Source organism: Paucibacter sp. Y2R2-4, assembly GCF_025717535.1.
GTDB lineage: Bacteria > Pseudomonadota > Gammaproteobacteria > Burkholderiales > Burkholderiaceae_C > Paucibacter_A.
On sequence record NZ_JAJIRO010000005.1, the window covers coordinates 510317 to 567987 of the forward strand.

The following is a 57671-nucleotide window of genomic DNA, read 5'->3' on the forward strand; positions in this document are numbered from 1 at the left end:
AACGACCAAGCACCGTTGCAAAAGCCCGAGTGTAAACGCAGCCTGCTAACGCAAAGTTTGCGTGCGCCTGTGCTGAATCAAGGTGTGAACTTGCGCACGAAATCCGATGTGCACCAGTTAGGTTTGGCGCATTTGCTCGTGAAATAGTTCCGAGCCGGCACAAAAAAACCACCTCTGGGGTGGTTTCTGTTGTTCGCAAGCTTTTCTGCGACTTTCAACTTTGATCTACCTGCCACCATAGTTTGACCTATGGTGCCCGAGGCCGGACTCGAACCGGCACACCTTGCGGCGGGGGATTTTGAGTCCCCTGCGTCTACCAATTCCGCCACCCGGGCTGGGTGCTTGGAGGTATCTCGCTGCTGAAGCCCACGATTATGCCACGTTATTTTTGGCTGTGGCAACATCTTTTTAAATTTAAAGCCACAATGCTCTGTATGAACTCAAGCAAGCCCATCGAGAAGAAGCAATACCCGAGCCTGGAAGATGTGATTGGCAATACGCCCATGGTGCGTTTGCAGCGCTTGTTGACCGCTGAGATGCGTGAGCGAGGCAATATCGTCCTGGCCAAGTTGGAGGGTAATAACCCAGCCGGTTCCGTTAAAGACCGGCCGGCGATCAGCATGATTCGGCGCGCCGAGGAGCGCGGTGACATCAAGCCTGGCGATACCTTGATTGAAGCGACCTCGGGCAATACCGGTATTGCCTTGGCCATGGCGGCAGCGATCCGGGGCTACCGCATGGTCTTGATCATGCCGGAGGATTTGTCGATTGAGCGCGCGCAGACGATGAAGGCCTTCGGCGCCGAGTTGATCCTGACGCCGCGTTCCGGCGGTATGGAATACGCCCGCGATTTGGCCGAGCAGATGCAGCGCGAGGGCAAGGGTTTGGTGCTGGATCAATTTGCCAATGCCGACAACCCACGCATTCACTATGAAACGACGGGACCTGAATTGTGGCGTGACACGGAAGGGCAAATCAGCCACTTCGTCAGTGCCATGGGCACGACGGGCACGATTACCGGTACCTCTCGATTCCTGAAAGAGCAGAACGCGGCGATCCGCATCATTGGCGCCCAGCCGGCTGAGGGTTCGCGCATTCCGGGTATTCGCAAATGGCCCGAGGCCTATTTGCCGAAAATCTATCGTCCAGAGGCTGTGGATGAACTGGTCCTCGTGAGCCAAGCTGATGCCGAGGAGATGGCACGCCGCATGGCGCGCGAAGAGGGGCTGTTTGCCGGGATTTCCGCTGCAGGCGCTTGCTGGGTGGCTTTGCAGTTGGCTCGGACCGTTGAGAACGCCACGATTGTGTTTGTGGTCTGCGATCGCGGGGATCGCTACTTGTCGACAGGCGTGTTCCCCGCTTGAAAAAGAGGTGAGCCATCGAAAAGACGGCCAGCCCTAGAATCGAGTCCAGCAAAGGATAAAGACCCATGGACGTTCATAAAGAACTCGACACCCGCGGCTTGAATTGCCCGCTACCGATCTTGAAGGCCAAGAAGGCCCTGGCCGAAATGGAAAGTGGCCAGCTCTTGAAAGTGGTGGCCACTGACCCGGGCTCTACGCGTGACTTTCAGGCGTTTGCGCGCCAGACCGGCAATGAATTGGTGGAGCAGCGCAGCGAAGCCGATGAGTTCATCCATGTGTTGAAGCGCCGCTGAAGCCGGGCGTTTGAATGAAAAAAAGCCACGCAAGCGTGGCTTTTTTGTTTGCAGCGCAGTGCTTAGAGCGGGCTCAGATATCGATAGAGCGCAGATAGTCGCGGAAACCTGCGCCGAGATGCGGGTGGGCGAGGGCAAGCTCCACATTGGCTTCCAGGAAGCCTTCTTTGCTGCCGCAGTCATAGCGTTTGCCTTCATAGCGATAAGCAAACACCTTCTCGCGCCGCAGTAGGCCGGCGATGCCGTCGGTCAGCTGAATCTCACCGCCCACGCCGCGCGGTTGGTTGGCGATTTCATGGAAGACGCCGGGCGTCAAGATGTAGCGGCCAGCCACAGCCAGACGCGAGGGCGCATCTTCAGGGGCCGGCTTTTCGACAATGCGGCTGACGTCCAGCATGCGGTCATTGACGGCTGTACCGGCCACAATGCCATAACGTCGCGTTTGCTCGGCGGGCACCTCTTGCACGGCCAGAATCGAAGCACGCCATTCGGCGAACTGATCCACCATCTGCTTGAGCACCGGAGGCTGGCCCACCATCAAGTCGTCCGCCAGCAGCACCGCGAAGGGCTCGTTGCCGATCAAACGCTGGCCACACAAGACGGCATGACCCAGGCCCAAAGCCTGCGCCTGGCGCACATAGATGCACTCCATATCGTTGGGTTTGACGCTGCGGACCACGTCCAGCAGCTCTTGCTTACCCGCCTGTTCGAGGGCTACCTCCAACTCGAAAGTCATGTCAAAGTGATCTTCGATCGGACGCTTGTGGCGGCCGGTCACGAAAATCATTTCTCGGACCCCGGCGGCATAAGCCTCCTCAACCGCGTACTGGATCAAGGGCTTGTCTACCACCGGCATCATTTCCTTGGGTTGAGCCTTGGTGGCGGGCAAAAACCGCGTACCCAAGCCTGCAACCGGGAATATTGCTTTGGTGATCGCTCCAGCACTCTTTGTCATAACCGTACACTCTCCTGTAGATGGCGCGCATTGTTGCATGCGATGGTTGCGCGCAGGCCCTGATTACAACATCGCAAAATGACATGAGTCTGTTGATTCTTGAACCGCTTGAGACCGATGTCATGCAATGGCTGTCGGAGCGCAATACCGTGCGCTTCGCACCGGAGTTGGTGGGTGAAACTGCGCAGTTGCATCAAGCCTTGCACCAGACCCGCGCTTTGATTGTTCCCCCCAGTGTGGCCGTCGATGCCGCTTTGTTGCGTGCCGCACCGCGTCTGCGGGTGGTGGGGCGCATGAGTGCCGGCGGCGAGAACATTGATCAAGAAGCTTGCCGCGCTGCTCGCGTGGAGGTGGTGCGCAGTCTCACCGCAACCGCCAGCGCCGAGGCCGAATTTGCCATCGGTGCCTTGCTCTCTTTGCTTCGCCGCGTGCCGGTCGTGGCCAGTGATGGCCTGATGGTCGGCCGTGAGCTGGGGTGCTCGACCGTCGGCCTGATCGGCATGACGCCGGCCTCGCGCATGTTGGCTCAGCTCTTGCCCGCCTTCGGTACCCGGGTTGTGGGTTATGACCCCAGCCTGCATCAAAGCGACCCGCTCTGGGCCCAATGGGGCATCGAGCCTTTGCCGCTGCGCGAATTGATGGAGCAAAGCGATGGCGTTTGTGTGCAACTCGCCTTTTTCCCTCGCTACCGTGGCTTGATTGGCGAGCGAGTGCTGGGCTTTGCCAAGCAGGATCAGGTTTTGGTCAGCATTGCCCATTCGGCCGTATTTGATGCCGCCGCTTTGGCCGATGCGCTGAACAGCGGCCGCATTCTGGCCGCCTGGTTTGACAGCATGGAGCCAGGCTTGCAGGAGCCCGGCTGTGTGCTGCACGGCGTGCCCTCCCTGCAGCTGACGCCGCGTTTGGCCAGCACCACGCGCGAATCGCGCGCACGCGCCGCCTGGGGCGTGGCGCGGCGCATTGACGAGCTGTTGGCGGCGCCGCCGGAGCCGGCGGCGGATTTCCGGATCAGCGGGCCAGGCGAGCTGCCTGATCCCGTAGCCGAGCGGCGGTGGCGCTGAAGTCGCTTAGGCGCTGACGCTCCTGTTCGACCACGGCGGCCGGAGCGCGGGCCACAAAGCCTTCGTTGCCCAGCTTGGCTTCGATTTTGGCGACTTCGCCTTCCAGGCGCGCAATTTCCTTGTTCAGGCGCGCGGTTTCGGCCGTCACGTCGATTTCCACATGTAGCGCCAGGCGAGCGTCACCGTGCACCAGCACCGGCGAGGTGGCGCTGGCTTCGTTGAAGGCGGCCTCGTCCGCAATGATCTGCACCTCGCTCAGCTTGGCCAGCGTCTTCAGCAGCGCGGCGGCCTCGGCGATGAAGCCCGTATCGCCGCCAACCAAGAGCGGCACTCGCGTTGAAGGTGAGAGGTTCATCTCGCTGCGCAGGCTGCGGCAGGTGCCGACCACGGCTTTCAGGCTGTCCACCCAGGCGATGGCCTTCTCATCGATGCGCTCCGGCTGCGCAATCGGGTAGCTGGCGTTGACCAGATAGTCGGTCGACTTGCGGCCCGCGATTGGGGCCACGGTCTGCCACAGCTCTTCGGTGATGAAGGGCGCGATCGGGTGCAGCAGACGCAGAATGGTCTCGAGCACACGGATCAGGGTGCGGCGGGTCGCGCGTTGCTGCGCTTCATTGCCGTTCTGGATTTGCACCTTGGCGATTTCCAGATACCAGTCGCAGTACTCGTCCCAAACGAAGGAGTAGATCGCGGTGGCCACATGGTCGAGCCGGTACTCGGCAAAACCTTGGGCGATGGTCAGCTCGGTCTTTTGCAGTGCACTGCTGATCCAGCGATCGGCAAGGCTGAAGTCCAGATAGCCGTGAGCCGCGCCGCCGGGCGCGCATTGCTCTTTGCTGTGCTCCATCAGTCCGCAGTCTTGGCCCTCGGTGTTCATCAGCACAAAGCGGGTGGCGTTCCAGAGCTTGTTGCAGAAGTTGCGATAGCCCTCGCAGCGCTTGCTGTCGAAATTGATGCTGCGGCCCAGCGAGGCCAGCGAAGCGAAGGTGAAGCGCAAGGCATCGGCGCCGAAACCAGGAATGCCTTCCGGGAATTCCTTTTCGGTGGCTTTGCGCACCTTGGGCGCCGTCTCGGGGCGGCGCAAGCCGGTAGTGCGCTTGTCCAGCAGGGGGCCGAGCTCAATGCCGTCGATCAGGTCGACCGGGTCCAGCACATTGCCTTCGCTCTTGCTCATCTTCTGGCCTTGCGAATCGCGCACCAGGCCGTGGATGTAAACATGCTTGAAGGGCACTTTGCCGGTGAAGTGCTTGGTCATCATGATCATCCGGGCGACCCAGAAGAAGATGATGTCGTAACCCGTCACCAGCACGGAGCTGGGCAGGAACAGGTCTTGGTCCTGCGTCTGCTCGGGCCAGCCCAGGGTCGAGAAGGGCACCAGAGCAGAGGAATACCAGGTGTCCAGCACGTCTTCATCGCGCGTCAGCTCGCCGGTGTAGCCGGCCGCTGTGGCTTTGCCGCGTGCATCTTCTTCGTTATGCGCAACAAACAATTCGCCGCCCGAGCCATACCAGGCTGGGATTTGATGGCCCCACCAGAGCTGGCGCGAGATGCACCAGTCGTTGATATTGCCCATCCAGTGGTTGTAGGTGTTGACCCACTGCTCGGGGAAGAATTTCACATCGCCTGAGGCCACTGCCTCGACCGCACCTGCGGCGATGCTCTTGCCTTGCTTGCCGGGCTTGTTCATGGCGACAAACCATTGGTCGGTCAGCATGGGCTCGATCACCTGGCCGGTGCGCTCGCAGCGCGGCACCATCAGCTTGTGCTTTTTGACCTCAACCAGGAAGCCTTGCGCTTCCAGATCTGCAACGACCTTTTTGCGCGCCACAAAGCGGTCCAGGCCGCGGTAGGCCTCGGGCGCTTCGTCGTTGATCTTGGCGTCCAGCGTCAGCACGCAAATCATCGGCAAGTTGTGGCGCTGGCCGACTGCATAGTCATTGGTGTCGTGCGCGGGCGTGACCTTGACCACGCCGGTACCAAAGGCCCGGTCCACATAATCGTCAGCAATCACCGGAATCGTGCGGTTGCACAAGGGCAGGGTGACTTGCTTGCCGATCAGCGCGGCATAACGCTCATCTTCCGGGTGCACCATCACGGCCACGTCGCCCAGCATGGTCTCGGGGCGGGTGGTGGCCACGGTGATGTCGCCGCTGCCATCGGCCAGCGGATAACGGATATGCCAGAGGAAGCCGTCTTCCTCTTCGCTGGCCACTTCCAGGTCAGACACGGCCGACTTCAGCACCGGGTCCCAGTTCACCAGGCGCTTGCCACGGTAGATCAAGCCTTCATCGAACAATTGAACAAAGGTGTCGGTCACCACGCGCGAGAGTTTCTCGTCCATGGTGAAGTATTCGTGCTCCCAGGACACGCTATCGCCCATGCGGCGCATCTGGCGGGTGATGGTGTCGCCGGACTCTTGCTTCCATTCCCAGATGCGGGCGACGAAGTTCTTGCGACCCAGGTCATGGCGAGTCTTTTGGCCTTCCACACCCTTGTCGGCCAACTGCCGCTCCACCACGATCTGCGTGGCGATGCCGGCGTGGTCGGTGCCGGGGATCCACAAGGTGTTGTGGCCCAACATGCGGTGATAGCGCGTCAACGAGTCCATGATGGTCTGGTTGAAGGCGTGGCCCATGTGCAGGGTGCCGGTCACATTCGGCGGCGGCAGCTGAATGCAGAAGGACTCGCGGCTGGCGTCCAGCGTGGGCTTGTAGAGCCCCTTGCTTTCCCACAAGGGGCCCCAATGGGCTTCAAGGGCGGCGGGCTCAAACGATTTGGCGAGTTCGGTCATATCGGGCTGTTCGCTCGGCAGTGAGGCCAAGCAGCGGAGTTCATGGGGGAATGGGGCTGGATTGTAGGCGGCCGCTGAGGTCGAACTTGCCCATTGCGCGCTGATCAGTCGGCGCGCTGGGAGCAAATGATCTTGTGAGTTGCATGGGCGCCATGCAGGAGCCAAAGCTGGCCTCGATCAGGCGTCAGGAAGCAGGGCGGCCATCAGGTGGCCGGCCCAGGAGTTGCGTGGTTCGAAGCGGGCCTCGCAGGGCACCATGGAATTGCGCCCCGCAGGATCCAGCGTGCACAGCCCAATGGCCAGCGCATGGCGTTCGCTTTCTACGCGAATCAGCGCGCAAGTGGACGCAAGCAAGGCGAGCGCCAAAGCCGCGATGGTCAGAGTTTTCATCATGAGGGATCCCTCCTCTTGTTCAGCTTGCGCCCTAAGGGCAGCGTTGGTCGAGGCAGGAGTCTAGAAGCTGAAGTTGTGCGGCTGGCGCACCAGCGGACATTTGTCCGTCGGCATTCGGCAAAAGTTCGCGCTTGGCAGGAATTGCAAGATGATCAGGGGGCCGCCGGCATTTCGGCAGGGCCGAACGCCGGCGGTGTGTCGCGCTGTTACATGAACAAATGTTCCCCGGCGTTCTCACCGCCGAGCACCACATAGTTCACTTTGCGCAGATCGGCCAAGCTCTTGCCACCGGAGTAGGACACCGAGCTTTGCAAATCCTCTTGCATCTCGCGCAAGGTGTCGGCCAAGCGGCCTTTCACCGGCTCCAAGATGCGCTTGCCTTCCACATGCTTGTACTCGCCCTTGTTGAAGTCGCTGGCCGAGCCGTAGTACTCCTTGAAGAGCTTGCCATCGACTTCCACGGTGTTGCCGGGCGATTCTTCATGGCCGGCGAAGAGCGAGCCAATCATCACCATGGCCGCGCCAAAACGCATACTTTTGGCGATGTCGCCATGGTGGCGAATGCCGCCATCGGCGACGATGGGCTTGGTGGCCACGCGCGCGCACCATTTCAGCGCTGAGAGCTGCCAGCCACCGGTGCCAAAACCGGTTTTCAAGCGGGTGATGCAGACCTTGCCGGGGCCGATGCCGACCTTGGTGGCGTCCGCGCCCCAGTTTTCCAGGTCAATCACGCCCTCGGGCGTGCCCACATTGCCGGCAATCACAAAAGCATCGGGCAGATGCTTTTTGATGTGAGCAATCATGCGCTGCACGCTGTCGGCATGGCCGTGGGCGATGTCGATGGTGATGTAGTCCGCGCCCACGCCTTCGGCCGCCAGTCGTTCGATGACGGCGTAGTCGGCTTTTTGCACGCCCGAGCTGATCGAAACGAACAGGCCCTTGTCGCGCATGTTCTTGGCATAGGCCACCGCATCGAGGTCGAAGCGATGCATCACGTAGAAATAGCCATTCGCGGCCAGGTATTCGGTGATGCCTTCGTCCACCACCGTTTTCATATTCGCCGGCACGGCCGGGAGCTTGAAACGACGGGGTCCGAACTGGACCGAGGTATCGCATTCGCTGCGGCTTTCCACACGGCACTTGCGCGGCAGCAGCAGGATGTTGTCGTAGTCAAAAATTTCCATGAGTCTTCGTCAGTTCGCAAAATCGAGGTGCGTTGATGCAGTGCACGCCCAAGGCTGCGAGCGCTTGACTTGGAAGCCCGGTGATCTGTGAACCGCTGAAGCCATCCAGCCAGGGATGGGGCGGCACAAACAAAAAACCGGGCGCCAAAATTTGGGCCCGGTGGTTGATTCTACGCGAACCCAAGTCATGCGCCGGCCGCTCTTTGCATCTTTCTGGTGCAAGGCCTGGATACACTTGTCGGCATGAAGGAGCCGACCACCCCTGGCCCAAAGGAATATTGCATGTACTCAGTCGTCATCAGCGGCACCGGCCTTTATCAGCCGCCGCACGTCATCACCAACGCCGAATTGGTTGAGGCTTTCAACGTCTACGCCGATTTGCAAAACGCCCAGAATGCCGAGGCGATCGCAGCCGGAGCGCAAGTCGCGTTGACCCATTCCAGCGTGGAGTTCATCGAAAAAGCATCCGGCATCAAGCAGCGTTATGTGATCGAGAAGAGCGGTGTGCTTGACCCGACCCGCATGTACCCGCGCTTTACCGAGCGGCCCGATGACGAACTGTCTTTGATGGCCGAGATCGGTGTCGATGCCTGCAAAAAGGCGCTGGCCGCAGCGGGTAGACAAGCCAGCGATGTGGACGCGATCTTATGCGCCAGCGCCAATATGCAGCGCGCCTATCCAGCCATGGCGGTGGAGATTCAAGCCGCCTTGGGCGCCGGTGGTTATGGCTTTGACATGAATGTGGCCTGCTCTTCAGCCACTTTCGCGCTGGAGCAGGCTTTTAATGCGGTGCGCTCGGGCGCCAGCAAATGTGTGCTGGTGGTCAATCCCGAAATCACGTCCGCCCACTTGGAATGGCGCGACCGTGACTGCCACTTCATCTTTGGTGATGTCTGTACCGCCATCGTGATTGAGCGCGCCGATCTGGCGGTTTCCAGCGATCAATGGGAGATCTTGGGCACCCATCTGGCCACCCAGTTCTCCAACAATATTCGCAATAACTTTGGCTTCTTGAACCGGTCCGAAGACAGCGACCCACTGGCGCGTGACAAGACCTTCCGGCAAGAGGGCCGCAAGGTCTTCAAGGAAGTGGTGCCGATTGCCGCCGCGCATATCGAAGGGCATTTGGCCAACTTGGAGCACAAGCCTACCGAGGTGCGCCGATTCTGGTTGCACCAGGCCAATCTGGGCATGAATCAACTGGTCATCAAAAAGCTGGTGGGCGATGCCGCCGCGGCCGGCTCCGACATCGCGCCCTTGATCTTGGATACCTACGCCAACACCGCCTCGGCCGGCTCCATCATCGCCTTCCACGAGCACCGCGCGGACCTGAAGTCTGGCGACCTGGGGGTGATCTGCTCTTTCGGCGCTGGCTACTCGGTCGGCAGCGTGGTCGTCAAAAAACGCTGACTTCGCGCAGGCTCAGTCCTGCGGGAAGTCGGTAGAGCGCTTCTTCATGCCGGCCTTGGCTGCGTACATGGAGGCGTCGGCTTGCATCATGCAAGCGGCCATGGTCTGCGCTTCAGAATGAAGGATGGCGTAGCCCAAGGCTGCGCTGGCATGCGAGAGATGGCCGGATGCCAGCTCGCGGGGCGTGTTCAGGCAGCGTTGCCGCAGGTCGTCCAGGTCTTGTTCGATCTGTGACGCGTCTCGCCCAACTACGAGGAAGACGAACTCATCGCCGCCAATGCGATAGCTTGGCGCTTGTGGCCATTGGCTGCGGGCGCAATCGGCGAACAACTGGATCAAGGCATCCCCCGCAGCGTGCCCCAGGTTGTCATTGACCCGTTTGAGATTGTTCATATCGGCCACGACTACCGCGACCGGATAGGCCAGTTGCTGCTGAGCCTCATCCAGCATCTGGTTATATGCATTGCGGTTTTGGAAACCGGTCAAGGCATCGGTGTACAGCAAGTGCTCGCGTTCGCGCAGGAACTGCGTCTTGGCTTTTTGCAGCACCAGCTTGCGCACGAAGAAGACCGTCAGTCCCAAGACCAGCATCAGGGCGACCAAAAGAGCCCCCACCATCTGGGTGAGTTGCTGGTTCGCTTCGTTGTCCAGGCTGGGCACGGATTGCATGCCCAGGTACTTCATCTCCTCAAATTGGATCAAGGGAATGACCTTGTCCATGATGGCAGCCAACTCCGGCTGCTGGCGATTGACGCCGAAGTAGATGAACGAGTCCTTGGATGTATTGCCGCGCTTGACCAGATCGGTGTAGCCCAGGCCGTTGATGTAGAACTCCGCCACGGTGGGGTTTTCAATCAGGTAGTCGGCAGCGCCATCGCGCACCAGCTTGAGTGACTCCTGAATGCTGGCGGTCTTGATGATGCGTGGACTCTTCAAGTTTTTGCGCAAGTACTCTTCGTGCCAAAAGCCGTCGATCACGGCCACCGACTTGCCTTCCAAGCCGTAGACGTCTTGCACTTGGCCGCTGCGCTTGAGCCCGATGATGATGTCGCGCTCGGTGCTGATGGCGTGCGGGAAAAAGAAGAAGGGCAGGCGGTCTTCGGTTTTGGCGAGGTTGAGCACATCGACTTCGCCGCGTTTGGCCCGCTCATAGAGCTGCGCGAAGCTGCCGGTTTCAACCTTGAAGCGGATGCCAATGATGTCGCCAATGCGTTGCAGCGTGGCGCCCGCAATGCCGCGGTACTCGCCGCCATGCGCGTAATCGAAGGGCAAATAATCTTCGGCGACGCCGACCACGGCCGTGCCCTTGGCTTCCAGCCAGTCCAGTTCTGCATCACTGAAGCGCAGCACTTTTCGGCTGTAGTCGCGCGCGGCCAGCTTGGCCAGCGACTCGATATGGGCTTGGCGCTGATCCAAGTAGCGGTTGATGATCTGGGCCAGCATCGGCCGGTCTTTGAGCACCGCAAACGTCATGTCCGAGGTGATGGACCGAAGCTCGGCCACGATGGTCACGTTGGGGTAGTCATGCAAGAACTCATGTTCTATGCCGCCGCCGGCCGTGACGAAGCTGTCGACTTCGCCTTTGGTCAGGGACTGAAGGCCCGCCGCTTGGTCCTCGAAGCTGACCTCCTTGAAGTGAATATTGGGGAATTCTTTGGGCAACTGCTCAATGACAAAGTCATTGGCCAGAAAGCCGACGCGCCGACCATCCAGATCGCCCAGGGTCTGCACCGAGGCATCCCGTCGCGCAAACACCGTGTAGGGATAGCGCTGCGCAGCCCGAGTGAACTGCATGATTTTTTCACGCTCGGGCGTGACGTTAGCGCCATAGAGCACGTCGATCTTGCCTTGCAAGAAGCGCGTGTAGGCATCGTCCCAATTCTTCACCTCGGCCGGCACCAGTTGCAGGCCGAGCTGCTGCTTCATGTCCTGCAGCAAAGCGGGCAGCAGGCCGAGCTTCTTGCCGCGCAGCGAGAAGCTGTCCATCCCTGAGTACGGGTCAAAGCCCACGGTCAGGGTTTGCTGCCGATGGGCGGCCACCCAGGCCATTTCTTGCTCGTTGAGTTGAATCGAATGGGCAGCCTGGGCCCCAAGCAGCAGGCCCAAGCCGATCAGCGGCCACTGAAACAGAGTGCGCAAGAACAGAATGCGCAAAAGGGCGAGCAGGGGGCGGCGGCTGAGGTGCAAGGGCTGATCCTGTTAAAGCACTTCGGAACGGTGGCCGATGCTAGCGGACAAGTCTCAGGATGTCCTCAGAAGAAATCTTGATCTCAACGCGTCGAGGGTGCGGCGCTTGATGCTGCAGGCGAGCCAAAGGCTGGGCTGGAAGGACCTGCTTGCCCCAAAACAGGTGTGGCGCCTGCCTCCAGGCCCAAAGCCCTGACCCCGGCATCGCCCGCAAACTCCTCAAAGCTCCAATCTTGAGCGCTGTGAACCAGACCATCGACCGGCTGCAATTCACGCACGGGCTGATGCTTCAGTGCCACGCTCATGGTGTCTATCCAGACCGGCAAGGCCAATCCACCGCCGGTTTCTCGGTCGCCCAAAGGCCGCGGTTGGTCGTAGCCAATCCAGACAACGGCGGCCAAGTTCGGTTGAAAGCCGGCAAACCACGCGTCCACCGCATCATTGGTGGTGCCCGTCTTGCCATAGAGGTCCGGGCGCTTGAGGCTGGCTTGGGCGCGAGCCGCCGTGCCGCTGCGGGTCACTTCCTGCAACAGACTGCTGGTCAGATAAGCATTGCGGGCTGAGATGGCTCGGTTTTCGTCGGACAGTTGCACATCCGCCGCTTCGAACAGCTTCGCGCCCTTGCTGTCCACGATGCGGGCAATCACCACCGGCGCCAGCCTGTGGCCGCCATTGGCAAAGACGGCGTAGGCGCTGGCCATTTGCAGCGGTGTCACGCTGCCCGAGCCCAGAGCCAGCGTCAGGTTGTCGGGCTGTTTGTCGATGTCGAGGCCGAATTGCGCCGCCCAGGTGCGCGCCTTGGCCGGGCCGATCAGTTCCATCAAGCGGATGGTGACCATGTTTTTTGAGCGGGCCAAAGCCTGGCGCACCGTCATCGGTCCATCAAAGCTGCCGTCATAGTTTTTGGGCTCCCAGTCGCCACGGATAAAGGGCGCGTCGTTGACCAGGGTTTGGGGCGTGACACCTTGCTCCAGAGCGGCGGAGTAAACCAGCGGTTTGAAGCTGGAGCCCGGTTGACGCCAGGCTTGAGTCACATGGTTGAATTGGTTCTTGCTGAAGTCAAAGCCGCCCACCAGGGCATGGACGCGGCCGGTGCTGGGCTCCAGCGCCACCACCGCACCTTCGGCCTCAGGCAACTGCAGCAAGTTCCACGCGCCCTTGGGTTCAGCCTTGCTTGGGGCGCCGCGCATCACGCGCACGATCGACCCACGTCGAATGCGCAGGCTGTCTTTGGCTTTGTCTGACAAGGCCGCCTGCAAATTGCGCAGGCTCTCGGCGCCAATGCTCAGGTCCTCGCCGCTTTGCAGGGTGGCCGAGACTTGGCCTTTGTTGCTGACTTCGGTCACCACCGCTGCGCGCAACTCGTCCAGATCCGGATGTTCCGCCAAGGCTTGAGCAATGGCCGCATCTTGTTCGGCCGCGTCCTTAGGCAAATCCACAAAGCCCTCGGGGCCACGGTAGGGCTTGCGGCGCTCCAAGTCCAAGAGGCTGCGCCGCAAGGCTTTGTAAGCGGCGGTTTGTTCAGCCGCGATCAAGGTGGTGTAGACCTTCAAACCCCGGGTGTAGGCTTCATCGCCGAATTGGGCGTGCACCACCTGACGAGCCATCTCAGCGGCAAATTCGGCATGAATGCGGCTGTCTTGGGCGCTGCGAATATGCAGTTCTTGGGCGCGAGCCTCGTCCACCTGAGCCTGGGTGATCAGCTCGAGTTCCCGCATGCGCCCCAGGACCACGGCTTGTCGGCGCTTGGCGCGGTCCAGATTGACCACCGGGTTGGCATACGCGGGGTTGGGCGGCAGGCCGGCCAGCAGGGCAGTTTCCGCCAGGTTGAGCTGCTTGAGCGATTTGCCAAAATAGATGTCCGCCGCGGCCTCAAAGCCATAGGCGCGCTGACCCAGATAGATCTGGTTCATATAGATCTCCAGAATCTGCTGTTTGCTCAGCTGGCTTTCCATCTTCAGCGCCAGCAAGACCTCGACAAATTTGCGGGTGTAGACCTTCTTCTTGCTCAGATAGACGGTACGCGCCAATTGCTGGGTGATGGTGGAGCCGCCTTGGCTGCGCGGGCGGAACAGATTGGCCAAGACCGCACGCGCCACCCCTTGCAAGTAAATGCCGTGGTGCTCGTAGAAGGCATGGTCTTCAATCGCCAACAGCGCTTGCTGCATCTGCTGGGGGATCTGTTCGAGCGGCAGGTACTTACGGCGCTCGGCGCCGTATTCGCCAATCAAGACCTCGTCGGCGGTGTAAACACGCAGTGGTTGCTTGGGTTGGTAGTCGCTCAGCTCAGCGATGTCAGGCAGGGTGGGGTAGATCAAGACCGCGGCCACGCCCAGCAGCAGCACGATTACAGCCAGCGCCGCAGCGCTGATCATCAGCAGTTTTTTCTTCAAGTGCAGTCTCGCCTCAGCTGGGGTCAAGCGTTTGAAAGGAATCGGGGCGCTTGCGCAAAACTGCGATTATGGCGGGCTGTGCCGCTGGACGCGGTGTCACAGGGTGAGGCTCAAATAGCCGACCCGACGGTATTAAGTTTTAGAGTTTGAAGAATCGATATGCATCGCAGAACCCTCTTGGGCGTAGGCTTGGCGTGCCCATTGGCCAGCCTACCGGCTGTCAGTTTGTCTGCGCAGGAGCGCTTTCCCCTGAGACCCATTACCTTGATCTGCCCCTGGCCTGCCGGTGGCGCCAGCGACGCGGTGATGCGCGCCTTTGCTGAGAGCGCCGCCAGAGCTCTTGGCGTGCCTGTGGTGGTGGAGAACCGTGCCGGTGTTGGCGGTACCCTGGGGGCCACGGTCATGATGCAGGCCAAGCCCGACGGTTACACCTTGACTCAGCTGCCGCTGGGGGTTTATCGGCTGCCGCATATGCAGAAGATGGCCTTCGACCCACTCAAGGATCTGACCCATATTGTCGGTTTGAGTGGCTACACCTTTGGTTTGGCCTCGACTTTGGATGCGCCCTTCAAGACCTTGAAGGAAATGGTCGCTTGGGCCAGAGCCAATCCAGGGCAACTGACCTATGGCCACACCGGGACCGGGACCACGCCTCATTTGGCCTTCGAGGAATTTGCCAATTTGGCGGGGTTCAAGACCCAGGATGTTCCCTTCAAAGGCTCCCCGGAAATTGCGCAGGCCATTTTGGGCGGGCACATCCCTTTGATGTGCGGAACCTTGGAGTTCATGCCGCATGTCAAAGCGGGCAAGCTGAGATTTTTGGCGACGCTCAGTCGCGAGCGTTACAAAGCATTGCCCGAGGTCCCAACGGTCAAGGAAAGTGGTTGGGACACGATTTGTGAGTCGCCTTTTGGCATCGGGGGCCCCAAAGGCATGGACCCTGCTGTGGTGCGAGTGCTGCACGACGCCTTCAAAAAAACTTTGGATGACAGCCGGGTGCGCGAGATCCTGGATAAGTTTTATCAGCCCGCGTTGTATATGAGTACCGAGGTCTATGGCCGTTATGCGCAGCGCACCTTCGATTCTGAGCGGGCAACGATCGAGCGCATGGGCTTGAGCAAGAAGAGCTGAGCCTTGTCCTTGGACTTCCATCGGTTAATCTGCAGCCCATGAATGAGATGACTTTTTTCTGGCACGACTATGAAACCTTCGGGCGGGTGCCGCGCCGCGACCGGCCGGCGCAATTTGCCGGCCTCCGTACCGATGCCGAACTGAACGAAATCGGCGAACCCTTGATGGTGTATTGCCAACCGGCACCCGATTTTTTGCCTGACCCAGAAGCCTGCTTGTTGACAGGCATCCTGCCGCAGACCTGTTCGGAGCAAGGCGTCGCGGAGCACGCTTTTGCAGCGCAAATTGAGGCCGCGCTGGCGGAGCCCGGCACGGTGGGGGTGGGCTACAACTCGATCCGTTTTGATGATGAGGTCACGCGCCATCTGTTCTGGCGCAACTTGATTGATCCTTATGCGCGCGAATGGCAAAACGAATGCGGACGTTGGGACATCTTGGATGTGGTGCGTTGCGCCTATGCGCTGCGCCCGGAAGGCATTCAATGGCCTACGCATGAGGATGGCCGCCCGTCCTTCAAGCTCGAACATCTGACCCTTGCCAATGGCTTGGTTCATGAAGCCGCCCACGACGCGCTCAGCGACGTGCGCGCCACGATTGCCTTGGCACGCCTCTTGAAGACTGCACAACCCAAGCTGTTCGAGTTTTGCTTGAAGCTGCGCAAAAAGGACGCGGTCTGGGCTGAAATCGGCGTGGGTCGCCCCTTCCTGCATATTTCCGGCATGTACGGCCCCGAGCGGGGCTGCCTTGCTCTGGTCTGGCCCTTGGCACCGCATCCGAGCAATAAAAACGAGTTGATCGTGTGGGACTTGGCCAGCGATCCGACCGAATTGCTGAGCTTGAATGCGGCGGAGATTCGTGCTCGCTTGTTCGTCAAGCAAGAGGACTTGCCGGAGGGGCAGAGCCGGCTGCCGATCAAGACCATTCATATCAACAAGTCACCCGTGGTGATCGGGAACTTGAAGACGCTCAGCCCAGCCATGGCCGAACGTTGGGGGCTGGACATGGCGCAAGGCCTGGTCCATGCACAAGTCTTGCTGGAACGGGGCCGCCTGTTGGACGGTCTGTGGGGCGATGTGTTCAAGCGCGACAAGCCCGGCGCTGCGCCCGATGTGGACGAGGACCTCTACGGTGGATTCATCGGTCCGGACGACCGCCGCGCTTTGCAGCGAGTGTTGGCCATGAGTCCCGAACAGATGGCCCAGCGTGCAGCGGAAGGGAAGCTGGCCTTTGCCGATGCTCGCTTGGATGAATTGGTCTTCCGCTTTCGCGCCCGCAACTGGCCGGACAGTTTGAGTGACGCCGAGCAGCAGCGGTGGCAAGCGCATTGCGGTGCGCGTCTGCATGAGGGCGAGGGCGGGGCGCAAACGCTGGCGGCGTTTTTTGAGCATATCGATCAGCTCAATGAATCGGCGGATGAGCGTGGCCAGGACATCCTCGCGGCTCTGTATGACTACGCCGAACAAATTGCGCCTGCGGCCTGAGTCCCAGGTCGTTGGGTTCGACCCAGACCACGGCAGTGCCCTGGGTCTTAAATCCTGGGCCTTACATCCTGGGTCTTACATCCAAGCGGCGCTGCGTTTGAGGATCTGAGCCAGGTCGCCGCTGTCACGCAGTTCGCTCAAGCCGCGATTGATTTTTCCGAGCAAGGCCGATAAGTCCGGACGATTTCGCGTCAGCGCCATGTGCAGCGGCATGTCGGCAACGGCCGGCTCCAGCCACTGTAAGCGTGATGCGGCCTCGCGCATCTGGGTCTGCAGCAGATGGAAGGCCACCCCTTTGTCAATCAATGCCAGATCGATTCGGCCCGCCAGTAATTTGCGAAGATTGGTCGCATCATCGATGGCCTTGTCAGTGGTGAAGCCGATCTGCTCGAAGCGCGGCGGGTTGGCGTAGCCGCGCACGGTGCCGATGCGAAAGCCCGCTTTTTGATTCAGTCGGCTCAAGTCATCCACCACGATCGCATTGCCGGCGCGGGCCATAAAGCCGATACGGTTGCTCACTCCCAGCGCTTGGGTATAGGCCAGGAAACGTTCCCGACTGGGCTCGAACCAGACCCCCAGAATGCCGTCCGACTCACCGCGTTCGGCCTCCGCAATCACGCGAGCCCAAGGCCTGAATAGCACCTCGGCGGCAATGCCGGCGCGCTCCAGGGCCGCGCGGCCGATCGCTAAAGCCGCACCGCCATCGCTACTTGCGCTGCGCATATAGGGCGGATATTCGGTCGTCAACAAACGCAGCGGCGCGCGGTCGCGTAGCGCCGTAGCCGGTCCAGAGGCATGTGAACTAACGGATAAGTTTTGAGCCGGTTCGACTCGCTCCGATGCCGAGCTATTGCGCCAACTCAGCGGTGCCGTGGCCAAGGTCAGTAGGGTGTTGCGGCGTGTGGGCATGAATGAAGAAGAGTGGGGTGGACTCGTCCCGCACAGCGGCAAAGCGGCGGCAAATGCCCGCACAGCATATCTGCGGATTGATGTCCCCCGGGGCTTGGGGTAGTCTTGCCTTGAAGATTTGACCGTAGTCAGGACTTGGGCGCCCCCAATGCAGCGTCAATCAAACAATGCCAGTGGTTCAAAGAAGCGCTTCGCTGCTGCTTGGAGAGTCCTTGCTTTATTTTGTTTGGGCGCGACGCCAGGTTTTGCAGCCCCCGTGAAACAAGAAACAGCGCGCATGGCTGGACTGTCTGATCTGCAAGCTTGGCAGGCCCAGGTAATTGAGGCGGAATGTGGTTTTGCGGCCAGCATGGCCCAAGGTGATCTCCAAGCATTCGCGCGTCATTTGGGTGAGCACGCGTTGTTCTTTGGCGGCGCCCAGGTTTTGAGCGGGCGTGCCGCCGTGCTTGAGGGCTGGCGGTCCTATTTTCAAGGGGATTCAGCGCCTTTCAGTTGGGCTCCCGATCAGGTCGTTGTGGCTGCCAATGGCAGCCTTGCTCACTCCAGCGGTCTGGTGCGTGGCCCGAAGGGGGATGCAATCGCTCGGTTCCATTCGGTCTGGCGGCAAGAAGCGCCGGGCCAGTGGCGAGTTGTGGTCGATCGGGGCAGCGCGCTGAGCGAAGCCGAAAAGCTCGCTGCAGGCGTGACCACGACTGGGCCTTGCGCGCAGAATCAATGAGGGCCCACGGGGGCGTGGAAGAATAGGGCGGGTTTCAGCGATCAGTTCGGGGTATCCATCAAGGGCTGAACCGGTTACACCTGCGATAGTGAACAATCGATGCGGCCGCCGACAGGCCACCGACAAAGGAGTAGCAGATGCAAGCCAAGTCAGAAGTCAGCCCCGACGCTGCGGGCGATATGGTCGCAGCACGCATGCGGGCGCTGATGGTGCGGGCGCCCATGGCGGTCGGTTTCGTCAAAGACGGACGATTCGAACTGGTCAGCGAGCATTTCAATCATCTCTTCGGACATGGGGATGAGACCGATTTGGTCGGCCAGCCGACGCGCTGTGTTTACGTTTCTGACGCGGCCCAGTTGTCGGTGCAGGAGCGCATGAGCAGCGCCTTCATCAGTGGCAAGCCGCTGGATGATGAGTTTGAATATGTGCGCCGCGATGGCAGCCGTTTTTGGGGTCGTCTGCAGGCCACTCCTGTGCTTTGGGATTCGCCGGCCGGTGAGTCGCTCTGGCTGCTCGATGATGTGACCGTGGCGCGCCAGCAGCGCATGCAGCCGACCTGGACGGCCAAGCATGATGCGCTGACCGAGTTGGCCAATCGGCGCGAGTTCGAGCGTCGCTTGGGCGAACATGTGGGCAGCCGTCGTCATGAGCCGGTGTCGGTTTTGTGGGTCGATGTCGATAAATTCACCGAGGTGGTGGCTGCCATGGGCTCGGAAGTGGGCGACCATTTCCTCTATGGCCTGGGTCAATTGCTGATCACCAAGGTGCGCGCTTCGGACTTGGTCGCGCGACTGGAGAACGACCATTTCGCGGTGCTCTTGCCCAATTGCGACCAACATTACGCCGAGATCGTGGCTGAAAAAATGCGCGCCGGCATTGCCGCCTATCGTTTGCGCTGGGGCTTGCACCGCACGCGGGTCAAGGCTTGCATTGGCGTGGTGCAGATCCAGTCCACGCTTGAAACGGTGGACGCCGTCATTGGCGCCGCTGTGCTGGCCTGTACCGAGGCCAAAGCGGCAGGTGGCGACAGCGTGCGCGTCTTCATCTCGGCCGGTGGTTTTGAGGAACTGGCGGGCTGAGAAACGCTGTCAGGCCGGGGTAAACCCGCAATGCGTGAGGAAATGACGGGATAAAGCCCTTCTTTTCTAAAGTTCTGGCGCCGACTGCCGATAGCCTGGGAACAATCCAGGCATTCGCCAGCAGTTCGGAGTTTTGCCATGTCCATCGGCCTGTCCACCGCCTTGTCCGGCATCTCGGTTGCCAACGAGCGCCTGCGCGCCTCGGCCAGCAATATTGCCAACAGCGGGGTGAGCGACTTCCGTCGCCAGCAGGTGGAGGCCCAGACCTTGGAGTCGGGCGGCGTCAAGGGCCAACTGCGCCAGGTCAATGCAGTGGGCAATGCGGCTGAAGCCGATATGGCCACTCAAAAGACCGCCACCTACGCTTTTGTGGCCAATCTGCGGGTGCTTCAAACTCAGTTGCAGGCCAGCGGCACGCTGCTGGATATTCACGCCTAAGTCTCTGAGCCGCTCCTCGGATCACAGTGCTTTACGTCTGCATCAACCCCTGCTTCGACGCCTCCATCAATCGCTGCTCATTTCAGCGGTAAATCCAGTTCCGCCAGGGTGCCCTGGCCCGCTTGGCTGCTGACATGAATGTGGCCGTGCAGCAGCTCCTCCACCAGCATACGAACGACGCTGAGCCCAAGCCCCGCGCCGACTCGGCCCATCTGTCCGCAAAAAAACGGGTCAAAGATGCGTGGTAGAGCGTCGGTGGGGATGCCGCAGCCGTTGTCTCGCAAGCCGATGCGCACGCGCCCCTCTTGTTGCAGCAAACGAATCGTCAGTCGAGGGCTGCTCGTCTCTTTCAAGCCATGGCTGATGGCGTTGTCCAGCAGCTCTTTCAGCACATCGCTCAGCGCATGCATGGCGCCTTGCATGGGCAAGGCATCGGGGATGTCGAACAGGCAAATGATGCCGCGCTCGTTCAGCCGCGGCTGCTCATGGGCCAAGGTGTCGCGCAGCAGTTGGCACAGGTCAAAGTCCTGCGCCACTTCTTGCGCGCTGTCCAAAGACAATGCCTTCAGGCGTTGCACCAGCACCGCAGCGCTCTCGAGCGAGCGCTCCACCAAGGCGGAGCACTGACTCAACGAAGCGGCGGTTTCGCTGAGGGCCTGGCGCCTGATTTGCCCATCGCGCAGCCAGTGGTGCAATTCGGTGGCGCGATCATGGATGACCGAGGCGCCCATGCGTGCGTTGCCGAGTGGCGTGTTCAACTCATGCGCCATGCCGACGACAACTCGGCCTAAGGCCAGCTGCTTTTCTTGCTGCATGACGGTGCGCAGCGCCAATTCCAACTCTTGGGTGCGGGCGCTCACGCGGGCTTCCAGCGCCTCATTGGCCTCTTGAAGGGCGGCTTCTGCAGCGCGTCGGATGCTGGCCTCGGCTTGAAGCCGGCCCATCGCTTGGCTCAACTCAGCATTGCGGGCCGCCAGTGAAAGCTCCAACTGTGTGCCTTGGCGCGTCAGCTGTTCATTGGCCAAGCGCATGCGTTGCAGGCTGAAGACGTCTTGCATGGCCTGGGTTAAGGTGGAGGAAACGCTGCGCACCCGCTGGCGTTGCAAGCTCAGCAGGGTATGGCTGGCCTGCAAGGCGGCGTCCACGTCCCCGGCGGCTTGGCCATGCCTAGCGATGGCGCGCAAGACGTACTCGCGAACGAACTGCAGATGCTCGCCAATTTCTGCATTCACCCGGCGCTCAAAGGCGAGCAAGGCTTGCCAGTGTTCAGGGCTTCGCGCCTCCCGCCAGTCGATCAAACGTTTGGAAAACTCGACCGCCCACGGGGCTCCGGCCACTTGCGTCATCAGGCTGCTGTCGGGGCGTTCTTGAATGGCGCGCAAATGCGGCTTGGCATCCTCAGGCGCGCCTATCAGGGCCTCGATCAGAGACAGGTTCAAATGGCTGAGCAAAGCATCTTCGCGAAGACCATGGGACTCGGCCAGTTGTAGCGCGTCGTGGTGCAAAGCTCGGCAGCGCTGCCAAAGCGCAGCTTCAGGGGGCGCCAGCACTTCATCGGCGAGCACAAAGCAAGCCGTCGCGCCGGTATTGAGTAAGCGGTGCAAGGCGCCGACCGGAAACGAGGCGCGTTGCGGCAGCAGGCTGTCCAGCAATTGCAGCAGGTCCTCATACATCTCGGCCGCCGCCATGATGCGGCCACGTGAGGCATGGAATTCCAAGCCCAATTTGGGCTTGCCCGCCTTGCCGGTCAACTCGGAGGCGCGTTCCAAGCTGCTGAGTGCCCCGTGGTGCAAGCGCATGCGGGACTGCAGCAGTGCCAAGCAATTCAGGGCGACGGCTTCGATCAAAGGGTCATCAGGCAGCAGGGCCGCTTGCTCGGCCAGATGGAGCGACTGCTCCAGCCAGGCCATCCCCATCAGGCTGGCATCGGACTGCAGCCGCCACTGAAGGCGCAAGACACCGACCAAGAGCGTGTCGTTGGGATGCAACTCCTCGCTTTCCAGGCGGGTCAAGACTTGGTCGGCGGCGACCAACTCCATGCTCGTCATCAAGGACTGGACTTGCTCCAACCCTTCGCGAGCATTGACCTGCTGCACAGAGATCTTCATCGGCATACCCTTCGGGATTGCGTTCCCGATGTCATGCTTTTATCGGCTCCCTTGCCGTGGCTTTCTTACTGCCTGTTGCTGGCCTATTGTGTCGCCAAATTGAGGCCCTTCAAGGCCTGCTTGAAATCGCAGTTTGAATTGTTGGGCAATGTCGCTTGTCTGTCTTCCCCTGGCTCAGGGGCTCAGGGGATTGAGCCCCGCGCCGTTCAAGGCTTGAGTTCGAACAGGGCCGAGCCATCCTCGTCTTGGCGCAGCAAGCTCAAGCGGGGCAGTGCGGGCAGATGAGGAATGCCGCCCGCGCCGCTACGAAACACCAGGCGCACGCCGGGCACGGGCAGGATGCGCCAGTTGCCATCAGCACTTGGATTGAACTGCCGAGCAGAGGCCAGATAGTTCGCCACCGCTTGGCGTGTTTCATCGGGCGCGTCGACCACGATCTTGCTGGCGTTCAGTCCTGGGAAGCCGCCCCCACCATTGGCCCGGTAATTGTTGGTGACGACCAGGAAGTTGGCGCGCTCATCCAGAGGTAAGCCCTGGTAGCGCAGATTGACGATGCGATGGGCATTCGAGGCCGAGCGCCGCCCTTCGGCGTCGTAACGGGCCGCTTGGCTGACATCGATCTCGTACGTCAATCCTTCGATCATGTCGAAGTTGTAGGCGCGGAAGTCCGGGTCCAAGAGCTCTTGCTCGGGCGCGCTGCCTGGCTTGATTTGGCGGAACTGGCCGGCCGACATTTCCAGCCATTCGCGCAGCTCGGCGCCGCTGAGCTTGAGGGCTTTGATGGTGTTGGGGTAGACGTAGAGATCCGCCACATGCTTGAGGGCCAAGGGGCCGGCGGGGATGTCTGTGTAGTTGCTCCAGCCTTGGCGGCCGCCGGACTTGAAGGGCGCGGCAGCCGACAAGAGCGGCAGCCGCTCCAAGTCCGTGCCTTGCACCGCGCGCCGTACATATTCCTTTTGCGCCTGCGCCACCAACTGCACGGAAGGGTCATCGAGCACTTGGGCGAAGTAGCTGTGAATCGGCGCGCTGGACTGGGCCACTTGGGCGCGCATATGCGCCAAGGTGTCGCCATGCTCTTTTGCAATCACATGATTCACCATGGGGTCCGCAGCGACCAGGGCGCGGCGCGACTCGCGCTGGTAGACGCCGCGCAACTCTGCATGGCTGTCGACCACCCGCCAACGACCTTGCTGGCGGCTGAGGGTCAGATCAATCAGGCCGAGATGGTCGCCCCATCGCCCCGGCATCACCGTAGGCACGCCGTGAATGCTGCCGCGCTGCAAGTCAACGCCGGGATGCTGGGCAAATGCGGCGCTGGGGAATTCGGCATGGGCGTGGCCGAGCAGCAAGGCATCCAGACCGGGCAGCCGCGCGAGTTCGGCGGCCTTGTTCTCTGCGCCCAAGGCCTGCGGGTCTTTCTCAAAGCCGGTGTGGGCAATGGCGATGATCAGATCCGCGCCCTGGCGGCGCAGCTGTGGGATCAGCGCTTGCGCGCTCTCCACCATGTCTTGAGCGAGTAATTGACCTTGCAGATGCGGGCGGTCCCACTGCATGATTTGTGGCGGCGCTAGGCCGATCACGCCGATCTTCAAGGCTTGAGTCTTGCCCGCCTTGTCGGTGAAGCGGCGCTCCAGCAAGACATAGGGATTGAAGGCATGGCGTGGCCGGCCGGGGCCTGCCAGCATCAGGTTGGCATTCACATACGGAAAAGCAGCGCCCGCGATGGCTTGGCGCAGGAAGGGCAGACCGTAATTGAACTCGTGGTTGCCCAGATTGGCCGCGTCATAGCGCAGCAGGTTCATCACCTTGAAAGCCGGATGAATGGCGCCCTTGGGCAGCGGTTTGACCCGGGCCATCATGTCGCCCAGCGGGTTGCCTTGCAGCAAGTCGCCGTTGTCAAAGAGCAGGTTGTTCGGCGCTTGTTCGCGAGCCTGGTGGATCAGGGTGATGGTTTTGGCTAGGCCGTATTCGTCAGTCAAGCGGTCTTGGTAGTAGTCGTAGTTGAGCAGATTCATGTGCAGATCGGTGGTCTGCAGAATGCGCAAGTTCAACTCGGAGGCCTGAGGCTTGCCGGCGAACAACACCAAAGCCAGGCCGGCAATCGCGGCGAACCGGGGCCGAAAGGCCAATTTGGGGCGGGGGCGGGGGATCGAAATCAATTGAGAACCTGGGGCGAGGCAAAGGGTTGCATGGCCGTGATGCTAGCTGCTCCCTAGGGTTTGTTCCGGCTCGATTTGCGCTTGCCCTTGCACAACCCAAGCTCACTTTTCCGCTACGCTAGGCCCACGCGACCGGCAATCCCGGTGGCCACCCCATGACGGACGTCAAAGCAAGACCGCTGAGACTGGCCGTCATGCTTCATCGCAGCTTGAGCGCGAGATCCGCGCAGGAGTGAATGACGAATGAATCGCAATGATGAGCACGCTCATGGCGAGCGCCTGCGCTTGCATGTGCCCGAGCCCAGTGGTCGGCCGGGCTGTCACACCGACTTTTCCTATCTTCATCTTTCGCCTGCCGGCGTAGTACGCCGACCCGACATCGATGTCGCGGCGGTCGACACCGCCGATCTGGCCTACAGCCTGATCCGGGTGCTGGATGAGCAAGGGCAGGCCGTCGGCCCCTGGGCCCCAGCGCTCAGCCCCGATCAACTGCGCCGCGGCCTGCGCACCATGCTCAAGACCCGCATTTTTGACGGCCGCATGTTGATTGCGCAGCGCCAGAAAAAGCTCTCTTTCTACATGCAAAGCCTGGGCGAAGAGGCCATCGGCAGCGCCCATGCCATGGCACTGAACGAGGGCGATATGTGCTTCCCCACCTATCGCCAGCAAAGCCTGCTGTTGAGCCGTGACGATGTGCCGCTGGTGGAGATGATCTGCCAGCTTTTGTCGAACGAGCGTGACCCGCTCAAGGGACGCCAGTTGCCAGTCATGTACTCGATCAAGCGGGCGGGCTTCTTCAGCATCAGCGGCAATTTGGCGACGCAGTTCATCCAGGCTGTGGGTTGGGCCATGGCCTCGGCCATCAAGGGCGACACCCGCATCGCCAGCGGTTGGATCGGGGACGGCGCCACGGCAGAGTCTGACTTCCATACCGCGCTGACCTTCGCCCATGTTTACCGTGCGCCGGTGATTCTGAATGTGGTCAACAACCAATGGGCGATCTCCACCTTCCAGGCCATTGCCGGCGGCGAGGGCACGACCTTCGCGGCGCGTGGCAGCGGTTGTGGCATTGCGTCCTTGCGTGTGGATGGCAATGATTTCTTGGCGGTCTACGCAGTGTCGCGATGGGCTGCCGAGCGCGCTCGGCGCAATCTAGGCCCGACGCTGATCGAGTGGGTGACCTACCGCGCCGGGCCGCATTCCACCTCTGACGATCCGTCCAAATACCGTCCCGCCGACGAGTGGCAGCGCTTCCCCTTGGGTGACCCGATCGCACGCCTGAAGCAGCATTTGCTCGCTTTAGGCGAATGGACCGAGGCGCAGCACGAGGCACTGCACAAAGAACTGGAGGCAGAAGTCATTGCGGCCCAAAAAGAGGCCGAGGCCTTTGGGACTTTGGCCGATGGTCATATCCCCAGCATTGCCTCGATGTTCGAGGATGTCTACAAGGACATGCCGATGCATTTGCAGCAGCAAATGGCTGAGGCGCGCCACTTTGGAGGCCGGGAATGACTGAGAAAGATACTCAAGACAAGGTCGTCCCCATGACCATGATTCAGGCCCTGCGCTCGGCCATGGATGTGATGCTGACGCGCTACCCCAATGTGGTGATCTTCGGCCAGGACGTGGGCTATTTCGGCGGCGTGTTCCGTTGCACCGACGGCTTGCAGGCCAAGTACGGTGACCAGCGCGTCTTTGATGCGCCCATCTCCGAGGGCGGCATCGTCGGCGTGGCCGTCGGCATGGGGGCTTATGGCTTGCGGCCGGTGGCTGAGATCCAGTTTGCCGACTATTTCTACCCCGCCTCGGACCAGATCGTGTCTGAGGCGGCGCGGCTGCGCTACCGCTCGGCGGGCGACTTCACCGCGCCGCTGACGATTCGCATGCCTTGTGGCGGCGGGATCTACGGCGGGCAGACCCACAGCCAAAGCCCGGAGGCGCTTTTCACCCATGTCTGCGGCCTGCGCACCGTGATGCCGACCAATCCTTACGACGCCAAAGGTCTCCTGATCGCCGCCATCGAGTGCGATGACCCGGTGATTTTTCTGGAACCCAAGCGGCTCTACAACGGCCCCTTCGATGGCCATCATGACCGGCCGTCTACGCCCTGGTCCAGCCACCCGCTAGGTCTGGTGCCGGAGGGCTATTACAGCCTGCCGCTGGACCAGGCCACGGTCTTCAGGCCTGGGCGAGATTTGACGGTGATCACCTACGGCACCATGGTCTATGTGGCCGAGGCGGCGGCCAAAGAGACGGGCATCGATGCCGAGATCATCGATCTGCGCGCGATCTGGCCCTTGGATCTGGCCGCCATTGTTCGTTCGGTCAAGAAAACCGGCCGCTGCGTGGTCTTGCATGAGGCCACCCGAACCAGCGGCTTCGGCGCCGAATTGGTGGCCTTGGTGCAAGAGCATTGCTTCTACCACCTGGAGGTACCGATCGAGCGCGTCACCGGTTGGGACACGCCTTATCCCCATGCCCAGGAATGGGACTACTTTCCCGGCCCGGCCCGTGTGGCCGCCGCCTTGCAACGTGCGATGGAGCAATGATGGGACAACATGTCATCAAGATGCCGGACATCGGCGAAGGCATTGTCGAAGTGGAGTTGGTGGCCTGGCGGGTGCAGGTCGGCGATCAAATTCGCGAGGACCAGATCCTGGCCGATGTGATGACCGACAAGGCGACGGTGGAGATTCCGTCTCCGGTGCACGGCCGGGTGCTGGTCTTGGGCGGCGAGGCCGGCGAGGTGATGCGGGTTGGCTCGGAGTTGATTCGCATCGAAGTGGACGGCGCGGGCGACTCGGCTCACGAAGAGAGCGCGGCCCCGCTTCAGTCGGCCCCTGCGCCAGCACGCGCGGCGCCTTTGCCTTCGCCTCCGCCTGCGGTTTTGGCGCCGCCCCGCCCGGCGCCTGCGCCCGTGAAAGCGGTAGCCCCCGCGCACCGTCCTCAAGAAGTCAGTGCTAATGACAAGCCGATTGCATCGCCCTCTGTGCGCCGCCGGGCTTGGGAGTTAGGCCTGGAGCTGAGCCAGGTGCGAGCCAGCGGCCTGGGCGGGCGCATCATGCATGCGGACCTGGACCAAGCGGCCGCCCAGCCAAAGGCAAGCGCGGCGCGGCCCATCCGTGTGAGTCAAGCGGCGCTGGCCGCCGACGAAACCCTCAAGATCACCGGCCTGCGCCGCAAGATCGCGCAGAAGATGCAGGAATCCAAACGGCGGATTCCTCACTTCAGCTATGTGGAAGAGGTGGATGTCACCGAATTGGAATCCTTGCGCGAGCAGTTGAACCAGCGCTACGCGGCCAGCCGCGGCAAGCTGACCTTGCTACCGCTCTTGATTCGCGCCATCACGCGGGCGGCGCGCGAGTTCCCGCAGGTCAATGCGCGTCTCGATGATGATGCGGGCTTGCTGACGCGCTATCAAGCGGTTCATCTGGGTGTGGCAACCCAGACCGATGCCGGCCTGATGGTGCCGGTCTTGCGGGATGCGCAGGCCTTGGACCTGTGGGACTGCGCGGCCGAGATTCGTCGCTTGGCAGAAGTTGCCCGCAGTGGCCGCGCCACGCGGGATGAGCTGACCGGTTCGACTCTGACCCTGACCAGCTTGGGCGCTCTGGGCGGCATCGTCACCACGCCGGTGATCAACCATCCCGAGGTGGCCATCGTGGGCGTCAACCGCATCGTCGAGCGGCCCATGATGGTCAAAGGCCAGGTGCTCGGGCGGCAGATGATGAATCTGTCTTCGTCCTTCGATCACCGCGTGGTCGACGGCATGGTGGCGGCGCAGTTCATTCAGGCGATTCGCGCCTTGCTGGAATGCCCAGCGCTCTTGTTGCTGGAGTGAGCGCGCTCGTATTCCCGCTCTTTGCCTCTCGATCTGCGGGTACCATGGCCTGAAGACCTTGGGCAAACAGTTGGGTGGCCATGGATTTGGCGAAGCAGCGTTGGGGCGAAGCAGAGCAGGGGGCAGCCAGAGGCCGCGACCTGTCTTCAGGCTGGATGCGGATGATGCTCTGGCTTGTTCGCTGGTGCACTTGTCTGCTGCTGAGTTGGGGGCTCGGGCCCAATCTGATCGCTGCGGCGCAGGCCAATCCTCGCAACTTTTACTTCGAGCGCCTGTCTGAGATTCAGGGGCTGCCGCGTGACAACGTCACTGCCTTTGCACAGGACAAGCATGGCTTCATCTGGATAGGCACTCAGGCGGGCTTGAGCCGCTTCGATGGCTACCGTTTGGTGAACTACCGGCATATCGAGGGGCAGCCCGGCAGCTTGAGTGAGGATTGGGTGCAGGCCTTGTTGCTGGACCCGCAAGGGCAGCTCTGGGTGGGCACGCGTCGCGGTTTGCAGCGCTATCGTCCGGAGTTGGATGACTTCGAGACCTTGCCCTTGCCGGCGGGCTCAGGGGCTGGGCAAGCTCATCTGCAGGTCAACGCCTTGTGTACCGATGCCCAGGGCCAACTCTGGGTGGGCACCGAAAGCGGCCTTTATCAATATCAAACCCAAAGTCGACAGTTCCGGGTTCATACCGCAGGCCTGAGTCATCCGCGCGTTCTTTCTTTGTCTTTGGATGAGGCAGGTCAGCTTTGGGTGGGGACTGAAGCGGGCGTCGATCGCTGGGTTCCTGGCGCGCAAACTTTCTCGCCGTTGAAGTTTGCGGCTTCGCAGTTGGCGTTTGCGATGGCGCCGGCCAAGATCGTGCTGGTGGACGCACAAAACTTGCTGTGGGTGGCCAGTGAGATCGGCGTACAAGCCTGGCGACTGGATGCAAACGGGCAGGTGGGCGCGCGAATGTTTGCCGTTCCGCGCTCGCGTTCCGATGCCTATGTGGCGCTCTTGCAAGACCGTCAAAAGCAACTCTGGATGGGCATGGAAACCGAGGGCTTGTGGCGCTGGCGGCCCAGCGAGCAGCGCTTTGAAGTGCTAAGCCATCGCGAGGCCGATGCACATTCGGTGCCCAAGCACATCTCGTCGCTGTTTCAGGATCGCTTCGGTAGCCTTTGGATCGGTACCTGGGCTTCGGGCGCTTACCGGGCCGACTTGGGCAGTGGCGGCTTCAACAAGTATGTTCATGTGCCGGGCGATCCCAAGAGCTTGGTGGAGAACCGCATCTTCAGCATCACCAGCGACGGACAGCGTGGCTTGTGGCTGGCCACTTATGACGCGGCGATACGGCTCAATCCACGCAGTGGCCACGCGCAGAGCTTTCGGTTTGGTCGCAATGAAAAGGAGAGTTTGAATCTCTCCGATACCCATGTTTCGTGGCAGGACAAAGTTGCCTTGGACTGGGTTCTTAAGCATATGGATCCCAAGACCAGCCAGGTCAAGCTGCCAAGCTTCAGTGCAGACAACCCACTCGCTGAAGTGATTCGTTATATCAGCAGTGATCCGCAAGGCCAGCTGTGGCTGAGCTCCCGAGGAGGTCTGCACCGCGTGGATCCCGTCAGTGGCAAATTGCGGACCTTCAAACATGACGCCAATGACCCCGGCAGCTTGGCCCAAGACTATGTCCGCATGCTGCTGGTCGACAAAGACGGCGACGTCTGGGCCGCGACCTATCAGGGTCTTGACCGGTTGACGCCTGGCAGTGAGAGCTTCTTGCACTATCGCAACCAGCCCGCCGACCCCAACAGCCTGCTCAGCGATCGGGTTCAGTATTTGTTTCAAGACAGCAAGCAGCGCATCTGGGTGGGCACCGCGCAAGGTCTGACGGAACTGATCAAGCGCCGCGATGGTTCGGTGCAATTTCGACGACTGCCTGGGCGCTCGGGCCTGAGCAGCGACCCAATTGGCGGCATTCTTGAGGATGGGCAAGGGCGCCTCTGGGTCAGTACGACTGCCGGTATTTCTCGCTTGGACCCCGAGTCGGGGCAGATTCAAAACTACACCGCCCAAGACGGCATGATCGAAGGCTTCTACTTCGCCAACTCGGCCTTCAAAGACAGCGACGGGCGCATGTATTTCGGCGGTCTGAACGGCCTGACCGGCTTTCATCCAGACGATATTCGTGAAAACGCCAGCCCACCGCAGTTGGCGCTGACCGCCATCCGCGTGAACAACGAGACCTTGTTGCCGGGACATCGGGTGCAGGGGTTGACGCTGCCGACGGCCCTGGTGGACTTGCAGCGCTTGACGCTAGGTAGCACCCACGAAACCTTGTCGCTGGAATTTGCGGCGCTTCATTACGCCGATCCTCAGCGCAATCGCTATGCCTACAAGCTGGAAGGCTATGACAAAGACTGGGTCACGGTTGGTGCCGGCCAGCGAGTGGCGAGCTACACCAATCTTTCGCCGGGTCACTATGTCTTTCAGGTCAAGGGCGCCAATAAAGACGGCCTTTGGAGCGAGGAGCCTATCCGGCTCGAGTTACATATTCAGCCCGCTTATTGGGCGACTTGGTGGTTTCGGCTGTTCTCGGCGCTGGCTTTGCTGGGCCTGCTTTGGGCGGTGATTCATGCGCGGCTCTCAGCGCTGACACGCCAAAAGCTCCAGCTCGAAGCGCAGGTCTCGGCACGCACCGCCGAACTCAGCCAAGAAAAGCGCCGAGTCGAGAACACCATGGCCTTGTTGGTCGAAGAAAAGCGGGAAGTCGAACGGCAAAAAGAGATCGTGGAGCAGGCCCACGGCAATATCTCCACCCTGAGTGAGATGGGTCGACGCATCACCGCGACCTTGGATCAAGACTTGATCTTGCGCAGCATCCATGCTCATGTCGCGCAGTTGATGCCCTCGGATGGGTTTGCCCTGGCTTTGCTGGACCCCTTGAGCCGAAGCTTGGACTTCCCCTATCTCTTTGAAGGCGAACACTCTCGATCGGGCTGGCGCTTGAACAAGGCAAGCGGCCGCGGATCAGGCTCGGGCGACTCGTCGCCAGGTGTCTGGGAATGGGCCTGCCTGGAGCAAGCCCAAGCCTTGCACTGCAAAGCCAGCGAGGGTGCCGCGCTGCAGATTTTTGGCGTGGACTGTGCCGAGGCCTTGCTGGCTCCCTTGCTGGTCAACGGTCAGCTGCGCGGCTTGATCGGTGTTTACAGTCGCATGCCTGGGGTTTATCAAGCCTGGCATTTGGACATGTTGGTGACCCTGGCCGCTTACAGCGCCATTGCCTTGGAGAACGCCAGTACCTTCGGGCGCCTGCGGCAAACACAGGAGGAATTGGTGCAGCAGCAAAAGTTCGCCGCCCTGGGTTCGCTGGTCGCGGGCGTGGCCCATGAGTTGAACACGCCATTGGGCAACTGCCTGCTGGCCGCCAGCACCTTGGAGCAAAACTCATCGGCATTTGCCCACCGCTTGAATGAACCTGCGTCCGGTTTGCGACGTTCCGAATTGAAGGACTTTGTCGACGGGGTGACTCACTCGGCCAAGTTGTTGATGCGTGGGTTGAGCCGCTCGGCTGATTTGGTTCGCAGCTTCAAAGAGGTGGCGGTCGATCGCAGCAGCCAGTTGCGTCGACGCTTTGTGCTCAAGGCTCTTGTCGAGGACGTGCTTGAAACCTTGGCCAATGAGCTGAAGAACAAGGGTCACGTCTGGCAGCTGGACATTGCCGACGATTTGGCGATGGACAGCTACCCCGGTCCCTTGGGCCAAGTCTTGAGCAATCTGGTCAAGAATTCCATCTTGCACGGCTTTGAGGAGAAGCGCGGTGGGCTGATTCGCATCAGCGCTGGCTTACTCAAAGACGGCGCTGAGCGCGCCGACTTGCCACGCTTGCGCATCCGCTACTCGGACGATGGGCGAGGCATTGCGGCCGAACACATCGAACGTGTCTTCGACCCCTTTTTCACCACCAAGATGGGGCAGGGCGGTAGTGGCCTGGGCTTGAGCATCAGCTACAACCTGATTCACTCCGTCCTCGGCGGCGACATCGCGGTGCGCAGCCAGGCCGGGCAGGGCGTTGTCTTTGAGTTGGACCTGCCCTTGTCAGCGCCGCAAGCCTTGGTGGCAAGCCCAGATGAGGCTTGATTGGGGCGCGGGTGGTGCGCGAGTGTCAGCCCTTGACCCGCAAGTTGTAGCTGAGAAAGACGCGGTCTTGCACCCAGCCGAGTGACTCGTACAGGGCCTGGGCCGCAAGGTTGTCGCGCGCGGTGGTCAGGTCCATGCGGGCATAACCCTCTCGCGCAGCGTGTTCGTGAGCGGCTTGCAACAAGGCCCGTCCCGCGCCGCAGCGGCGAGCTTGGGGGCTAACAAAAAAGTCGTACAGCGTGTAAATCGGCTGAGCCTCCACCGAGCAAAAACTGGGGTACAGCTGGCAAAAGCCCAGCAGAACGCCCGCTGAGTCGCTTGCCACGAGGATGACAGATTCCTGCTGACTCAGGCGTGCGTGGATGAAACGCTGGGCACCCGCCAAGTCTGGCGCTTGCTCATAGAACTGCCGATAGGCGTCAAACAAAGGGGCGATGGCGGTGCTGTCCGAGAGCTGAGCGCGGCGAATCAGGACTGGGCTGGAGGAAGAGGGTGTGGTCATATCAAGCGGGATCAAGGAATGCGGGATTGAACCAAGTCGGCCAAGGCTTGTGAGTTGGCGTCTGGCTGAGCGCTCAAGCCTGCGACGGTTCCATGCCGGTCTGCCAGTGCTTCATCTTGGCTGAGCTTCCATTTTCCGATCAGGCTGTCGAGGGGAATCTCGATACCGACCACGGCGCGGGCCAAGCGTTTGATGTAGTCGGCGGGAGCGTCCGAGACCTTCCAGGGTGACACCTGCCCCGCTTCTTGCTGCTCACTCAGGTCTGAAATGGCCTTGAAAATCCAGGCTGGGTCTTGATGCACCTGGGCAATGCCGCGAGCATGCACCAGCACGTAGTTCCAGGTCGGCACCACCTGTCCGCTGCTCGAGTGCGTTGGGTACCAGTTCGGTGTGATGTAGGACTGCGGACCCTGAAAGATCACCAGCGATTCTTGGCCGGCGATCAATTCGCGCCAAATCGGATTCGCTCGTGCGACATGGGCTCGCAAGCAGCCATATGGGCCGCGCGAGCGGTCAATCAGGAAGGGAATGTGGTTGGCCGTGAGTCCCGCAGAACCCAGCGTGACCCAGGCGCCCAGCGGATGCGTAGCGATCATTTCTTGCAGGGTCGTCAGTTCAGTTTCAGCGTTATAGGGCGGGATATACATGAGGGGGCCTCAGTTGAAAGGTCAAGGGTGTCTGCAGCGACTATCAGCTGGGCTTAGTCCGCACATTGGCTATGCCATTGACGCACATAAGTGGGCTCGGGCACGGCATTGTCCAGGGCCGCGATTGCAGCCCCTTGTACCGTCTGCAAAGGCAGTACGCCGGCCCAGACTGCAAGGCACAGGTCTTGCACATCGTCTTGCGGCGGTCCGCTGCGGACCTTGCAGGCGGCCTCGTCCAGGGAGATTCGCAGCACGGTGGTTGCGGCAATTTCTTTCGCGTTGCCAGGCCGCGCTTCGTGCTCTCGTCCGGGGGCGATTTTGTGCATGAAGGCGTCCAAGCTGGCGCGTTTCTCATCCGGCCTGTCGATCGCTACAAATTGACCGTAAATCACACAGGAACGGTAGTTCATCGAGTGATTGAAGGCCGAGCGAGCCAGCACCAAGCCGTCGAGATGGGTGATGGCCACGCAAACCTGTGCACCTTGCTGCAAGTGTTTGACCATACGGCTGCCATTGGAGCCATGGATGTAGAGCGCCTCGCCCTCTCTCCAGCAAGCTGTGGGGATGCAATGGCTGCCTTGTTCATCGGCAAAAGCGATGTGGCAGAGAAAAGCCGCATCAACGATGGCATACAGGGTCTCGCGCTCATAGCGAGCGTTTTCGGCAACGCGTCGCACGCGGCTGCGGGCGCTGGGAGCACTCGGGATGCTTGGGGCACTTGGATCACGCGTCACAGCAGAGGCAGCAGAGACAGCGGGGGCAGCAGAGGCGGGAGGGGCAGCAGAGCCGGAGCCGTCGGGCAGGATGGATGTCATTTTGGAATCGAGGATGAGGCAAGCGGAGCTGTCGGTCGATGTTTTTTGCACATGCATGTTTGGCAGGCCGCAATGTAATCAAGCGGTGGTTCCTGGAATAGGTCCAGAGGGCGGATATTTTTTAGAACCATAGAATCTGATATGGACTACGCTTTATTGATCAGCCGCCATGCCGAACGCGGTGGCCATGCCTCTTGGTCGCGTCAGCGCCTGCTGCATGAAGCCTTGCGCGACGCGATCCGCAATGGCGACTTGGCGCCGGGCTTTCGCTTGCTGGCCAGCCGAGCCCTGGCGGCCGAACTGGGCTGGGCCCGCAATACGGTGATCTACGCCTATGAGCAATTGGCCAGCGAAGGCTGGGTCAGTGCCGGTCAGCGTGGCACCGTGGTCCTGGCCCGACCCCTGGCCGCGGGACTACGGTCGTCCAAGTCTCGCGAGGTGGGCGTGGCAACCGTCATTCGATCGACGCAGCCGCCGGAGGCGTCAGTTGGCCGACCCTTGAGTTTGTCGCAGCGCACCGCCAGCCTGGCTTGCTTGCCGGTGGCTTCAGATCTTGCGGCTGGCTTTGCGCCAGGCGTGCCGGCTTTGGACGCCTTCCCTTTGGCCTTGTGGCAGCGCTTGATGGCCAGGGCCTGGCGTTCGCTGGCCGGCAGGCAACTCAATTACGGCCCGCCCGCCGGGGAGGCTGCTCTACGCCAAGCCATTGCCGCGCATTTGCGTGCATCTCGTGCCCTGCGTTGTAGCGCTGAGCAGGTTTTCATTACCGATGGCACGCAGGCCAGCCTGGATCTGTGTGGGCGGGCCTTTGCAGACGCAGGCGACAGGGTTTGGATCGAAAGCCCGGGCTATGGCGGCGCCTTGACTGCTTTTCGCGGCGCGCAACTCCGGCCGGTCGGCATTGCTGTGGATGCCCAGGGCTTGGCGCCGCGCCCGCAAGACTGGCGCCAGCAGCGCCCCAAGCTGATCTATGTCACGCCTTCGCACCAATACCCCAGCGGCGCGGTGATGGGCCTGGAGCGCCGATTGGCGCTGATCGCTCAAGCGCGCCAGACGGGGGCGCTCATCATTGAGGACGATTACGACAGCGAGTTTCGTTACGACGGCCCACCGCTGGCCGCTATGCAAGGCCTGGGGCCGGACCTGAAGCCTGAAGTCCTTCGTAAGCTCGAATTTGGAGGGAGCGAAGTGGAGACGATCAGCGATACCCCAGTGATCTACCTGGGCACCTTCAGCAAGACGCTATTTCCTGGTTTGCGTATCGCCTTCATGGTGGTGCCGGCGCCGCTGGTCAGTCCTTTGCACAAGTTGCTGGCGCGTTCCGCACCGCGCGGCCGAGCGGCAGACCAATTGGCGCTTGCGGAGTTTTTGAGCGAAGGGCATTTCGGCTTGCACCTGCGTCGCATGCGCAGGCTCTATCGCGAGCGACGCGACGCTTTGGTGCAGGCTTTGCAGGCCCAACTGGGCGATGTGGCGACGGTTCAGGGCGCTTCAGCGGGCATGCATTTGGCGCTGTGCTTCAGGCCCGAGTTGGGGCTTGACGATCAAGCCATGAGCGCTCAGGCCCTGCAGCAAGGCATCGTGGCACCGGCCTTGAGCCAGCATCTGACCGGCCGACGTGGGGGCGGCTGGTCAGGCTTGATGCTGGGTTATGCCCAGGTGCCGCAGGCACAGATCGAGCCGCTGGTGCGGCGCTTGGCGCTATTGTTGAGAACGGCTTTGAGGCGCGTATCTTGAAGCCTGGGCCCGACTCCAACGAGCGCGTCAGCGCACCATGCTGACGGGCTTCACTTTGGGGAAGAAGATCAACCAGTCCCAGTTGCGCCCCAGTTGCCCAGCGCGCATCGCCGTCTCCACGGCCTGGTGTTGATAGTCGAACGCGTATTGCGGCAGTTGCAGCGGGTGCTTGGCTTGCAGCAGCAGCGGCTGCGTAGGCTTGTTTGACATCAGCTCAGCCTCCAGGCTGCCCGGTGTTAGGGGTGGCAGGGGTTGCGCCTGCATCGTCCCGAAGTCCAGGATCTGGCCCTCAGCCGCGCTGAAGTGGATCACTTGGTAGCGCTCGCCCCAGTGCCGGTGCATCACCTCGCCGGCTTGCAAATGTGCCGGACTGCGCTGGAAGCCGCGCGCCAGGTGGACGATATGGGCCCAGATGACGGTCTTGCGGCCTTGGAACATTTGGTCCGTCTGCCAAATGCTGTTGGCGCCCATGGCGTTGTCGCGCTGATAGTCGGCATCGCCACTCCAAGAGCTGCGCGCCTGGGACTCCAAACTCAGCACGACACGGCACCACCAGGCGGGGCTGTCCACGCCAACTTGGGCGTCGGGCGCCTTGCACAAGGCCTCACGCTGGGCTTGAGTGTGCGCAAAGAACGCGCTTTGTGCGCCTGCCGGTGGGGCTTGCCTCTGCATGGCCAAGAGTGCCGCGCTCAGGCCACTCATTTGCTGCCAAGCTTCGCCTTGGGCCAAGTCGCCGGCGCCCGCCTTGCGCAAGGCAGCTTGCAGGCCGGGCAGCAGCGTTTTGCCGCTCAGCTCGCCGGTGTGCTGGCTGTCGGTGCCGGCCAGCAGCAAGGGATGGGCCGAGCTTTGCGTTTGGTCCACGTACTGCAGCAGGCGCCGGCCTTCGGCACTTTTGGCGTACATGAAAAAGACATTGCCGGGTGCCAGATCATCGAGCTTTTCGCCGCGCGCCAAGGCCTGGCTGATGCGGCCCAGGTCGTAGAAGCCGCTTTCCAGTTGCAACACTTCAAAGCCGAGCTTTTCATGCAGATAGCGCAGCAGGCGCAGCTTGTAGCTGAACTCTTCATGGGCCCCATGGGTCTGCTCGGCCAAACCCAGCACTTGGACACCGGCCAAGGCCTGCCCCAGGGGAGCTAGATCGCTGTAGTCCTCAGACTGTGAATCGGCTTTCAGCGGCCAGACTTGGTAGCTTGCTGCGGCATCAGAAACGAGCGGCGATTTGGAACTGGCCAGATCCTGTGCCTGAAGCGAACTGGCGGCCATCGTCAGGCCAAGGGACAGAAGGAAAGTGACGCTGAATCGATGGTGGCGAGCAGGGCCTTGTCTCATGGGGTAAATCCAGTTAAATACCAGTGCGCATGCTAAACGCCCTGGATGCCGCAGGCATAGGTCATGCCTACAGGCTCCACGGCGGGACGAAAAAAAGCCGCCCCAGCAATGCCGGGCGGCTTTTCAGTGTCAAGAGCCAGCCCCGCCTTGGGGCTTGGTCTTCAAAGACACAAGCTAGGCCTCACAGAGGCCAAGGCCTAGACTCAGGCGCAGCTGGTGCTGCTGACGCCCTTGGCGGCCTCTGCGTACTCTTCAATTTGGTTGAAGTTCATGTACTTGTAGATGGCGGCGCCGTCTTTGTTCACCACGCCCATGGCTTCGTGATACTCGGCCACGGTGGGGATCTTGCCCAGCTTCGATGCGATCGCGGCCAGCTCGGCCGAGGCCAGGAACACATTGGTGTTCTTGCCCAGGCGGTTCGGGAAGTTGCGGGTCGAGGTGGAGACCACGGTCGCGCCTTCACGCACCTGCGCCTGGTTGCCCATGCACAGCGAACAGCCCGGCATTTCGGTGCGCGCACCGGCGGTGCCAAAGGCGGCGTAATGGCCTTCCTTGATCAGCTCGCTCTGGTCCATCTTGGTCGGTGGGGCCACCCACAGCTTGACGGGGATGTCGCGCTGGCCGCCCAGCAGTTTGGCTGCGGCACGGAAGTGGCCGATATTGGTCATGCAAGAACCGATGAAGGCTTCATCGATCTTGGTGCCGGCCACTTCCGACAGGGTCTTGGCATCGTCCGGATCGTTGGGGCAGCAGAGGATGGGTTCCTTGATGTCGGCCAGATCGATTTCGATGACATGGGCGTATTCGGCGTCCTTGTCGGCTTCCAGCAGATTCGGGTTGGCCAACCAGGCTTCGACCTTGTCGATGCGGCGCTGCAGCGTGCGAGCGTCAGCGTAGCCATCGGCGATCATGTTCTTCATCAGCACGATATTGCTGGTGAGGTATTCCTTGATCGGCTCGGGGTTCAGCTTGACGGTGCAACCGGCGGCGCTGCGCTCGGCCGAAGCGTCGCTCAGCTCGAATGCCTGCTCAACCTTCAGGTTAGGCAGACCTTCGATTTCCAGGATGCGGCCTGAGAAGGCATTGATCTTGCCGGCCTTGGCCACAGTCAACAGACCGGCCTTGATGGCATACAGCGGGATCGCATGGACCAGATCACGCAAGGTGATGCCGGGCTGCATTTCGCCCTTGAAGCGCACCAGCACCGACTCGGGCATGTCCAGCGGCATCACTCCAGTGGCGGCGCCGAAGGCCACCAAGCCGGAGCCGGCCGGGAAGGAGATGCCGATGGGGAAGCGGGTGTGCGAATCGCCGCCAGTGCCGACGGTGTCGGGCAGCAGCAGGCGGTTCAGCCAGCTGTGGATCACGCCGTCGCCCGGACGCAGGGATACGCCGCCACGGTTGCTGATGAAGGCGGGCAGTTCGCGGTGCGTCTTCACGTCCACGGGCTTCGGATAGGCCGCGGTGTGGCAGAAGCTCTGCATCACCAAGTCGGCCGAGAAGCCCAGGCAAGCCAGGTCTTTCAGCTCGTCGCGGGTCATCGGCCCGGTGGTGTCTTGCGAACCCACGGTGGTCATCTTGGGCTCGCAGTAGGTACCGGGGCGCACGCCTTGGCCTTCAGGCAGACCGACAGCGCGGCCGACCATCTTCTGGGCCAGTGTGAAGCCGGCCTTGGTGGCCGCAGGAGGCGCGGGCAGGCGGAACTGCGTCGAGGCCGGCAGGCCCAGGAACTCACGGGCTTTGGCGGTCAGCGAGCGGCCGATGATCAGGTTGATACGGCCGCCGGCGCGCACTTCGTCAAACAGCACATCGCTCTTGAGCTTGAACTCGGTGACGGTGGCGCCGTCTTTCACGATCTTGCCTTCGTAGGGGAGGATGTCGATGACATCGCCCATCTCCAGCTTGGAGACGTCCACTTCGATCGGCAGCGAGCCCGAGTCTTCTTGGGTATTGAAGAAGATGGGGGCGATCTTGCCGCCCAGGGTCACGCCGCCAAAGCGCTTGTTCGGCACAAAGGGGATGTCCTGGCCGGTGGCCCAGATCACGCTGTTGGTGGCGGACTTGCGTGAAGAGCCGGTGCCGACCACGTCGCCCACATAGGCGACCAGGTGGCCCTTCTTCTTCAGGTCTTCAATGAACTGCATCGGGCCGCGCTTGCCGTCTTCTTCCGGCTTGAAGGCCGCGCCTTCGCGGGTGTTCTTCAGCATGGCCAGGTAGTGCAGCGGGATGTCCGGGCGGCTCCAGGCGTCAGGGGCGGGCGAGAGGTCGTCGGTATTGGTTTCGCCGGGCACCTTGAAGACGGTGACGGTGATCTTCTTTTCAACTTCAGGGCGGCTGGTGAACCACTCGGCATTGGCCCAGCTCTGGATCACGTCCTTGGCGTGGGCGTTGTTGGCCTTGGCCTTTTCGCTGACGTCATGGAAGAAGTCGAACATCAAGAGCGTCTTCTTCAGCGCGGCGGCGGCGGTGGCGGCCACCTCAGCGTCGTCCAGCAGGTCGATCAGCGGCTTGACGTTGTAGCCGCCCACCATGGTGCCCAGCAACTCGGTGGCACGGGTCTTGGAAATCAAGGCCACGGCCAGATCACCGTGAGCGACGGCGGCCAGGAAGCTGGCTTTGACCTTGGCGGCGTCATCCACACCCGGAGGCACGCGGTGCGTCAGCAGGTCCAGCAGGAATTCACCTTCGCTGGCGGGTGGGTTCTTGATCAGCTCGATCAGTTCGGCCGTCTGCTTGGCATCCAGGGGCAGGGGCGGAATGCCCAGCGCGGCGCGCTCGGCGGTGTGTTGGCGATAGGCTTGCAACATGGCTACTCCTGGGGTCTAGGGGGGGTCAGAGGGGCTGAGGCACGATGAGCTTCAGACCCTTGTAGTAATCGCGAAAAAATCCTTCGTCGCGGGTGATCAGGGCTTGGCACTGCAGCAGGGCATGCGCGCCAATCAAAAAATCGGCAACCACGCGCTCGCGTTGGCCACCGCGGTCGCGCCAGCGGCGCTGCATATGGCCTGCGCGCACGGCGGCGGCTTCTTGAATCGGTTCAAAGCGGATGCCGAATTCGTTCAGGGCATCCATGATGGTCTCACGCGTGTCGAGCAGGGCTTGCACTTCGGCCACCACCGCTTCGCTGATGACCACTTCACCTGCGCTCAAGGCTTGCGCCAAGGCCAAGGATGAGGCCTCGCCATGTTCGGCGTCGCCGGTGAGCACGTCAATCAGGACGGAAGAGTCCACAGCAATCATGCGTCTTCGCCTGGAGCCGGTGCGGGGTAGGGGTCGCCTGGGGCGCGGCCGCGTAGGGCGCGCATGGCTTCATTGGTGCTGGTGAAGCCTTCGGCCAGCTTGAATCGTCCCCGCAGCTTGGCCAGCGCGTCATCGACGTTTTTGCGCAAGATGATGCGGCCGCCGTCGAGTTCGACTTTGAGCGTCGTGCCCTTAGTCAGGCCCAGAGCATCACGCACCGCCTTGGGCAGGGTGATCTGGCCGCGCTCAGCAACAGTGGCTTCCATGAGGGGACTCCGGCTTGCGAAAGTATGTATTGATTTTACGTACTTTCGCATGCATACCGCAAGGGCAATCCGGCTTGGCGCATGAAAAAAGGAGGCCCGTAGCCTCCTTGTTCGAGTCGCGACAGCGACTTACTTCTTGCTGCTTTTGCCGGGTCGCACTGGCACTGCAGTATTGGCAGCGGCCGTGGCGGCATCGGGCGTGATGCCAATGCCGTTTTCTTGCTGGCCGTTGGCTTCAGCCTGCGCTGCGGCCAGGGCTGCGGATTGCGCCTCGGACACCTGGATCGCATTCATGCAGCTGTCCACAATGCGTTGGCCGACCTTGGTGTTCATCAACATCGACTTGGCAGGAATCTGCAGCCACACGACGCCGGCTTTTTTGTCCTCCAGGCGCACGGCGCCGGTGGTGGTGGGCTCGGGCGCCATGTTGTAGATCATCTTGCCGAACTGCACATGGAAGCGGCCTGGCTTTTCGGGGTGAGGGGTGACGGTGACCTTGCTCTTGAATTCGCAATCGGCGTCCCCGCTGTGCACGGTGGAGGCGGCGGCGATCTGCTCTTCGGTCAGCGGCGTGTTGTCCTCTTCAGGCAAAGGCGCAACGGCGGTTTGCGGTTTTGCCTTGGCGACCAGTCGGTTCTTCGGCTTGCTGTTTTCAACGGCGGCGGACCAAGCATGGCTGCCTGCTGCGCTAACGGCCAAAAGCAGCGCAAACTTGAACAGGGACGAGGGGCGTGTGATGGATGACTGCATGGATAGAAAAAACAAAACTGATGTGGGGATTGTCGCTCTTGCTGGTCCGTCTTGGCTAAGCGTTTGCCAGCAAATTGTCGTCAGTGTGTAAGTAAAAGAAGGGGGGGAGCGAAGGCTTGATCCAACTCAATCCGTGCCAAAGAAAGCCAGTTCCACTTCGATGGGTAGCGTTTGTCCTGTGCGGTGAGCGCGCTCCAGCACCTGCCAGAAGAATCGATAGCTGGCGCGGTCATGCAAGGTTTCGTGATGCTGGATGGGGGCCCAATGGGCGGCTTGGGCGGCGTGGATGATCGATATGGCCTCGTCAATCTCGGCAACGCTGGGGGCGTAGGCATCAATGATGGGCTGGATCTGCGCGGGATGAATGCTCCACATGCGGGTGTAGCCGAACTCTCGAGCCGCCCGTGCCGCCGAGGCTTCGATGGCGGCAGCATGTTTGAACTCGGTCACCACGCAGTGCGAAGGCGTTTTACCGTGGGCATGGGCTGCCGCTGAGATTTCGAGTTTGGCTCTGGCGACCAGCGGATGAGTGAACTGCCCTTGAGCGCTCAAGGCATGACGAGGAATGGCGCCGCGGTGGGCCGAGACGAAGTCCATCAAGCCAAAGGACAGCGACTCGATGCGGGGATGCGCCGCAATGGATTGCACATCACGCAAAGCGCCGTGGGTTTCGATCAGAACATGGATGGGCAGCGGTTTCTGAATGCCGTGCCGGCGCAGGGTGGCGTCGATGAAGTCGCAAGCCTGATTCACATCATTCAAGTGGCGCGGCTTGGGCAGCATCAAGTAGGCCAGCTTCTCGCCTGAGGCCTGAATCAATCCGTCGACTTCGGCTTCGAAGGCGGCATGCCCTAGCGGATGAACGCGGGCGCCAACACGGCCATGGGCATTGGCTTCGCTGTTCAGCAAGGCGTTGATCAGTTGCACATGCTCCGCCTCGCCGCCGATGGGCGCGCCGTCTTCGCAGTCCAGCGTGATGTCGAACACCGGGCCCATCTCGGCTTGCAGCGCCAGGCTCTTGACCATGCGGGCTTCAACGCCGCAATAGTGGTCAACGACCGGCAGCGCGGTGGCAGCGTCGCCGTCTTCAAACAGGGCCAGCTTGGGGTGCAAAGCAGAAGTCACGGTTCAGGGCTCACGGAAATTAAAAAGGGTCGGTATGACCAGCATACCGACCCTTGATGATCGATTCTAGAGCTGAGCAGATCGCCGCGTGGGCGTCCCGCTCAGCATCGGCATCACAGCAGGTGCTTGACGCCGTCTTGCTCGCCCTGCAACTCGGCCAGGGTGAGGTTGATGCGCTCTTGCGAGAAGGCATCGATTTCCAGGCCTTCGACGATCTTGTACTCGCCGCCGGCGGTGGTCACCGGGAAGCCGAACACGACGCCGGCGGGGATGCCGTATTCGCCATTCGAAGGCACGCCCATGGTGACCCATTCGCCGTTCGAGCCCAGGGCCCAGTCGCGCATATGGTCGATGGCTGCGTTGGCTGCCGAGGCGGCCGAAGACAGACCGCGTGCTGCAATGATGGCGGCGCCGCGCTTGCCCACGGTGGGCAAGAAGGTGTCGGCGTTCCAGACTTGGTCGTTGACCAGGTCTTTGATCGAATTGCCATTGGTGGTGGCGAAGCGGTAGTCGGCGTACATCGTGGGCGAGTGATTGCCCCAGACGGTCAGCTTCTTGATGTCGCCCACGGCGGTGCCGGTCTTGGCGGCCAGTTGCGAAGCGGCGCGGTTGTGGTCCAGGCGCAGCATGGCGGTGAAGTTCTTGGCCGGCAGGTCCGGGGCCGACTTCATGGCGATGTAGGCATTGGTGTTGGCGGGGTTGCCGACCACCAGCACCTTGACGTTGCGCGAGGCCACGGCGTTCAGAGCCTTGCCCTGGGCGGTGAAGATCTGAGCGTTGGCGGCCAGCAGATCGGCACGCTCCATGCCAGGGCCACGGGGGCGAGCGCCGACCAACAGGGCGTAGTCGGTGTCCTTGAAGGCTTGCAGCGGGTCGCTGTGGGCTTCGACGCCGGCCAGTAGCGGGAAAGCGCAGTCTTCCAACTCCATGATCACGCCCTTCAGCGCGTTCTGGGCCTTCTCATCGGGGATTTCCAGCAATTGCAGGATGACGGGCTGGTCCTTGCCCAGCATTTCGCCAGAGGCGATGCGGAACAGCAGGGCGTAGCCGATTTGGCCTGCGGCGCCGGTGACGGCCACGCGAACGGGTTTCTTGCTCATATGAAAGCTCCGAGAGGGTTGATTGACTGGGATGAATTCGTTCTGTCCGTTGGGGCGCCTGAATTGGTCTGGGCCAATGGAGCAGGGCGTCTTTCCGGCTGCGCGGCAAGTGTAGGGCAGGCAAAGGGCTTTCCCCTAGTCTGGCTGCGGCTCTCTTGCTGGCTGCGGGCGCAATTATGGCCGCATTTTGCAAAAATCTGACACTCTTATGTCTTATAGAAGATAGTGGAGCCTTTTGAAGCTCGCTTGTCTGGACTGGCGGCAGCGCTTGTGCTGCAATGCCGGCCATGCCAGCCGCCCCGCCCAATTTTTTGAACGATCCTGAGCGTCAGGAAACCATCCGGCAGGCTGCGCGTGCGGAAACGGTAGCGTCAGTTTTGCATGGCAGCACGCCCGCATTCAGCCCGCTGTATCAACAGATCAAGGCCTTGATCATTGCGCAGCTGCAAGCGGGCGAATGGAAGGCGGGCGAAGTCATTCCCAGCGAGCTGGATCTGGCCAAGCGCTTCGGCGTCAGCCAAGGCACGGTGCGCAAGGCCATTGATGAAATGGCGGCCGACAATTTGCTGGTGCGCCGCCAGGGCAAAGGCACTTTTGTTGCGACTCATGCTGAGCAAAAAGTTCAGTACCGCTTTTTGCGCCTGATGCCGGATGAAGGCAAAGAGTCCTTGGAGCGGCAACTGTTGGACTGCCGTCGCCAGCGCGCGCCGGCCGCAATTGCCAAGCAGTTGCAGATGCGCAGTGGTGACGCCATGGTGGAGGTGCGCCGCCTGCTCAGTCGTCAAGGTGTGCCGGTGGTCTTGGATGACATCTGGCTGCCCGGCGACTTGTTCAAGGGCCTGACGACCGAGCGCTTGAATCAGCATCGCGGCCCGTTTTACGGGCTCTTCGAGGCTGAGTTTGGGGTGCATATGATTCGCGCCCAGGAAAAAATTCGAGCGGTTGCGGCGGACGAAGAGTCGGCGGCTTTGCTGCAGGTGGCGATTGGGACGCCGCTTTTGAGCGTAGAGCGCTTGTCATTCACTTATGGGGACAAGGCGGTAGAGTTGCGTCGAGGCCTTTACAACACGGAGTCGCACTTCTACCGCAACGAGCTTAACTGAGTCTTGCAGCGCAAGCCTCGACGCTGCAAAAGCCCCTCTTGCGTTGCGTGTCGGGTACGGCGTCAGCAAAGCGTGTGCTGCATTGCAATAAACTCCCCCGGTTTCACGTTGATTACAAAAGGTTGGGCCCTGCGGCCTCCATCAACTGCATCACCCAGAAAATGAGCAATAAAAAACGACCGACTTTCACCAATATCCATGTGACGCAAATCGTGTCATACCGCCTGCCCCCGGCCGGTATCGTGTCGATCTTGCATCGCATCAGCGGCTTGATGATGTTCTTGCTGCTGCCCTTCATCATTTGGATGTTCGACACCAGTTTGACGTCTGAAATCTCTTACGAGAGCTTCACCAATGCCTTCGTGGCCGGCATCGGCTTCGTGCCTGCATGGTTTGTGAAGTTGGTGACGCTGGGTCTGATCTGGGGCTATTTGCACCACTTCATCGCCGGCGTGCGCCACTTGTGGATGGACGCCACGCACAGCGTGTCGAAAGAGCAGGGCCACAACTCGGCGGTCATGACTTTGGCCTTGAGCGTGTTGCTGACCCTGGTGCTGGGCGCCAAGTTGTTTGGCCTGTATTGATCCGCAGCTAGTTCGGAGAAAAAACAATATGTCTACTTTTGGCTCGAAGCGCATCGTCGTTGGTGCGCATTACGGACTGCGCGACTGGTTGGGGCAGCGCGTCACGGCGGTCTTGATGGCCTTGTTCACTGTGGCTCTGCTGGTTCAGTTCCTGATGCCTGGTGAGTTGGGCTATGACCATTGGGCGGCCATCTTCTCGTCGCAGTGGATGAAGGTCTTGACCTTTGTCACCATCGTCTCGCTGGCGTTTCACGCCTGGGTGGGCGTGCGCGACATCTGGATGGACTATGTGAAATCGGTTGCTGTGCGCCTGACTTTGCAGGTGATCACGCTGGTGTGGTTGGTGGGATGTGCCGGTTGGGCCATCCAAGTGCTGTGGAGACTGTGATGACGGTGACAAATAAGTCGATTCCAAAACGTAAATTCGATGTGGTCATCGTCGGAGCCGGTGGCTCTGGCATGCGCGCTTCTCTGCAGTTGTCGATGGCGGGCCTGAATGTGGCCGTGCTGTCCAAGGTCTTCCCGACCCGCTCGCACACGGTGGCGGCTCAAGGCGGCGTCAGCGCTTCGCTGGGCAATATGTCGGAAGACAACTGGCACTATCACTTCTTCGACACCGTCAAGGGTTCGGACTGGCTGGGCGACCAAGACGCGATCGAGTTTATGTGCCGCGAGGCGCCCAAGGTCGTGTACGAGCTTGAGCACTTCGGCATGCCTTTCGACCGCAATGCTGACGGCACGATTTATCAGCGTCCTTTCGGCGGCCATACCGCCAACTACGGCGAAAAGCCCGTGCAACGCGCTTGCGCCGCGGCGGACCGTACCGGCCACGCCATGCTGCACACGCTGTACCAGCAAAACGTCAAGGCCAAGACCCAGTTCTTCGTCGAGTGGATGGCACTCGACCTGATCAAGGACGAGGCCGGCGATGTGGTCGGTGTGACCGCGCTGGAAATGGAAACCGGCGAACTGCACATCATGGAAGCCAAGACGGTGCTGCTGGCCACCGGCGGCGCAGGGCGTATCTTTGCCGCTTCCACCAATGCCTTCATCAACACCGGTGACGGCTTGGGCATGGCGGCGCGCGCGGGCATCCCGCTGGAAGACATGGAGTTCTGGCAATTCCACCCGACCGGCGTGGCTGGCGCGGGCGTCTTGCTGACCGAAGGCTGCCGTGGCGAAGGCGCAATTTTGCGCAACTGCAATGGCGAGCGCTTCATGGAGCGCTATGCGCCCACCTTGAAGGATCTGGCACCGCGTGACTTTGTGTCGCGCTGCATGGACCAGGAAATCAAGGAAGGCCGCGGCTGTGGTCCGAACAAGGACTATGTGGTGCTCGACATGACCCACTTGGGCGCCGAGACCATCATGAAGCGTCTGCCCTCGGTGTACGAGATCGGCCACAACTTCGCCAACGTCGATATCACCAAGGAACCGATCCCGGTGGTGCCGACGATTCACTACCAGATGGGCGGTATCCCGACCAATATCTATGGCCAGGTGGTGATGCCCAAGGATGGCAACCCGAATGCCGTGGTGAACGGTCTGTATGCGGTGGGTGAGTGTGCTTGCGTCAGCGTGCACGGCGCCAACCGTCTGGGCACCAACTCGCTGTTGGACCTCTTGGTCTTCGGTCGTGCGGCCGGTAACCACATCGTCGAGTCGGGTCTGAAGAGCAAGCTGCACAAGCCGCTGCCCGCCGATGCCGGAGCTCAATCGCTTGCCCGTGTGGAGCGCTTGGACAACAGCACTTCTGGCGAATACGCTCAGGACGTGGCCAATGACTTGCGCGCCGCCATGCAGCAGCACGCCGGTGTGTTCCGCACTCAGGCCATGTTGGATGCTGGTGTGGGCAAGATCGCTGAGATTGCCGCTCGCGCCAAGAACATCACCTTGAAGGACAAGTCCAAGGTCTTCAACACCGCGCGCATCGAAGCGCTGGAAGTGGAGAACCTGATGGAAGTGGCGCAAGCCACCATCGTTTCGGCTGCGGCTCGCCGCGAAAGCCGTGGCGCTCACACCGTCGATGACTACGCCGACACGCCCGAGCATCCAAACGGCCGCAATGACGCCGAGTGGATGAAGCACACGCTTTGGTACTCCGAAGGCAATCGCCTGGACTACAAGCCGGTGAACCTGAAGCCGCTGACGGTGGAATCGATTCCGCCCAAGGTGCGTACGTTCTAAGTGACGTTTGCGAACTTCAAGAATTCAAGGATAAAGAAATGACCAAGCGTACCTTCCAGATCTACCGCTACGACCCGGACAAGGATGCCAAGCCCTATATGCAGACCCTCGAGGTCGAGCTGGATGGCTCCGAGCGCATGTTGCTCGACGCGCTGATGAAGCTGAAGCAGCTGGACCCCAGCCTGAGCTTCCGTCGCAGCTGCCGCGAAGGCGTGTGCGGCTCCGACGCCATGAACATCAATGGCAAGAACGGCCTGGCCTGCTTGACCAATATGCGCACGCTGCCTGGCGTGATCGTCTTGAAGCCGCTGCCGGGTCTGCCGGTGGTGCGCGACCTGATCGTCGACATGACGCAGTTCTTCAAGCAGTACAACTCGATCAAGCCTTTCCTGATCAACGACCAGCCGCTGCCTGACAAGGAGCGCCTGCAGTTCCCTGAAGAGCGCGACGAGCTGAACGGCCTGTACGAGTGCATCTTGTGCGCCAGCTGCTCGACCAGCTGCCCCAGCTTCTGGTGGAACCCCGACAAGTTCGTGGGCCCCGCCGGTTTGCTGCAAGCCTATCGCTTCATCGCTGACAGCCGCGATCAGGCGACCGCCGAGCGTCTGGACAACTTGGAAGATCCGTACCGCCTGTTCCGCTGCCACACCATCATGAACTGCGTCGACGTCTGCCCCAAGGGCCTGAACCCGACCAAGGCGATTGGCAAGATCAAGGAAATGATGGTGCGTCGCGCCGTCTAAGCTCAGAGTCTCGTGATGACTGCATCTGCTGTTGAAAACACCGCGCTGATCGATGAGCGGGCGCTCTCCAAACTGCGTTGGCGCTGCCGCCGCGGCTTGTTGGAGAACGATCTCTTCATCGAGCGTTTTTTCGACCGCTACGCCAGCAGTTTGACCGAGGCTCAAGCTGAAGGGCTCAGGCTGCTGATGGATTTGTCCGATAACGATTTGTTGGACCTCTTCCTGCGCCGCAAAGAGCCCGAGGGTGAACTGATGCGCCCCGATGTCGCGGAAGTCCTGAGCTTGCTCAGGGTGACCGCCTAAGTTCCATGGCGAGACATCGCGTCAAAGTTTTTACGTTGTTGAAAATCCCAGAAGTCAAAAGGACAAGCCCATGACACCGTCAGACGTCAAAGCCACCCTGTCGTTTTCCGACGGCAGCCCCAATATGGATCTGCCGATCTACAAAGGCTCGGTCGGGCCCGATGTGATCGACATCCGCAAGCTGTACGCGCAGACGGGCAAGTTCACTTACGACCCGGGCTTCTTGTCGACGGCTTCGTGCAATTCCACCATCACTTATATCGATGGCGACAAGGGCGAGCTGCTGTATCGCGGCTACCCGATTGAACAGTTGGCCACCAACTGCGACTTCCTGGAAACCTGCCATCTGCTGCTGTACGGGGAACTGCCGGACCAAGCCAAGAAGGACGACTTCGTCAACCGCGTGACCCATCACACGATGGTCAACGAGCAGATGCAGTTCTTCCTGCGTGGCTTCCGTCGCGATGCGCACCCGATGGCGGTGATGACCGGCTTGGTGGGCGCCATGTCGGCCTTCTATCACGACAGCACCGACATCAATAACCCCCAGCACCGCGAAATCGCAGCGATCCGCTTGATCGCCAAGATGCCGACGCTGGTGGCCATGGCCTACAAGTACTCGATCGGCCAGCCTTTCATCTACCCGCGCAACGACCTGGGTTACACCGCCAACTTCATGCACATGATGTTTGCGACGCCTTGCGAGAAGTACGAGCCGAATGAAGTGCTGGTGCGCGCCATGGACCGCATCTTCATCTTGCACGCCGACCACGAGCAAAATGCTTCGACCTCGACCGTGCGTTTGTGCGGTTCCTCGGGCACCAACCCCTTCGCGGCCATCGCCGCAGGTGTGGCTTGTTTGTGGGGGCCCGCACACGGCGGCGCCAACGAAGCTGCACTGAATATGCTGGAAGACATCCAGCGCAATGGCGGCGTCGAGAAGATCGGCGAGTTCATCAAGCAGGTCAAGGACAAGAACTCCAACGTCAAGCTGATGGGCTTCGGTCACCGGGTCTACAAGAACTACGACCCGCGCGCCAAGCTGATGCGCGAAACCTGCCATGAAGTGCTGAACGCCCTGGGTCTGCATGACGACCCGATGTTCAAGCTGGCCATGGCGCTGGAAAAGATCGCCCTGGAAGACGACTACTTCGTGTCGCGCAAGCTCTACCCGAACGTCGACTTCTACTCCGGCATCGTGCAGCGCGCCATCGGCATCCCGGTCAGCCTGTTCACCGCGATCTTTGCCCTGGCCCGTACCGTCGGCTGGATCGCCCAGCTGAACGAAATGATCGGCGACCCCGAGTACAAGATCGGCCGTCCGCGTCAGCTCTTCGTGGGCGCCACTGCTCGCGATGTGAAGCCTATTGGTCAGCGTTGATCTAGCACGGCTGATCCGTTTGGCTACGCGCTGAGCGGATCAGCCTGTTAAGAGAACCCTCGCAGCCTCGCGCTGACGGGGGTTTTTTTACGGCTGGTCTCAGCTTACGGCCTGCATGGTGCAAGCAAGCTAGCGGCCAAGCGCAGGTGATTGCTGGCTTTGTGACTGACTTGTCACAAGTCAAGGGTCTGTTTCGGCTATGCTTCGCACAATGGCAAACGTTTGCCACCACTGTTTCATGGCTTATTCACGAATCCACATCTTGTGAGCACCATCAAAGACGTAGCCGCCTTGGCCGGGGTGTCCTTCACCACCGTTTCCCATGTCCTGAACGACACCCGGCCGGTCAGTGCCGAGGCGCGTCAGCGCGTGCTCGCCGCGGTGGATGAGATTGGCTATTTGCCCAGCGCGGTAGCTCGCTCACTGCGCAAGAGCGAAACCAAGATCGTTGGCGTCTTGGTACCCAATGTGCAAAACCCCTTCTTTGCTGAGTTGGTGTGCGGCGTAGAGGCCTACTGCCGAACGGCCGGTTATTCGGTGTTCTTGTGCAATTCGGACAATGACCCGAAGCGCCAGCAACAGTACATGCGTACCTTGTTGGAGAAGCGGGTGGACGGGCTTTTGCTGTCCTCCGCCGGTGACGACGAAGCCCTGGCGCATATCTTCAAAATGGCCAGCGTACCCTCCGTCACCGTGGACCGGTTGGTGCCCGGCGCACGCGCGGATCGGGTCTCGGTCAACAACCAGCAAGGCGCTTGCAATGCGGTTCGGCACCTGATTGAGTTGGGTCATCGCCGCATTGCCTGCATCAGCGGCCCTTCTGAGTTTGAAGTAGCGCGGGAGCGTTGCGAGGGCTGGCGTCAGGCCTTGCGTGAAGCGGGCATCGTGCCGGACGAGAGCTTGGTGATCGAAAGCGATTTCAGCAGCCCAGGTGGCTATGAGTCCGCGCGGCAGATGCTGCACAGCCAGGGGCAGGGGGGGGGGGCAGGGCCGGCGGTGACCGGCATCTTTGCCAGCAACGACATGATGGCCATCGGAGCGCTGCGCGCTGCCGCCGAGTTGGGTTTCAAGGTGCCGCAGCAAGTCTCTATCGTTGGCTTTGATGATATTGAGTTGAGCCGTTATGTGTTTCCTGCACTGACGACGGTCGGATGCGGTGTCCGCCAGTTGGGTACTGAGGCTGGGCGGGTCTTGATTGAACGCATTGAGCACCCAGGCGGGGAGCTGAAAGAGGTTTTGCTAACGCCCCATCTGGTGGTGCGCGAGAGCACGGCGGCGCCGCCAGAACCGCTAGCCCCGCCAGCCCCGCGAGCCCACTTGGGGCAGTAAAAAAGAGAAAAACAATTGAGCGAAAAGACGATAGCAATGACAGCGAGCAATTCGAACCGCAGCCATGCAGTGGCGGAGTTGGCAGCAGGGGCGGCGGCGCGGGTGGCGGTGATTGGCAGCATCAATATGGACATGGTGGCGCATGCCCATCGTTTGCCGGGTGCTGGTGAAACTCTGGCCGGGAATGACTTCGTCATGGCCCCTGGCGGCAAGGGCGCCAATCAGGCAGTGGCTGCGGCTCGCCTGGGTGCGACGGTGGACTTCATCGCTCGCATTGGCACGCGTCAATACGGGGCAGACTTATTGGCCAGTTTGCAGGCCGAAGGCATTGCTTGCGCCGGTGTGCAGACGGATGCCACGGCCTTGCCGGGCATTGCTGTCATCATGGTGGGCCGCGAGGGCGGCGGCGAGAACGCGATTGTTTATGTGCCTGGTAGCAACGCGCAACTGAGCCCGGCTGATGTGTCGGGCAGCGCTGCAGCCTTGCAGACCGCTGCCGTGGTGGTGGCTCAGACCGAAGTGCCCTTGGCCGCGATTCAGCAGGGCTTTGAGTTGGCCCGCGCCGGTGGCGCTGTCACCGTCTTGAATGCGGCCCCAGCTTTGCCCTTGAGCGATGCCTTGCTGGCCCAGGTTGATTGGCTGGTGGTCAATGAAACCGAAGCTTTGCAGCTGTCTGGTTTGCAAGACACAAGCGTGGAGGGCCTGCGCGCCGCAGCCCAAGTGTTGCAATTGCGCGGCGTTAAACAGGTCTTGGTCACCCTGGGAGCCGAGGGCGTTTTGCTCTGCTGCGCCGGTCATCCGGCTCAGCAATTGCCAGCTTTTGTTGTTGATGCGGTGGACACGGTCGGCGCCGGCGACACCTTTGTCGGTGGCTTGGTGACCGGCCTGGCAGAAGGTCGCCCGGCCGTGGATGCAGTGCGCTTGGGCCAGGCGGCGGCTTCGATTGCGGTGGCCCGCTGTGGTGTGCAGTCGGCCATGCCTTTGCGGGCGGAGTTGCCGCCGGAGTTTGCGCCTCAGTTGGCTTCGGCCTGATGCCGGCCGACGCTGAGGAAGCAAACATAAGAAACGGATTGAACAAAATGAACGACCAGAAGGCCGCCAAGAAAAGCACTCACCCTATGCCGGTGATTTTTGATACCGACCCAGGCATTGACGATGCCATGGCCCTGTACCTGCTAGCTCGGCATCCGGCCCTGGACTTGCGCGCCATCACCACCGTCTTTGGCAATGGCTCTATCGAGGTCACCAATCGAAATGCCCGTATCTTGGCGGCTCTGTATCAGCAGCAAGTACCTGTCGCGGCTGGAGCGGCCGGCCCCTTGCACGACAACGCCTTGCGCGAGTTTTCCAGCCATGTGCATGGTGACGACGGCTTGGGCGGCGTGGCCGACCTGGCCGAGCGTGCGGCCCTGGGCCTCAGTCCAAATGCGCAGATTCCCGCCTTGGACGCTCGCCCGGCCCATCAGTTGATTTGCGATCTGGTCAACGCCGAGCCAGGCGCGATCACCTTGATTGCGGTCGGCCCCTTGACCAATCTGGCCTTGGCCCTGCGCCAAGACCCCAGCATTGCGAGCAAGGTCCATCAAGTCATCGTCATGGGCGGCGCCTTCGGTACGGCAGCCCGTTGCGGCAACGTCACGCCGGTTGCGGAGGCCAATGTCATCAATGACCCGGAAGCCGCCGATCTGGTTTTCACCGCTGATTGGCCCGTGGTGATCGTGGGTCTGGACGTCACCCAAGAGGTGGTGATGGAAGAGTCTTATCTGGCCAGCCTGCAGGGGCGCGGCGGCGCGGTGGGGGACTTCCTTTGGCAGGCGACCCGCCATTACCAAGACTTCTACTATGGCTGCGACGGCATCAAGGGCATCTACGCCCACGACGCCAGCGCGATTGCCTATGCCATCGAGCCCGAAGCCTTCACTTTGAGGTCTGGGCCGGTGCGTGTGGCCATGGAGGGCATCGCTCGCGGCCAGACCATTCAAGACTTCCGCAAACCCAGCGGTGCGCAAACGCCCTGGAGTGGCTGCCCCGCGCAGCAGGTTTGCATCGGTGTTCAGGCCGAACGAGTCTTGGCCTTGTTCGACCAGGCCTTCGATCCTGCCTTCGACCTCAATACCGATCGTCCCGCAGGCCAAGGCGCCTGAGGCTACAGTTGGCGCCACGCGCTGACTTCATGGAGACCCCAAACATGTCCAACACAAAAATCTTGAAGGCCCGCTGGTTGCTCAGCATGGCGCCTGGCAGCCAGGTGCTCAATGACCATGCGCTGGTGATCAGCGTTGAGCGCATCGCCGCCATCCTGCCCTGGGCCGATGCCGAAGCGCAGTATCCCGATGCCGAACGTGTCGAACTGGGCCAGCATGTGCTGATCCCCGGCTTGATCAATGGCCACACCCACTCCGCCATGTCTTTGCTGCGCGGCGTGGCCGACGATGTGCCCTTGATGGACTGGTTGCAAAACCACATCTGGCCCTTGGAGAAGAAGTGGGTCAGCGAGGACTGGACCTATCAAGGCTCCTTGCTGTCGGCCTGCGAAGCCTTGCGCGGCGGCGTGACCTATCTGAACGATATGTACTTCTTCCCGACGGCGATGGCGCGCGCGGCCATCGATTCGGGCATTCGTGCCGGCGTGTCGATCAATGTGATCGACTTCCCTACCGGCTACGCCGCTAATGCGGCCGAGTACATCGCCAATGGCCTGGCAGCCTATGAGCAGTTCAAGGGCCAGGCCTCGCTGGACTGGACCTCGGCCCCGCACGCGCCTTACACCGTCTCTGACGAGACCTTTGTGCAGCTGCGCGAGTTGGCCGAAAAATACGATATGCAGATGCACTGCCATATCCACGAGACCCAGGACGAAGTGGACGGCAGCCTGAAGCAATACGGCGTACGTCCGCTGGAACGCTTGAACAAGCTGGGCCTCTTGAATGAACGCATGATGGCCGTACACATGGTGCATCTGACCGACGACGAAATCGCCATGCTGGGTCGTCAGGGCGTGCATCTGGTGCACAACCCGAATTCGAATATGAAACTGGCCTCCGGCGTTTGCCCGGTCACGGCTTTGGAAGCGGCCGGCGTCAACACGATTCTGGGCACCGACGGCGCGGCTTCCAACAATCGCCAAGACATGTTCGGCGAGATTCGTGCCGCCGCCTTGCTGGCCAAGGGCTCGACCTGCAACCCAACCACCGTGTCGGCACGCACTGCGCTGGAGATGGCCACCATCCGCGCCGCCAAGGCCATGGGCCGTGCCGATGACCTGGGTTCGCTGGAAGTGGGCAAGCTGGCCGATGTGGTGGCCGTTTCCTTGGACTCACTCGAGTGCCGCCCGGTCTACAACCCCGAGGCGCAGCTGGTCTATGTGGCCGGCCGCGAGCATGTGTCGGACGTTTGGGTCGGTGGCCGCCAGGTCATGAAGGGTCGGGTCTTGACCACCTTGGATCAAGCCGCAGTGCTGGATCGCATCGAGCACATCGTTTCGCAGATGAAGGCCGGACTCTGATTTTTTGCTGAGCCGATGAATTGAAAGGGCCATGCCTCACGGCATGGCCCTTATTCAATGCGCGGTGCTTAAGAGATCAGCCCGGCATGAAATGCAGGCGCTTGGCGATCAGCACACCATCCTTGTTGACGCTGCCCTTGATCTCGACTTTCAGGCCATTGCCCAGCTTGGCGGCGTTGCCGTCAATGAACTCGACCGTCGCGCCACTCGCATCCACCTTCTGGCTGGCAACCTTGAAGTCTGCGCTGCTGAGGTAGTCGACGATCAGTCCGCTGAGATAGACGTACTCGGCTCCCTCACTGTCTTTTTCGGGCTTTTGCACCTCGATCTGCAGCGCGGTCAGCACTGGCTTGCCATCGACCTGAGTCAGGGAGGCCTGCACGCTGACGCGGGCGCCGTTCTTCAGGTCGGCCAAGCTCGTGCCTGCGGGTTGCAGTCGGCTGTCCTTGTTGATCAGCACAGTGTTGCTGCCGACCTTGAAGCTCGCATCGCTGACGTCGAACACGGTGCCAGAGAAGCCCACCGTCTTGCTGACCGCACCCGTGGAGATGATCTTGATGCTGCTTGCCGTGAAGACGCCACTGGCTTCCGAGTAGCTGCCTTCCGCCACCAAGACCACGCCGTTCAAGAGATTGGCCAGCGACTTGCCATCGGGGCTGAGTTTGGTGGTCTCGCTCCACTGCACCGTGGTGCCCAGCAAGCTGAAGCGCTTAGCGGCCAGATCAACAGCGCTGATGGCGCCTTCCAGTCGGGCCGGTTTGTCGGCGGGCGGTGCTTGTATTTCGACGGTCTTGGCCGATACGCCGGTGGAAGTCAGTTGACCGCTGATGGTCACCCAAGCGCCGGTGGCAAGGTCGCTCGCTTTGCCCTTGCTGAAAGAGGCTTGGCTGGCATCGACATTGGTGCCGCGGAGATTGAAGTTAGCGACAGAGACGAAGTCGGTGACCTGGCCGATCAGAAGGGCCTTCATCGCCGATTCAGGTTTCTCGGCCTTGAAGACCTGCAGGCTGCTGGCTTTCAACACGCCGTCTTTCAAACTGCCCTTGGCGAAAGCCTGGGCGCCGTTGACGATGTCGCTGGCCAGCGTGCCTTCTTTCAGCGTCGCCGCGCTGGCGTCCACTTGCACATCACCGATGCGCAGCGAAGCCAGGCTGCTGAAGCTGCTGATTTGTCCGCCGACGCTGACATCGCCGGAGTCGGGCAGCTTGCGCGACTTGAGCTCGACGGCACTGGCTGTCAACACCGTTTGGCCGCCACTTTGGGCGGGCGCGCCGCTGGCCACCACGCTGACCAGCTTGCCGTTTTCAAGTACGGCGCCTTCCGGCAAGACCTTGGCCTTGGCGTAGTCCACTGTGACGCTGGCATTGCCGGCCAGTGAAAAGCGCTTGGCCGTCGCATCCAGGCCTTGTACCGGGCCGCTGAGGCGGTAGAGCTCGCCGCCTTCTTTCAGCTTGCGCTCGATGCGGCTGGCGGTGATGGCGCCGTCGCTGGCGACGGTCCCCGAGACCTTGAGCAAGTCGCCGGCGAGCAACTGTGTCAGGCTGGCAAAGCCTTCGAACACGGTCGGCATCTGTCCGCTCGTGCTCGTCTTGATGGTCTGCCCGAACACAGTCAAGGTGCCGGCCGCGCTGTCCACCGAGGACACCGTGCCCACAAGGGCGAAGTTCACCAGCAGGTTTTGCAACACGCCATCTTTCAGCTCGCCCTGCACCCGCATGCCGGTGCGCAGGTCGCCCAAGGTGGCCAGCTTCTTCAGTTCGGGGTTGTCGCCGATTTCGACCTTGGCACCGGTGTCGGGGTAGCGTTGGCCGTCAATGACGACGCTGCCGAAGCCGGTGATAGTGCCTTCGACCAGGCTCAGGGTCGAACTGGTGGGCGTGCTGGGCGCTGGGGCTGCGGGCGCTGTTGCAGCGACCTCGCTGCTGCCGCCGCCGCCACCACAGGCGACCAGGGCGGCTGCGCTCAAGGCGCAGAGGGCATGGAGCGCAAAACTAAGGCGCTGCGGCCAGGGCTTGAGTTGCTTGTTCATCGGATTGGACCTTTTTACTGCAAGGGGAGGGTGCTTGAAGTCATGGCTGGCGCCACGGACCCAATGTAGGCAAGCCAAGCTTGCTGCATGTGAGTGATGTGTTTCCGGATGTTTCTAGCGCAGCCTGCGGGCTGTGCGATTTGTCACAAGTTGTGGCGTGCCCGCTTCGACGGTCGTTTTGCGCAGTTCGGCGGCAGTGCTTCGCAGATCGGTAAAATCCCCAGCTTTCTTGGCCGGACCTTGTCGGTTCGCGCCAGCAATTCGCAAATCCAGTGCTGAATCCCCGTGTTCGAGGGCTTCAGCGCGCCGACGCTCCGGGACTCCATGGCCAAGCTCAAGCAACTGCTTTCTTTCGAAGGTGGCAACGCCCTTTCTGCATTCCGTGCTCAGGCCTTGCTGCCGCAACTGCAGGCGGTCAATGAGCGCATCAGTGCTGTTAAGGCCCGCCATGTGCACTGGGTCTGGAGCGACGCCGCGCTTGCCGAGGAAGACAAGTCCAAGCTGGCGGCGCTGCTGAACTACGGCGATGCTTACACCGGCGGCGGCGACGAAGGCAGCCTGGTGGTGGTGGCGCCGCGTCTAGGTACGGTCAGCCCCTGGGCCTCCAAGGCCACCGATATCGCTCATAACTGCGGCCTGAACATTCACCGCGTCGAGCGCGTCACCGAATACCGCATCGTCTTGAAGTCCGGCCTGCTGGGCGGCTTGCTCGGCGGCGAAAAGGCCTTGAGTCAAGAGGAGTTGCTGGCCTGCGCTCAAGTGCTGCATGACCGCATGACCGAAAGCGTGCTGCTGGCCCGTGAAGAAGCTGCGCATTTGTTCGACGAGCGCGAGGCGCAGCCGCTGGAACATGTGGATGTGCTGGGTCAAGGCCGTGCCGCCTTGGAGTCGGCCAATAAGACCTTTGGCCTGGCCCTGTCGGTCGACGAAATCGACTACCTGGAAGCGGCCTTCAAGCAATTGGGCCGCAACCCCAGCGATGTCGAGTTGAT

Annotated in this window: 46 protein-coding genes and 1 tRNA gene (1 of these 47 cut by a window edge); 26 read left to right on the top strand and 21 right to left on the bottom strand. The window is 61.2% G+C overall.

From position 1 onward, the window contains the following. Positions 1–250 precede the first annotated feature (250 nt). A tRNA-Leu gene (locus LNV06_RS20730) sits at positions 251–335 on the bottom strand. 99 nt (positions 336–434) lie between these two features. Here LNV06_RS20730 and cysM point away from each other — a divergent pair. Both cysM and LNV06_RS20740 read left to right on the top strand, forming a co-directional pair. Continuing rightward, a complete protein-coding gene (gene cysM, locus LNV06_RS20735; protein ID WP_263540187.1) occupies positions 435–1364 on the top strand; it encodes a cysteine synthase CysM in 930 nt (309 codons plus the stop codon). A gap of 65 nt (positions 1365–1429) precedes the next feature. Further along, positions 1430–1657, top strand: coding sequence for a sulfurtransferase TusA family protein (locus tag LNV06_RS20740; protein WP_263540188.1), 228 nt, complete (start codon positions 1430–1432; stop codon positions 1655–1657). A 73-nt stretch (positions 1658–1730) separates the two neighbouring features. Here the strand turns inward: LNV06_RS20740 and galU are convergent, their stop codons facing one another. Then, a complete protein-coding gene (galU, locus tag LNV06_RS20745; protein ID WP_263540189.1) occupies positions 1731–2612 on the bottom strand; it encodes a UTP--glucose-1-phosphate uridylyltransferase GalU in 882 nt (293 codons plus the stop codon). Positions 2613–2695: 83 nt separating this feature from the next. On the opposite strand from galU, the gene LNV06_RS20750 reads away from it, so the two are divergent. Further along, positions 2696–3673, top strand: coding sequence for an NAD(P)-dependent oxidoreductase (locus LNV06_RS20750; RefSeq protein WP_263540190.1), 978 nt, complete (start codon positions 2696–2698; stop codon positions 3671–3673). Here the strand turns inward: LNV06_RS20750 and LNV06_RS20755 are convergent. From LNV06_RS20755 to LNV06_RS20765, 3 genes are all read right to left on the bottom strand, one after another. Next, the gene (locus LNV06_RS20755; protein ID WP_263540264.1) at positions 3621–6464 is read right to left on the bottom strand and encodes a valine--tRNA ligase; all 2844 of its coding nucleotides are present in this window, start codon (positions 6462–6464) and stop codon (positions 3621–3623) included. The genes LNV06_RS20750 and LNV06_RS20755 overlap by 53 nt on opposite strands. A gap of 177 nt (positions 6465–6641) precedes the next feature. Next, entirely contained in the window at positions 6642–6857 is a 216-nt protein-coding gene (locus tag LNV06_RS20760) for a hypothetical protein (RefSeq protein WP_263540191.1), read from the bottom strand. A 206-nt stretch (positions 6858–7063) separates the two neighbouring features. Continuing rightward, positions 7064–8041 (bottom strand): GMP reductase, encoded by a 978-nt coding sequence (locus LNV06_RS20765; protein WP_263540192.1) that lies wholly within the window; start codon positions 8039–8041, stop codon positions 7064–7066. Between the two features lie 282 nt (positions 8042–8323). On the opposite strand from LNV06_RS20765, the gene LNV06_RS20770 reads away from it, so the two are divergent. Beyond that, entirely contained in the window at positions 8324–9451 is a 1128-nt protein-coding gene (locus LNV06_RS20770; protein ID WP_263540193.1) for a beta-ketoacyl-ACP synthase III, read from the top strand. Between the two features lie 12 nt (positions 9452–9463). Here LNV06_RS20770 and LNV06_RS20775 read toward each other — a convergent pair whose 3' ends face one another. Both LNV06_RS20775 and LNV06_RS20780 read right to left on the bottom strand, forming a co-directional pair. Continuing rightward, positions 9464–11638: a diguanylate cyclase domain-containing protein gene (locus tag LNV06_RS20775; RefSeq protein WP_263540194.1), complete on the bottom strand. Its 2175-nt coding sequence runs from the start codon at positions 11636–11638 to the stop codon at positions 9464–9466. 83 nt (positions 11639–11721) lie between these two features. After that, positions 11722–14031 carry a penicillin-binding protein 1A gene (locus LNV06_RS20780; RefSeq protein ID WP_263540195.1) on the bottom strand — a complete coding sequence of 770 codons (2310 nt, stop codon included), beginning with the start codon at positions 14029–14031 and terminating at the stop codon, positions 11722–11724. A 159-nt stretch (positions 14032–14190) separates the two neighbouring features. On the opposite strand from LNV06_RS20780, the gene LNV06_RS20785 reads away from it, so the two are divergent. Beyond that, entirely contained in the window at positions 14191–15162 is a 972-nt protein-coding gene (locus LNV06_RS20785; RefSeq protein WP_263540196.1) for a tripartite tricarboxylate transporter substrate binding protein, read from the top strand. 38 nt (positions 15163–15200) lie between these two features. Continuing rightward, on the top strand, positions 15201–16643 hold the full coding sequence (gene sbcB / locus LNV06_RS20790) for an exodeoxyribonuclease I (RefSeq protein WP_263540197.1): 1443 nt from the start codon (positions 15201–15203) through the stop codon (positions 16641–16643). 75 nt (positions 16644–16718) lie between these two features. Here the strand turns inward: sbcB and LNV06_RS20795 are convergent, their stop codons facing one another. Then, positions 16719–17552, bottom strand: coding sequence for a substrate-binding periplasmic protein (locus LNV06_RS20795; protein ID WP_263540198.1), 834 nt, complete (start codon positions 17550–17552; stop codon positions 16719–16721). Positions 17553–17829: 277 nt separating this feature from the next. On the opposite strand from LNV06_RS20795, the gene LNV06_RS20800 reads away from it, so the two are divergent. The 3 genes from LNV06_RS20800 to LNV06_RS20810 all read left to right on the top strand — a co-directional run bounded on the left by LNV06_RS20800 (position 17830) and on the right by LNV06_RS20810 (position 19787). Continuing rightward, entirely contained in the window at positions 17830–18270 is a 441-nt protein-coding gene (locus tag LNV06_RS20800) for a YybH family protein (protein ID WP_263540199.1), read from the top strand. A 137-nt stretch (positions 18271–18407) separates the two neighbouring features. Continuing rightward, positions 18408–19349 (top strand): GGDEF domain-containing protein, encoded by a 942-nt coding sequence (locus LNV06_RS20805; RefSeq protein ID WP_263540200.1) that lies wholly within the window; start codon positions 18408–18410, stop codon positions 19347–19349. Positions 19350–19487: 138 nt separating this feature from the next. Further along, the gene (locus LNV06_RS20810; protein ID WP_263540201.1) at positions 19488–19787 is read left to right on the top strand and encodes a flagellar basal body rod protein; all 300 of its coding nucleotides are present in this window, start codon (positions 19488–19490) and stop codon (positions 19785–19787) included. Positions 19788–19864: 77 nt separating this feature from the next. On the opposite strand, the gene LNV06_RS20815 is transcribed toward LNV06_RS20810, so the two are convergent. Beyond that, on the bottom strand, positions 19865–21895 hold the full coding sequence (locus tag LNV06_RS20815) for a sensor histidine kinase (protein ID WP_263540202.1): 2031 nt from the start codon (positions 21893–21895) through the stop codon (positions 19865–19867). Positions 21896–22101: 206 nt separating this feature from the next. Continuing rightward, positions 22102–24024 (bottom strand): bifunctional 2',3'-cyclic-nucleotide 2'-phosphodiesterase/3'-nucleotidase, encoded by a 1923-nt coding sequence (locus LNV06_RS20820; RefSeq protein WP_263540203.1) that lies wholly within the window; start codon positions 24022–24024, stop codon positions 22102–22104. A 273-nt stretch (positions 24025–24297) separates the two neighbouring features. Here LNV06_RS20820 and LNV06_RS20825 point away from each other — a divergent pair, with 273 nt between their 5' ends. From LNV06_RS20825 to LNV06_RS20840, 4 genes are all read left to right on the top strand, one after another. After that, the gene (locus LNV06_RS20825) at positions 24298–25566 is read left to right on the top strand and encodes a 3-methyl-2-oxobutanoate dehydrogenase (2-methylpropanoyl-transferring) subunit alpha (protein ID WP_263540204.1); all 1269 of its coding nucleotides are present in this window, start codon (positions 24298–24300) and stop codon (positions 25564–25566) included. 32 nt (positions 25567–25598) lie between these two features. Beyond that, on the top strand, positions 25599–26603 hold the full coding sequence (locus LNV06_RS20830) for an alpha-ketoacid dehydrogenase subunit beta (protein WP_505190991.1): 1005 nt from the start codon (positions 25599–25601) through the stop codon (positions 26601–26603). After that, positions 26603–27895 carry a dihydrolipoamide acetyltransferase family protein gene (locus tag LNV06_RS20835; RefSeq protein WP_263540206.1) on the top strand — a complete coding sequence of 431 codons (1293 nt, stop codon included), beginning with the start codon at positions 26603–26605 and terminating at the stop codon, positions 27893–27895. Before LNV06_RS20830 ends, LNV06_RS20835 begins: the two co-directional genes overlap by 1 nt. A gap of 164 nt (positions 27896–28059) precedes the next feature. Next, on the top strand, positions 28060–32007 hold the full coding sequence (locus tag LNV06_RS20840) for a two-component regulator propeller domain-containing protein (RefSeq protein ID WP_263540207.1): 3948 nt from the start codon (positions 28060–28062) through the stop codon (positions 32005–32007). Between the two features lie 25 nt (positions 32008–32032). Here LNV06_RS20840 and LNV06_RS20845 read toward each other — a convergent pair whose 3' ends face one another. The 3 genes from LNV06_RS20845 to LNV06_RS20855 are packed head-to-tail and all read right to left on the bottom strand — an operon-like array spanning position 32033 to position 33971. Continuing rightward, positions 32033–32509 carry a GNAT family N-acetyltransferase gene (locus LNV06_RS20845; protein ID WP_263540208.1) on the bottom strand — a complete coding sequence of 159 codons (477 nt, stop codon included), beginning with the start codon at positions 32507–32509 and terminating at the stop codon, positions 32033–32035. Between the two features lie 11 nt (positions 32510–32520). Beyond that, the gene (locus LNV06_RS20850; protein WP_263540209.1) at positions 32521–33156 is read right to left on the bottom strand and encodes an FMN-binding negative transcriptional regulator; all 636 of its coding nucleotides are present in this window, start codon (positions 33154–33156) and stop codon (positions 32521–32523) included. 53 nt (positions 33157–33209) lie between these two features. Then, positions 33210–33971, bottom strand: coding sequence for a pyridoxamine 5'-phosphate oxidase family protein (locus LNV06_RS20855; protein ID WP_411970141.1), 762 nt, complete (start codon positions 33969–33971; stop codon positions 33210–33212). A gap of 141 nt (positions 33972–34112) precedes the next feature. On the opposite strand from LNV06_RS20855, the gene LNV06_RS20860 reads away from it, so the two are divergent. Then, positions 34113–35705: an aminotransferase-like domain-containing protein gene (locus LNV06_RS20860; protein WP_263540211.1), complete on the top strand. Its 1593-nt coding sequence runs from the start codon at positions 34113–34115 to the stop codon at positions 35703–35705. A 27-nt stretch (positions 35706–35732) separates the two neighbouring features. On the opposite strand, the gene LNV06_RS20865 is transcribed toward LNV06_RS20860, so the two are convergent. The 7 genes from LNV06_RS20865 to LNV06_RS20895 form a co-directional block, all read right to left on the bottom strand. Continuing rightward, positions 35733–37034: an erythromycin esterase family protein gene (locus tag LNV06_RS20865; protein WP_263540212.1), complete on the bottom strand. Its 1302-nt coding sequence runs from the start codon at positions 37032–37034 to the stop codon at positions 35733–35735. 203 nt (positions 37035–37237) lie between these two features. Further along, positions 37238–39841 carry a bifunctional aconitate hydratase 2/2-methylisocitrate dehydratase gene (acnB, locus tag LNV06_RS20870; RefSeq protein ID WP_263540213.1) on the bottom strand — a complete coding sequence of 868 codons (2604 nt, stop codon included), beginning with the start codon at positions 39839–39841 and terminating at the stop codon, positions 37238–37240. Between the two features lie 25 nt (positions 39842–39866). Then, positions 39867–40274 (bottom strand): type II toxin-antitoxin system VapC family toxin, encoded by a 408-nt coding sequence (locus tag LNV06_RS20875; protein ID WP_263540214.1) that lies wholly within the window; start codon positions 40272–40274, stop codon positions 39867–39869. Further along, the gene (locus LNV06_RS20880) at positions 40271–40540 is read right to left on the bottom strand and encodes an AbrB/MazE/SpoVT family DNA-binding domain-containing protein (RefSeq protein WP_263540215.1); all 270 of its coding nucleotides are present in this window, start codon (positions 40538–40540) and stop codon (positions 40271–40273) included. Before LNV06_RS20880 ends, LNV06_RS20875 begins: the two co-directional genes overlap by 4 nt. A gap of 129 nt (positions 40541–40669) precedes the next feature. After that, a complete protein-coding gene (locus LNV06_RS20885) occupies positions 40670–41290 on the bottom strand; it encodes a hypothetical protein (RefSeq protein ID WP_263540216.1) in 621 nt (206 codons plus the stop codon). Positions 41291–41416: 126 nt separating this feature from the next. Beyond that, positions 41417–42415: an HpcH/HpaI aldolase/citrate lyase family protein gene (locus LNV06_RS20890; protein ID WP_263540217.1), complete on the bottom strand. Its 999-nt coding sequence runs from the start codon at positions 42413–42415 to the stop codon at positions 41417–41419. A gap of 113 nt (positions 42416–42528) precedes the next feature. Further along, entirely contained in the window at positions 42529–43515 is a 987-nt protein-coding gene (locus LNV06_RS20895) for a malate dehydrogenase (protein WP_263540218.1), read from the bottom strand. A gap of 287 nt (positions 43516–43802) precedes the next feature. Here LNV06_RS20895 and LNV06_RS20900 point away from each other — a divergent pair, with 287 nt between their 5' ends. From LNV06_RS20900 to LNV06_RS20950, 11 genes are all read left to right on the top strand, one after another. Continuing rightward, positions 43803–44618 carry a GntR family transcriptional regulator gene (locus tag LNV06_RS20900; protein WP_263540219.1) on the top strand — a complete coding sequence of 272 codons (816 nt, stop codon included), beginning with the start codon at positions 43803–43805 and terminating at the stop codon, positions 44616–44618. Positions 44619–44779: 161 nt separating this feature from the next. Further along, the gene (sdhC, locus tag LNV06_RS20905; RefSeq protein ID WP_263540220.1) at positions 44780–45202 is read left to right on the top strand and encodes a succinate dehydrogenase, cytochrome b556 subunit; all 423 of its coding nucleotides are present in this window, start codon (positions 44780–44782) and stop codon (positions 45200–45202) included. A 28-nt stretch (positions 45203–45230) separates the two neighbouring features. Further along, positions 45231–45590 carry a succinate dehydrogenase, hydrophobic membrane anchor protein gene (gene sdhD, locus LNV06_RS20910; protein ID WP_263540221.1) on the top strand — a complete coding sequence of 120 codons (360 nt, stop codon included), beginning with the start codon at positions 45231–45233 and terminating at the stop codon, positions 45588–45590. After that, on the top strand, positions 45590–47389 hold the full coding sequence (gene sdhA, locus LNV06_RS20915) for a succinate dehydrogenase flavoprotein subunit (RefSeq protein WP_263540222.1): 1800 nt from the start codon (positions 45590–45592) through the stop codon (positions 47387–47389). Before sdhD ends, sdhA begins: the two co-directional genes overlap by 1 nt. A gap of 38 nt (positions 47390–47427) precedes the next feature. Beyond that, positions 47428–48132: a succinate dehydrogenase iron-sulfur subunit gene (locus tag LNV06_RS20920; RefSeq protein WP_263540223.1), complete on the top strand. Its 705-nt coding sequence runs from the start codon at positions 47428–47430 to the stop codon at positions 48130–48132. Positions 48133–48147: 15 nt separating this feature from the next. Then, positions 48148–48435 carry an FAD assembly factor SdhE gene (locus LNV06_RS20925; protein WP_263540224.1) on the top strand — a complete coding sequence of 96 codons (288 nt, stop codon included), beginning with the start codon at positions 48148–48150 and terminating at the stop codon, positions 48433–48435. Between the two features lie 70 nt (positions 48436–48505). Then, complete coding sequence (gene gltA, locus LNV06_RS20930; RefSeq protein WP_263540225.1) at positions 48506–49816, top strand: citrate synthase; 1311 nt, start codon at positions 48506–48508, stop codon at positions 49814–49816. A gap of 264 nt (positions 49817–50080) precedes the next feature. Next, positions 50081–51145 carry a LacI family DNA-binding transcriptional regulator gene (locus tag LNV06_RS20935; RefSeq protein ID WP_263540226.1) on the top strand — a complete coding sequence of 355 codons (1065 nt, stop codon included), beginning with the start codon at positions 50081–50083 and terminating at the stop codon, positions 51143–51145. Positions 51146–51181: 36 nt separating this feature from the next. Then, positions 51182–52177, top strand: a complete 996-nt coding sequence (locus LNV06_RS20940) for a ribokinase (RefSeq protein ID WP_263540227.1) — start codon at positions 51182–51184, stop codon at positions 52175–52177. A 47-nt stretch (positions 52178–52224) separates the two neighbouring features. After that, entirely contained in the window at positions 52225–53289 is a 1065-nt protein-coding gene (locus tag LNV06_RS20945) for a nucleoside hydrolase (RefSeq protein ID WP_263540228.1), read from the top strand. Positions 53290–53333: 44 nt separating this feature from the next. Further along, complete coding sequence (locus LNV06_RS20950) at positions 53334–54650, top strand: TRZ/ATZ family hydrolase (protein ID WP_263540229.1); 1317 nt, start codon at positions 53334–53336, stop codon at positions 54648–54650. Between the two features lie 76 nt (positions 54651–54726). Here LNV06_RS20950 and LNV06_RS20955 read toward each other — a convergent pair whose 3' ends face one another. Beyond that, a complete protein-coding gene (locus LNV06_RS20955; RefSeq protein ID WP_263540230.1) occupies positions 54727–56679 on the bottom strand; it encodes a DUF5666 domain-containing protein in 1953 nt (650 codons plus the stop codon). A gap of 324 nt (positions 56680–57003) precedes the next feature. Here LNV06_RS20955 and purL point away from each other — a divergent pair, with 324 nt between their 5' ends. Next, positions 57004–57671: the 5' end (the start) of a phosphoribosylformylglycinamidine synthase gene (purL, locus tag LNV06_RS20960; RefSeq protein ID WP_263540231.1), read on the top strand. The gene runs 3343 nt beyond the window's last position; 668 of the gene's 4011 nt are visible here — the first part of the coding sequence; the start codon lies at positions 57004–57006; its stop codon lies beyond the right edge, outside the window.

Excerpts from the sequence above, each read along its gene's own strand:
- LNV06_RS20800 (WP_263540199.1), top strand. The coding sequence starts at position 17,830 with ATGGCTGGACTGTCTGATCTGCAAGCTTGGCAGGCCCAGGTAATTGAG.
- LNV06_RS20880 (WP_263540215.1), bottom strand. The coding sequence starts at position 40,540 with ATGGAAGCCACTGTTGCTGAGCGCGGCCAGATCACCCTGCCCAAGGCG.
- sdhA (WP_263540222.1), top strand. The coding sequence starts at position 45,590 with ATGACGGTGACAAATAAGTCGATTCCAAAACGTAAATTCGATGTGGTC.
- LNV06_RS20855 (WP_411970141.1), bottom strand. The coding sequence starts at position 33,971 with ATGACATCCATCCTGCCCGACGGCTCCGGCTCTGCTGCCCCTCCCGCC.
- LNV06_RS20840 (WP_263540207.1), top strand. The coding sequence starts at position 28,060 with ATGCTCTGGCTTGTTCGCTGGTGCACTTGTCTGCTGCTGAGTTGGGGG.
- galU (WP_263540189.1), bottom strand. The coding sequence starts at position 2,612 with ATGACAAAGAGTGCTGGAGCGATCACCAAAGCAATATTCCCGGTTGCA.
- LNV06_RS20760 (WP_263540191.1), bottom strand. The coding sequence starts at position 6,857 with ATGATGAAAACTCTGACCATCGCGGCTTTGGCGCTCGCCTTGCTTGCG.
- LNV06_RS20845 (WP_263540208.1), bottom strand. The coding sequence starts at position 32,509 with ATGACCACACCCTCTTCCTCCAGCCCAGTCCTGATTCGCCGCGCTCAG.
- LNV06_RS20920 (WP_263540223.1), top strand. The coding sequence starts at position 47,428 with ATGACCAAGCGTACCTTCCAGATCTACCGCTACGACCCGGACAAGGAT.
- LNV06_RS20900 (WP_263540219.1), top strand. The coding sequence starts at position 43,803 with ATGCCAGCCGCCCCGCCCAATTTTTTGAACGATCCTGAGCGTCAGGAA.
- LNV06_RS20885 (WP_263540216.1), bottom strand. The coding sequence starts at position 41,290 with ATGCAGTCATCCATCACACGCCCCTCGTCCCTGTTCAAGTTTGCGCTG.
- sdhC (WP_263540220.1), top strand. The coding sequence starts at position 44,780 with ATGAGCAATAAAAAACGACCGACTTTCACCAATATCCATGTGACGCAA.
- LNV06_RS20865 (WP_263540212.1), bottom strand. The coding sequence starts at position 37,034 with ATGAGACAAGGCCCTGCTCGCCACCATCGATTCAGCGTCACTTTCCTT.
- LNV06_RS20815 (WP_263540202.1), bottom strand. The coding sequence starts at position 21,895 with ATGAAGATCTCTGTGCAGCAGGTCAATGCTCGCGAAGGGTTGGAGCAA.
- LNV06_RS20765 (WP_263540192.1), bottom strand. The coding sequence starts at position 8,041 with ATGGAAATTTTTGACTACGACAACATCCTGCTGCTGCCGCGCAAGTGC.
- LNV06_RS20895 (WP_263540218.1), bottom strand. The coding sequence starts at position 43,515 with ATGAGCAAGAAACCCGTTCGCGTGGCCGTCACCGGCGCCGCAGGCCAA.
- LNV06_RS20830 (WP_505190991.1), top strand. The coding sequence starts at position 25,599 with ATGACCATGATTCAGGCCCTGCGCTCGGCCATGGATGTGATGCTGACG.
- LNV06_RS20955 (WP_263540230.1), bottom strand. The coding sequence starts at position 56,679 with ATGAACAAGCAACTCAAGCCCTGGCCGCAGCGCCTTAGTTTTGCGCTC.
- LNV06_RS20740 (WP_263540188.1), top strand. The coding sequence starts at position 1,430 with ATGGACGTTCATAAAGAACTCGACACCCGCGGCTTGAATTGCCCGCTA.
- LNV06_RS20875 (WP_263540214.1), bottom strand. The coding sequence starts at position 40,274 with ATGATTGCTGTGGACTCTTCCGTCCTGATTGACGTGCTCACCGGCGAC.
- LNV06_RS20850 (WP_263540209.1), bottom strand. The coding sequence starts at position 33,156 with ATGTATATCCCGCCCTATAACGCTGAAACTGAACTGACGACCCTGCAA.
- sdhD (WP_263540221.1), top strand. The coding sequence starts at position 45,231 with ATGTCTACTTTTGGCTCGAAGCGCATCGTCGTTGGTGCGCATTACGGA.
- acnB (WP_263540213.1), bottom strand. The coding sequence starts at position 39,841 with ATGTTGCAAGCCTATCGCCAACACACCGCCGAGCGCGCCGCGCTGGGC.
- LNV06_RS20940 (WP_263540227.1), top strand. The coding sequence starts at position 51,182 with ATGACAGCGAGCAATTCGAACCGCAGCCATGCAGTGGCGGAGTTGGCA.
- LNV06_RS20860 (WP_263540211.1), top strand. The coding sequence starts at position 34,113 with ATGGACTACGCTTTATTGATCAGCCGCCATGCCGAACGCGGTGGCCAT.
- sbcB (WP_263540197.1), top strand. The coding sequence starts at position 15,201 with ATGAATGAGATGACTTTTTTCTGGCACGACTATGAAACCTTCGGGCGG.
- gltA (WP_263540225.1), top strand. The coding sequence starts at position 48,506 with ATGACACCGTCAGACGTCAAAGCCACCCTGTCGTTTTCCGACGGCAGC.
- LNV06_RS20835 (WP_263540206.1), top strand. The coding sequence starts at position 26,603 with ATGGGACAACATGTCATCAAGATGCCGGACATCGGCGAAGGCATTGTC.
- LNV06_RS20785 (WP_263540196.1), top strand. The coding sequence starts at position 14,191 with ATGCATCGCAGAACCCTCTTGGGCGTAGGCTTGGCGTGCCCATTGGCC.
- LNV06_RS20950 (WP_263540229.1), top strand. The coding sequence starts at position 53,334 with ATGTCCAACACAAAAATCTTGAAGGCCCGCTGGTTGCTCAGCATGGCG.
- LNV06_RS20770 (WP_263540193.1), top strand. The coding sequence starts at position 8,324 with ATGTACTCAGTCGTCATCAGCGGCACCGGCCTTTATCAGCCGCCGCAC.
- LNV06_RS20945 (WP_263540228.1), top strand. The coding sequence starts at position 52,225 with ATGAACGACCAGAAGGCCGCCAAGAAAAGCACTCACCCTATGCCGGTG.
- LNV06_RS20755 (WP_263540264.1), bottom strand. The coding sequence starts at position 6,464 with ATGACCGAACTCGCCAAATCGTTTGAGCCCGCCGCCCTTGAAGCCCAT.
- LNV06_RS20925 (WP_263540224.1), top strand. The coding sequence starts at position 48,148 with ATGACTGCATCTGCTGTTGAAAACACCGCGCTGATCGATGAGCGGGCG.
- LNV06_RS20795 (WP_263540198.1), bottom strand. The coding sequence starts at position 17,552 with ATGCCCACACGCCGCAACACCCTACTGACCTTGGCCACGGCACCGCTG.
- cysM (WP_263540187.1), top strand. The coding sequence starts at position 435 with ATGAACTCAAGCAAGCCCATCGAGAAGAAGCAATACCCGAGCCTGGAA.
- LNV06_RS20750 (WP_263540190.1), top strand. The coding sequence starts at position 2,696 with ATGAGTCTGTTGATTCTTGAACCGCTTGAGACCGATGTCATGCAATGG.
- LNV06_RS20805 (WP_263540200.1), top strand. The coding sequence starts at position 18,408 with ATGCAAGCCAAGTCAGAAGTCAGCCCCGACGCTGCGGGCGATATGGTC.
- LNV06_RS20810 (WP_263540201.1), top strand. The coding sequence starts at position 19,488 with ATGTCCATCGGCCTGTCCACCGCCTTGTCCGGCATCTCGGTTGCCAAC.
- LNV06_RS20825 (WP_263540204.1), top strand. The coding sequence starts at position 24,298 with ATGAATCGCAATGATGAGCACGCTCATGGCGAGCGCCTGCGCTTGCAT.